Below are 49,073 nucleotides of genomic sequence, written 5' to 3'. Positions count from 1 at the left end.
CGAACACCGGCACGGTCGCGGCTTCGGGCTTCTTGCGCGCGAGCGCAGCCCGGCGGGCGACGGCCAGACGGTCGGTGGTCACGGCGGGCAGGTCGGCCGCGCGCTCGTCCAGCGCGCGGCGCACCTTCAGCGCGAATTCGTGTTCTCGATTTGCGGGAGCGGAGCTCATAGCGTGATTCCTTTGGCCTTGAGCGCGTGCGCCAGCGTGTGGGTGGCCCGTGAGCAGTGCGTCTTCACGCTGCCCTCGGAGCACCCCATTGCGGCGGCAGTCTCGGCGACATCCATATCTTCCCAATAACGCATCAGGAACGCTTCCCGTTGACGTGCCGGAAGTTTCTGGATTTCTTCGTCGATCAGGGCCAGAACCTGCTCTCGTTCGAGGCGGTGCTCGCTGCTTTCGACGCCTGCGTTGTCGTCTGCGGATTCGAGTGTTTCGAGCGGATCGAAGTCGTCGTCGTCGCTGTTGTTCAGTGACGAGAAGAGCGTGACCCACGTGTTGCGGACTTTCTGCCGGCGGAACCAGTCGTGGATCGCGTTCTGCAGGATCCGCTGAAAAAGCAGCGGCAGTTCTGCCGCCGGCCGGTCGCCGTATTTCTCCGCAAGCTTGATCATCGCGTCCTGCACGATGTCGAGCGACGCATCGTCGTCACGCACGGCGTACGCAGCCTGCTTGAACGCGCGCCTTTCGACGCCCGCCAGAAAGTCGGCGAGTTCCTTGTCTGATGCCATTCCGTGAAGGTATGCGCTGCGGGCCGCTGCGTGGTGTAAAAGGTCGAAAAATTTCGTAAAACCCGCGGATGCTATCAAATTTTCGCGCCGCTTGGCACCGGGTTGGGCGCCTCACGTTGCGCGCGAGCCGCGGCGGCGGGGTGCCGGGAGGTGCCCATGATGCGCTGCGGGATATTTTGCTTGACGACCCAATCGCGACCCGCTATCGTCAATGATTCGCAACATGAAGTGATGGTCTCATTTGAGGCTGGCCCAAGAAGCCTGCCCTTCAAACTGGACGCGCCGCTTGAACCCGAGCCACAAGCCCGGCAGAGAGCACCCGATCAATTTTTTGCCGAAAATTCGAAAGGTCAAAATGAACATGCCCAGCGCGGAATTCTCCACGTCGGAACCCCTTTCCCCTCCCGATAGCGACTCCATCGGCGGTACCGTGCTCATGAAGGCACTGGCCGATGAAAACGTCGAATTCATCTGGGGCTACCCCGGCGGCTCGGTACTCTACATCTACGACGAGCTTTACAAGCAGGACAAGATTCAGCACGTGCTGGTGCGCCACGAACAGGCGGCCGTGCACGCAGCCGATGCGTATGCGCGTTCCACCGGCAATGTCGGCGTCTGTCTCGTGACGTCGGGCCCCGGTGTCACCAACGCGGTGACCGGCATCGCCACGGCGTACATGGATTCGATCCCGATGGTCGTGATCAGCGGCCAGGTGCCTACGGCCGCGATCGGCCAGGATGCATTCCAGGAGTGCGATACCGTCGGCATCACGCGTCCGTGCGTGAAGCACAACTTCCTCGTGAAGGACGTGCGCGACCTCGCGGAAACCGTCAAGAAGGCGTTCTATATCGCCCGCACCGGCCGTCCGGGCCCGGTGCTGATCGACATCCCGAAGGACATCTCGAAGACGCCGTGCGAGTACGAGCCCGTCAAGAGCGTGTCGCTGCGTTCGTACAACCCGGTCACGAAGGGCCATTCGGGTCAGATCCGCAAGGCCGTGTCGCTGCTGCTGACGGCGAAGCGTCCGTACATCTACACGGGTGGCGGCATCATCCTCGCCGACGCGTCGCGTGAACTGAACCAGTTCGCGGACCTGCTCGGCTATCCGGTCACGAACACGCTGATGGGCCTCGGCGGCTATCGTGCGTCGGACAAGAAGTTCCTCGGCATGCTCGGCATGCACGGCACCTACGAAGCGAACATGGCGATGCAGCACTGCGACGTGCTGATCGCGATCGGTGCCCGCTTTGACGACCGCGTGATCGGCGACCCGGCGCACTTCGCGTCGCGTCCGCGCAAGATCATCCACATCGACATCGACCCGTCGTCGATCTCGAAGCGTGTGAAGGTCGACATCCCGATCGTCGGCGACGTGAAGGAAGTGCTGAAGGAACTGATCGAGCAACTACAGACGGCCGAGCATGGCCCCGACACCGAGGCGCTCGCGCAATGGTGGAAGGACATCGAGGGCTGGCGCTCGAAGGACTGCCTGAAATACGACCGCGAAAGCGAGATCATCAAGCCGCAGTACGTGGTCGAGAAGGCATGGGAGCTGACGGACGGCAATGCGTTCGTGTGCTCGGACGTCGGCCAGCACCAGATGTGGGCGGCGCAGTTCTACCGTTTCAACAAGCCGCGTCGCTGGATCAATTCCGGCGGCCTCGGCACGATGGGCTTCGGCCTGCCGGCAGCGATGGGCGTCAAGATGGCGCACCCGGACGACGACGTGCTGTGCATCACGGGCGAAGGCTCGATCCAGATGTGCATCCAGGAACTGTCGACCTGCCTGCAGTACGACACGCCCGTGAAGATCATTTCGCTGAACAACCGCTATCTCGGCATGGTTCGCCAGTGGCAGCAGATCGAATACAGCAAGCGCTATTCGCATTCGTACATGGATGCGCTGCCTGATTTCGTGAAGCTCGCCGAAGCGTACGGCCATGTCGGGTTGCGGATCGAAAAGACCTCGGATGTGGAGCCGGCGCTGAAGGAAGCGCTGCGCCTGAAGGACCGCACCGTGTTTCTCGACTTCCAGACCGATCCGACCGAAAACGTCTGGCCGATGGTACAGGCCGGCAAGGGCATCACCGAGATGCTGCTCGGATCGGAAGATCTGTAACGGCGCGACGCGCGCCTGAGCCCGATGCGGCCGCCTTCACGAAGGGCGGTGCGGCACGCGGCAGCGCGCGGCGCGAGTGAATCGACACGGACACATTCTGGAAGAAGCGAACATGAGACACATCATTTCCGTCCTGCTGGAGAACGAACCGGGCGCGCTGTCGCGCGTGGTCGGTCTGTTTTCCGCACGCGGCTACAACATCGAAACCTTGACGGTGGCGCCGACCGAAGACCAATCGCTGTCGCGGCTCACCATCGTTTCCATTGGCTCCGACGACGTGATCGAACAGATCACGAAGCATCTGAACCGCCTGATCGAGGTGGTGAAAGTGGTGGACCTGACCGACGGTGCACACATCGAACGCGAGCTGATGCTGATCAAGGTACGTGCAGTGGGCAAGGAGCGCGAAGAAATGAAGCGGATGGCGGACATTTTCCGCGGCCGCATCATCGACGTGACCGAAAAGACCTACACGATCGAATTGACGGGCGCGAGCGACAAGCTCGACGCATTCATCCAGGGGCTGGACGCGGGCGCGATCCTAGAGACCGTGCGCACCGGCAGCTCCGGCATCGGACGCGGCGAGCGCATCCTGAAGGTGTGATGCCAGCAGGCACGCCGGGTGCGCCGTCATGTCCCGGCCCGCAGTACTCCATCCGAACGAATTGTTGAATTTTTGAATTAGCGAAGGAACCATCATGAACGTTTTCTACGACAAAGACGCTGACCTCTCCCTCATCAAGGGCAAGCAAGTCACGATCATCGGCTACGGCTCGCAAGGCCATGCACACGCGCTGAACCTGAAGGAAAGCGGCGTGAACGTGACGGTTGGCCTGCGCAAGGATGGCGCGTCGTGGAGCAAGGCCGAAAACGCCGGCCTGTCGGTCAAGGAAGTCGCGGAAGCGGTGAAGGGCGCCGACGTCGTGATGATGCTGCTGCCGGACGAGCAGATCGCCGACGTGTACGCGAAGGAAGTCCACGCGAACATCAAGCAAGGTGCGGCGCTGGCATTCGCGCACGGCTTCAACGTCCACTACGGCGCGGTGATCCCGCGCGCCGACCTCGACGTGATCATGATCGCGCCGAAGGCACCGGGCCACACGGTTCGCGGCACGTACTCGCAAGGTGGCGGCGTGCCGCACCTGATCGCGGTTGCGCAGAACAAGTCGGGCGCGGCACGCGACATCGCGCTGTCGTACGCGGCAGCGAACGGCGGCGGCCGTGCAGGCATCATCGAAACCAACTTCCGTGAAGAAACCGAAACCGACCTGTTCGGCGAGCAGGCCGTGCTGTGCGGCGGTACCGTCGAGCTGATCAAGGCTGGCTTCGAGACGCTGGTCGAAGCAGGCTACGCGCCGGAAATGGCGTACTTCGAGTGCCTGCACGAACTGAAGCTGATCGTCGACCTGATCTACGAAGGCGGCATCGCGAACATGAACTACTCGATCTCGAACAACGCCGAGTACGGCGAGTACGTGACGGGTCCGCGCATCGTCACGGAAGAGACGAAGAAGGCGATGAAGCAGTGCCTGACCGACATCCAGACGGGCGAGTACGCGAAGAGCTTCATTCTCGAGAACAAGGCAGGCGCGCCGACGCTGCAGTCGCGCCGTCGCCTGACGGCCGAGCACCAGATCGAACAGGTCGGTGCGAAGCTGCGCGCGATGATGCCGTGGATCGCGAAGAACAAGCTCGTCGACCAGACGAAGAACTAAGCACCGCGTGCTGTTCCGGCCCCTCGAATAGAGGGCCGGTACCAAAAAGCCGCCCGAAGGCAGCAGTGCCCCGGGCGGCTTTTGCTATGCTACGGGCTTTGCAATTCACCGAACACAGAACGAATCCATGAACTATCCTCATCCGATCATCGCGCGCGAAGGCTGGCCGTTCATCGCGATTGCAGCCGTCATCGCGCTGTTGATCCACGCCGTCGGGGGCTTCGGCTTCGCGTGGCCGTTCTGGCTGCTGCTCGTCTTCGTCGTCCAGTTCTTCCGCGACCCGCAGCGCCCGATCCCGGCGCAGCCGAACGCGGTGCTGTGCCCGGCGGACGGCCGCATCGTCGCGGTCGAGACCGCGCAGGATCCGTACGCGAACCGCGAAGCGCTGAAGATCAGCGTGTTCATGAATGTCTTCAACGTCCATTCGCAGCGTTCGCCGGTCGATGGTGCGATCTCCAAGGTCGAGTACTTCCCGGGCGCGTTCCTGAACGCGGCGATCGACAAGGCGTCGACCGAGAACGAGCGCAATGCGGTCGTGATCCAGACGGCGAGCGGCAAGACCGTGACCGCCGTGCAGATCGCCGGCCTGGTCGCACGCCGGATCCTCTGCTACGTGCGCGCGGGCGAACCGCTGTCGCGCGGCCAGCGCTACGGCTTCATCCGCTTCGGTTCGCGCGTCGACGTGTACCTGCCGCTCGGCAGCCGCGCGAAGGTGTCGATCGGCGAGAAGGTCTATGCGTCGTCGACGATCCTCGCCGAGCTCGAACAGTAAGCGGCGGGGCGCACGATGGCCGCATTCAAACCGCGTCGGCCGCGCAACGGCGCCGGCCAGACGCCACGTCCGTTCCGCCGCAACAAGGTGATGGCACCGGATACGGTGCCCATCGAGAGCCGCCGCGCCGCGCGCCAGCGGTTCCTGAAGACGCGCGGCATCTATCTGCTGCCGAACGCGTTCACGACCGCCGCGCTGTTCTGCGGCTTCTTCGCGGTCGTGCAGGCGATGAACGTGCGTTTCGAGATCGCGGCGATCGCGATTTTCGTCGCGATGGTGCTCGACGGGATGGACGGGCGCGTCGCGCGCATGACGCATACGCAGAGCGCGTTCGGCGAGCAGTTCGACAGCCTGTCGGACATGGTGTCGTTCGGCGTCGCGCCCGCGCTCGTGATGTACGAGTGGGTGCTGAAGGATCTCGGCCGCTGGGGCTGGCTCGCCGCGTTCGTCTACTGCTCGGGCGCCGCGCTACGCCTCGCGCGCTTCAATACGAACATCGGCGTCGTCGACAAGCGTTTCTTCCAGGGGCTGCCGAGCCCGGCCGCCGCCGCGCTGATCGCGGGCTTCGTGTGGCTCGCCACCGACAACCGCGTGCCGATGAAGCTCGGCTGGCTGCCGTGGGTCGCGTTCGTGCTGACGATCTACGCGGGCGTGACGATGGTGTCGAACGCGCCGTTCTACAGCGGCAAGGCGCTGGACGTGCGGCATCGCGTGCCGTTCGCGGCGATCCTGCTGGTCGTCGTCGCGTTCGTGCTCGTGTCGTCCGATCCGCCGCTGATGCTGTTCTGCCTGTTCGTGCTGTACGGGCTGTCCGGTTACGTGTTCTGGGCCTACATGGCCATCCGCGGGCGCGCGAATCCGGCGCGCTCGTCGCAGCGCGATCACTGACGCACGCGCGTTTTTGCCCGGAAACGGCGGCCTCGGGGCCGCCGTTTTCATTTGTCCCTTGTTCGGCCCGTGCCGCCGGAAACCCCGGGTGCCGTCCGATTGCGCACCCAACGGAATGCCGCTATAGTCTTTGGCATGACTGCATTTTCCCGCCTCTCCCTCCTTCTAGCCGGTGCGCCGCTACGCGCGCTAGCTTTGGCGCGCCTGCCGCGCTGACCGTTCTCGCCCCCCGTCAAGCCTCGTCTGTTGTTGAGCGTCGCCAGCGGTGGCGCGATCTCGTTACGTTTGACTTCCGTATAAAGAGCCCTGGAGCCCCCCATGACAGACAAGCTGATCATTTTCGATACGACGTTGCGTGACGGCGAACAATCGCCCGGCGCGTCGATGACGAAGGAAGAGAAAATCCGCATCGCGAAGCATCTCGAGCGGATGAAGGTCGACGTGATCGAGGCGGGCTTCGCGGCCAGCTCGAACGGCGATTTCGACGCGATCCACACGATCGCCGGTCTCATCAAGGACAGCACGATCTGCTCGCTGGCGCGCGCCAACGACAAGGACATCCAGCGTGCGGCCGACGCGCTGAAGCCGGCCGAGAGCTTCCGGATCCACACGTTCATCGCGACGTCGCCGCTGCACATGGAGAAGAAGCTGCGGATGACGCCCGACCAGGTGTTCGAGCAGGCGCGCCTCGCGGTGCGCTTCGCGCGCAAGTTCACCGACAACGTCGAGTTCTCGCCGGAAGACGGCAGCCGTTCCGACATGGATTTCCTGTGCCGCGTGCTGGAAGCCGTGATCGCCGAAGGCGCGACGACGATCAACATTGCCGATACGGTCGGCTACGGCGTGCCGGAGCTGTACGGCAACCTCGTGAAGACGCTGCGTGAACGCATTCCGAACTCGGACAAGGCGATCTTCTCGGTGCATTGCCATAACGACCTCGGGATGGCCGTCGCGAACTCGCTGGCCGGCGTGAAGATTGGCGGCGCGCGTCAGGTCGAGTGCACGATCAACGGTCTCGGCGAGCGCGCGGGCAACACGTCGCTCGAAGAAATCGTGATGGCCGTGAAGACGCGCAAGGACTACTTCGGTCTCGACGTCGGCATCGACACGTCGCAGATCGTGCCGACGTCGAAGCTCGTGTCGCAGATCACCGGTTTCGTCGTGCAGCCGAACAAGGCCGTGGTCGGGGCGAACGCGTTCGCGCACGCATCGGGCATCCACCAGGACGGCGTGCTGAAGGCGCGCGACACCTACGAGATCATGCGCGCGGAAGACGTGGGCTGGACCGCGAACAAGATCGTGCTCGGCAAGCTGTCGGGCCGGAACGCGTTCAAGCAGCGCCTGCAGGAGCTCGGCGTGTCGCTCGACAGCGAGAGCGAACTGAACGCCGCGTTCATGCGCTTCAAGGATCTGGCCGACCGCAAGGCCGAGATCTTCGACGAGGACATCATCGCGATCGTGTCCGAGGAGTCGGCGCTCGCGCACGAGAAGGAGCACTTCAAGTTCGTGTCGCTTTCGCAGCACTCGGAAACGGGCGAGCAGCCGCACGCGAAGGTCGTGTTCGGGGTCGAAGGCAAGGAAGTGACCGGCGAGGCACGCGGCAACGGTCCGGTCGATGCGACGTTCAATGCGATCGAGAGCGAAGTCGGCAGCGGCTCCGAGCTGCTGCTGTACTCGGTGAACGCGATCACGACCGGCACGCAGGCGCAGGGCGAGGTAACTGTCCGTCTGTCGAAGAGCGGGCGGATCGTCAATGGCGTCGGCACCGATCCGGACATCGTCGCCGCCTCCGCGAAGGCGTATATCTCCGCACTGAACAAGCTGCATTCGAAGGACGACAAGCTCAATCCGCAGCGCTCATAAGCGCCCGCGCACTGCGCATCACCGAAACGCCCCGTGCGGCCCTGCGCCGCCGGGGCGTTTTTTCATTCGCCGCTCATTCGGCGGCCGGCGCGCGGAACAGCCAGCGGCGCGCAGCCGTACGCGGCGCCGGGCTGCGTCGCCGGAACTCGACTGCGATCCCGCGTCGCGGCGCCTCGGCGACGAACGCATCGAGCAGTTCGAGCACGTCGTGATCGATGTAGTCGGCGCGCGTTGCATCGATGATCACCGCGGCCCGGTCGGGAATGTGCCGCAGGTGATGCTTGACCTGGACCTTGCCGAGAAACGACACGTCCTTGCGGAACGACAGCAGGAAGTGGTCATCGTGCTGCGCGAGCGTGACGGGGCTCTTCAGGTTCGCGACGGCGACCGCCAGCACGCTGCAGGCAAGGCCGAGCGCGATGCCGAACAGCAGGTCGACCGCGAGCACGCCGGCAATCGTCGCGGCGAACGGCACGAACGCGGCCGGCCCCTGTTTCATCACCGAGCGGAACAGCGCCGGTTTCGCGAGCTTGAAGCCAGTATGGATCAGGATCGCGGCCAGGCTCGCGAGCGGGATCAGGTTGATCAGGCCGGTGAGTGCGAACACGCTCGCGAGCAGCAGCATCCCGTGCACGATCGCCGACATCCGGCTTTGCGCGCCCGCATTGACGTTCACCGAGCTGCGCACGATCACCGACGTGATCGGCAACCCGCCGACCGCGCCCGCGACGAGATTGCCGACGCCCTGGGCCTTGAGTTCGCGGTCGGGCTGGGTCGGCCGGCGCTTCGGGTCGATCTGCTCGACCGCTTCGAGGCTCAGCAGCGTCTCGAGGCTCGCGACGACCGCGAGCGTGATCGCGACACGCCACACGTCCGGATTGACGAGCTGCGCGAAGTTCGGGCCGAGCTCCGCATGCTTGAGCGATGCCGCGAAGGCCGCGAACGATCCGAGTTCGGGGAGCGTCACGCGATGGGCGGCGCCCGGCGCGACCGACGGTGCGACGACGCTCAGCACGAGCGTGGCGCCGATACCCAGTACGACCACCGCGAGCGGGGCCGGCACCGAGCGCACCAGCGCGAAGCGGCGCAGTGCGGGCGTATCCCACGCGACCAGCAGCGCGAGCGAGGCGAGCGCGATGGCCGTCGCGGCCCACGCGACCGGCAGGCCCGGCCAGTTAGCAAACGATTGCGCGGCCGAGCCGCCGATACCGAACGCGAACGGAATCTGCTTTACGATCAGCAGCAGGCCGATCGCGGCGAGCATGCCCTTGATGACGGGTGACGGCACATAGGCGGCGAAGCGGCCGGCGCGCAGCATGCCGAACCCGAATTGCAATACGCCGGACAGCAGTACCGCGAGCAGGAACGCGGAAAAGCTGCCGAGTTGTGCGATTCCTTCGACGACGATCACGACGAGGCCGGCGGCCGGCCCGCTGACGGACAGCGATGAGCCGCTCAGCAGCGCGACGACGATGCCGCCGACGATCCCGGACACGAGCCCGGCGAACGGTTCGACGCCGGATGCATTGGCGATGCCGAGACACAGTGGCAGCGCGACGAGGAAAACGACGATTCCGGCGACGATGTCGCGCGGCAGGGTGGACAGGCGCTCGTTCAGTTTCATGGTTGGGGCGATTTCATTGGCTTGGGGGCGGGGTAGGTCAGCCGAGCGCGCCGGCCGTCGCGGCCTGCACGGGTTCGACGTCGACGGTCGGCGTGGTGTAGCCGGAATCGAGTTCCTGCAGGCGTCCGTCGGCGAGCGAAAAGATCCAGCCGTGCACGAGCGGTGGCCGTTCGCGGCCCTGCACGATCGGGGACGCGCGCAGCAGCCGCACCTGTTCGAGCACGTTGAGTTCGGCGAGGCGGTCGGCGGCGGCCGTGTCGTCGAGCCCGTCCAGCGCGTCGCGATGGCGCCGCGCGAGCGCGCAGAGCGGCGCGATGCGGCGCGCGACGTGCGGCAGGTCGGACGGCGGCGGCAGCAGCGACGCGCGTACGCCGCCGCACCCGTAGTGCCCGCACACGATCACGTGGTCGACCTGCAGCACGCGCACCGCGTACTCGAGCACGCTGGCGGAATTGTCGTCGTCGGGATGGAACAGGTTCGCGATGTTGCGATGGACGAACAGCTCGCCGGGCGCGCAGTGTGTGATGGTTTCGGCCGGCACGCGGCTGTCGGCGCAGCCGATCCACAGCACGCGCGGATTCTGGCCGCGCGCGAGCGCGTCGAAGAAGCCGGGCGTGTATTCACGCGTTTCGCGGGCCCAGGCGATGTTGGCAACCAGCATGCTCTTGGGGCGATTCATGAGGACTCCTTTGTGATAAAGGCAAACGTATATCGGCAGAAATGACGCAATGGCATTCTTTCTAAATTGAAAGGTTGAATTTCGACTGATATTAGGGGTATGCCCTAGCACTTCGGGGGTGTTGAAACAATTTGTTTCAAATTGGTTTGGCGTAGTGCATTGCATGCACCAATTCATCGCATGACATGCACTGTGCGTGCTTCTTTCCGCGCAAAGGCCCGCATGACGGGGATGTCAGCGAGGTGCCATCGGAATGTCATTGATCGGAAAAGATTCCCGCCGCAATTGCGGAATTAATCGGAAGGCGGAAAAAAGGAAATGGCCATTCACGCAATGATTCGTGAATGGCCATGGTGAAAATTGCGCGTAAATGCGTAATCGGTCAGAACAGGTTGCGGCGGTCGGGATCGTGCAGCGGGTCGGGCGTCTTCTGCGTGATGCGCAGGATGCCCTGCGGATCGAAGTAGAAGCTGTACATCATGTACCAGACGTTGTCCTCGAGATACCGATAGGTCCACACCTCGCGCTTCATCAGCGGGAAGTAGGACGTCTCGACGGGGCGTCCGAAGTTGACGAGGACGTCGGTCTTCGTCCACTTGCCGATCTCTGCGCGATAGAACTCGTTCGGCTGCAGGACCTGCCGCACGTTGACGATCTTGTGGGCCGCGTCGACGTCGGCCGCGATGGTGATTTCGCCCATCGGCTGGGTCGGCCACATCAGGCGCTTGCCGCCGCCGGGCAGGTCGTAGATCTCGCGCGGCGGGCCCATGCGTGCGACGATCGCCGACTCGTCCTGGCCGGCCTGGTATTGCTGCCACGGTTGCGCGCAACCGGCCAGCAGCGCGGCGGCGCTGGCGAGCAGCACCGGCAGGCGCGCGGAAATGCGAATGCGCATGGGGATTCTCCAGAACACGGAAACAATTCCCGTTTTATCACGGACGGCGCGCGACCGCGCATCGCGCGGAAAAAATCGGTGCGGATCGCCGCCACGGTCCCGGTCACGCTTGCGGGCGGCGGGGGCGCCGGCCTATGATCCGCGCTTCTCGGGCAGATTGAAGGGCAGGTGGCCGATGCAGGGGTGGAAGCGATGCGCGCTCGCGTTGAGCGCGGGGTGGATGCTGGTGTCGTCCGCGTTTGCCGGCGGCGAGCCGGTGCGGATCGCACTGATCGAGGGAATGTCGGGGCCGTTCGCGAACGCGGGCGCGGCGGTCGAGCGCAACCTGCGCTTCGGCGTCGAGCAGGTCAACGCGGCGGGCGGTGTGAAGCTGCGCGACGGCGCGCATCCGCTGGAACTCGTCGTGCTCGACAGCAAGGGCAGTCCCGAGGAGGCGCTCGTGCAGTTGCGCGCGGCCGCGGACCGCCATATCGGGTTCGTCACGCAAGGCAACAGCTCGGCCGTCGCGGCCGCGCTCGTTGCGGCGCTCGACAAGCTGAACGCGCGCGATCCGGACAACCGGATGCTGTTCCTCAACTATTCGGCCGACGATCCGGCGCTGACCGGCGCGCGCTGCAGTTTCTGGCATTTCCGCTTCGATGCGCACGCGGGCATGCGGATGGCCGCGCTCGCGGACGTGATGGCGCGCGACCGCGCGCTGCGCAAGGTCTACCTGCTGAACCAGGACTACAGTTTCGGCCACGACGTCAGCACGCTCGCACGGCAGGCGCTGGCCGCGCGGCGCCCGGACGTGACGGTCGCCGGCGACGAATTCCACCCGATCGGACGGATCAAGGATTTCTCGCCGTACATCGCGAAGATCCGCGCAAGCGGCGCCGACGCCGTCGTGACCGGCAACTGGGGCAACGACCTCACGCTGCTCGTGAAGGCGGCGCGCGAGCAGGGGCTGAATGCGAAGTTCTACACGTTCTACGGCAACAGCCTTGGCGCGCCTGCCGCACTCGGCGACGCCGGTGTCGCGCGGGTCGTGGCCGTGGCGGACTGGCACCCGAACGCGGGCGGCGCGAAATCCGATGCGTTCTACCGCGCGTTCCGGAACCGTTTTCCGGCTGCCCAGGACGACTATCCGGTGCGGCGGATGAGCCAGATGATCGAGATGCTGGCCGCCGCGATGAACCGCGCGGGTTCGGCCGACCCCGTCGCGGTCGCACGCGCGCTCGAGGGCCTGTCGTTCGACGACGGCTTCCACGCGTCGCGGATGCGCGCGCAGGATCATCAGTTGATCCAGCCCCTTTACGTGATGGAAATGGACAAGGCCGGCACGCCGGGCGTGCGCTTCGACAACGAGGGTTCGGGCTACGGCTTCCGGACGGTGCTCGCGGTGCCGGCGCAGCGTACGGAGATGCCGTCCGCCTGCTCGATGACGCGCCCGTGACAGGGGGCGGTAAGAACGGTGCGGAGTTGTGCTACAATGCGCGCCGGTTGTAAGTCACGGCACGGCCATTCTTCCGTGTCCGCCTGTTCAGTTAGAAAGGAAATCACATGTCTGTTGCAGATATCAAGAAGTCGGAAGTTGTTGCTCAGTTCGCCCGCGCTACCAACGACACGGGGTCGCCCGAAGTCCAGGTCGCACTGCTGACCGCACGTATCGTCGAACTGACGGGTCACTTCAAGACCCACGCGAAGGATCACCACAGCCGCCGCGGCCTGCTGCGCATGGTGAGCCGCCGCCGCAAGCTGCTCGACTACCTCAAGGGCAAGGATGCCGACCGTTACCGCGCACTGATCGAGAAGCTGGGTCTGCGTAAGTAATCGAGGCGATTGCCGCCAGCAAGATGCCTGTGTCAGTCCGCTGATACAGGCATTTTGTTTTTGCGCGGTGCGTAGCGTCACACGCACCGCAGGCTGTCCGGCACGGTTGTGCGGGGCTGCCGCAACGACCGGTACCGGGGCAGGATTTGTGTCATTCCAGCGCGTCGCTGCACGAGCGCCGCGCTGGAATGGCATAAAAAACACACCTTGCTCCGGGTGATTCGGTCGGGACGCCGCCGCGCGGGATGGCCGGCGCGGCGAATGAAATGCATGAATTCAAAGGAGCAACCATGTCCATGTTCAACAAGGTCGTGAAGGAATTCCAGTGGGGCCAGCACAAGGTGCGCCTCGAAACCGGTGAAGTCGCTCGCCAGGCAAGCGGCGCCGTGATCGTCGACGTTGAAGATACCGTCGTGCTGGCAACCGTCGTCGGCGCGAAGTCGGCGAAGCCGGGCCAGGATTTCTTCCCGCTGACCGTCGACTACCTCGAGAAGACCTACTCGGCCGGCAAGATCCCGGGCGGCTTCTTCCGCCGCGAAGGCCGTCCGTCGGAGCACGAAACGTTGACGTCGCGCCTGATCGACCGTCCGCTGCGCCCGCTGTTCCCGGAAGGCTTCTACAACGAAGTCCAGGTCGTGATCCACGTGCTGTCCGTGAACCCGGAAATCCCGGCGGACATCCCTGCGCTGATCGGTGCATCGGCTGCGCTCGCCGTGTCGGGTCTGCCGTTCAACGGCCCGGTCGGTGCCGCACGCGTGGCGTACATCGACAACGCGTACGTGCTGAACCCGACGCGTGACCAGATCAAGGCATCGAGCCTCGACCTCGTCGTCGCCGGTACGGAACGTGCCGTGCTGATGGTCGAATCGGAAGCCGATCAACTGTCGGAAGACGTGATGCTGGGCGCCGTGGTGTTCGGCCACGACCAGATGCAGGTCGCGATCGACGCGATCCACGAACTGGTGCGCGAAGGCGGCAAGCCCGAGTGGGACTGGCAGCCGGCACCGAAGAACGAAGCGCTGATCGCGCGCGTGACCGAGCTGGCACAGAACGACCTGCTCGCTGCTTACCAGCTCCGCGACAAGCAAGCGCGCTCGACGAAGCTGAAGGAAGTCTACGCAGCGACCTCGGCGAAGCTCGAGGAAGACGCGCAGGCGGCCGGTACCGTCGCAGCCGACAAGGCTACCGTCGGCAACGTGCTGTTCGACATCGAAGCCAAGATCGTCCGTTCGCAGATCCTGAACGGCGAGCCGCGCATCGACGGCCGCGACACGCGCACCGTGCGCCCGATCGAGATCCGCACCGGCGTGCTGCCGCGTACCCACGGCTCGGCGCTGTTCACGCGCGGCGAGACGCAGGCGCTGGTCGTCGCGACGCTCGGCACGAAGGGTGACGAGCAGATCATCGACGCGCTTGAAGGCGAGTACCGCGAGCGCTTCATGCTTCACTACAACATGCCCCCGTTCGCGACCGGCGAAACGGGTCGCGTCGGCTCGCCGAAGCGCCGCGAAATCGGCCACGGCCGCCTCGCGAAGCGTGCGCTGGTCAAGTGCCTGCCGAGCGCCGACGAATTCGGCTACTCGATCCGCGTCGTGTCGGAAATCACCGAATCGAACGGTTCGTCGTCGATGGCATCGGTGTGCGGCGGCTGCCTCGCGCTGATGGATGCAGGCGTGCCGATGAAGGCGCACGTCGCGGGCATCGCGATGGGCCTGATCCTCGAAGGCAACAAGTTCGCGGTGCTGACCGACATCCTCGGCGACGAAGATCACCTCGGCGACATGGACTTCAAGGTGGCCGGCACGGAGCAAGGCGTGACGGCACTGCAGATGGACATCAAGATCCAGGGCATCACGAAGGAAATCATGCAGGTCGCGCTCGCACAGGCGAAGGAAGGCCGCATGCACATCCTCGGCAAGATGACGTCGGCAGTTTCGGGTGCGAACACGCAGCTGTCGGAATTCGCGCCGCGCATGATCACGATCAAGATCAACCCGGAAAAGATCCGTGACGTGATCGGCAAGGGCGGTTCGGTGATCCGCGCACTGACGGAAGAAACCGGCACAACCATCGACATCTCCGACGACGGCGTCGTGACGATCGCGAGCACGAACAGCGACGGCATGGCCGAAGCGAAGAAGCGCATCGAGCAAATCACGGCCGAGATCGAAGTCGGCCAAGTGTACGAAGGCACGGTTCTGAAGCTGCTCGATTTCGGCGCGATCGTGAACCTGCTGCCGGGCAAGGATGGCCTGCTGCACATCTCGGAAATCGTCAACGAGCGTGTGAAGGACATCAACGACTACCTGAAGGAAGGCCAGCAAGTGAAGGTCAAGGTCATCCAGACGGACGAAAAGGGTCGCGTGCGTCTGTCGGCGAAGGCGCTGCTGAATGAAGCAGCGGCGGCGTCGCAGTCGGACACGCCGCCGCAGCAGTAAGCGGGTAGGCGGACCAACGGCCGGCAGTGCGAAAGCGTGCCGGCCGTTTTTTCTGTAGCATCGTTGTGCGGCGCAGCAGCGCCGGCCAGGTGCCCGTGCCGCGTGCGGGCGTGCCTCCGATTCCGATCCTGATCCTGGAGCGACCATCACCATGAAAGCCATCGAAATCACCGAATTCGGTGCCCCCGACGTGCTGAAGCTTGCGGAGCGTCCGCGCCCCGAACCGAAGCGCGGCGAAGTGCTGATCAAGGTGGCGGCTTCCGGCGTGAACCGGCCCGACGTGTTCCAGCGCAAGGGCGCCTATGCGCCGCCGCCGGGGGCGTCGGATCTGCCGGGCCTCGAGGTCGCGGGCGAGATCGTCGGCGGCGACCTGTCGGACGCCGCGCTGAACCCGTTCGGCCTGAAGTTGGGCGATCGCGTGTGCGCGCTGCTCGCGGGCGGTGGCTATGCCGAGTATGCGGTCGCACCGCTGCTGCAATGCCTGCCGGTGCCCGGCGGGCTGACCGATATCGAGGCGGCGTCGCTGCCCGAAACGTTTTTCACCGTGTGGAGCAACGTGTTCGACCGTGCGCAGCTCGGCGCGGGCGAGGGCGGCGAGCAGGAAACGCTGCTGGTGCAGGGTGGCTCGAGCGGCATCGGCGTGACGGCGATCCAGATCGCGCATGCGCTCGGCTTTCGCGTGTTCGCGACGGCCGGTACTGCGGACAAGTGCCGCGCGTGCGAGGCGCTCGGCGCCGAACGCGCGATCAACTACAAGACGGAAGACTTCGTCGAGGTCGTGAAGTCGCTGACGCACGACCGCGGCGTCGACGTGATCCTCGACATGGTGGGGGGCTCGTACGTGCCGCGCGAACTGTCCGCGCTCGCGGATGGCGGCCGCCTCGTGCTGATCGCGCTGCTCGGCGGCGCGAAGGCCGACGTCAACCTGGGTGAGATCCTGCGTCGCCGGCTGGCGATCACGGGTTCGACGCTGCGCCCGCGCCCGGTCGAGTTCAAGGCGCAGATCGCCGCGCAACTGAAGGCGCGCGTGTGGCCGCTGCTTGCCGACGGCCGCATCAAGCCGGTGATCTATCGCGTATTGCCTGCCGCGGACGCCGCACAGGCGCACGCGCTGATGGAAAGCAGCGAGCACACCGGCAAGATCGTGCTCGATTGGGGTACGAACGCCTGACGGCCCGTGCGGCCGGGCTTGACATGTGCGGTTTGACCGGTTCAAGCCGCGCGCAGTAAAATCGCCGGTTTGCTTCGCCAGATCAAACCTGACGGCCGGTTTCCGGCACGTTAATGACCAAGCGGTGACGAGACAGACACGATGTCGAAACAGAGAACTAAGCGTGTGATCGGCAACTGGAAGATGCACGGCCGGCTGGCCGGCAACCAGGCGTTGCTGAACGAAGTGGTGCAGGGCGCGGGCGCGGTGGCGGCCGAAACGTCGGTCGGCGTGTGCGTGCCGTTCCCGTATCTCGCGCAGGTTCAGGCGCAGCTCGACGGCGGCCGTGTCGCCTGGGGGGCACAGGACGTGTCCGCGCACGAGCAGGGCGCGTTCACCGGTGAAGTGGCGGCTGCGATGGTCGCGGAATTCGGCGCACGCTATGCGATCGTCGGTCACTCGGAGCGCCGTGCGTACCACGGCGAGCGCAACGAGACGGTCGCGGCGAAGACGCAGCGCGCGCTCGCGGCGGGGCTCACGCCTGTCGTGTGTGTCGGCGAGACGCTCGACGAGCGCGAGTCGGGTGCGACCGAGCAGGTGGTCGGTGCGCAGCTCGACGCAGTGCTGACGGTGCTGACGGCCGACGAGGCCGCACGCATCGTCGTCGCGTACGAGCCGGTCTGGGCGATTGGCACGGGCAAGAGCGCGACGTCGGCGCAGGCACAGGACGTGCACGCGTTCCTGCGTGCGCGTCTCGCGGCAAAGGGCGCGGCGGACGTGTCCGTGCTGTACGGCGGCAGCGTGAAGCCGGACAACGCGGAAGAGCTGTTTGCGCAGCCGGACATCGACGGTGGCCTGATCGGCGGCGCGTCGCTGAAGGCGGAAGATTTCCTGGCGATCTGCCGGGCCGCGCGTTAAGCGGTCCGCGATCGAATTGAACCATGACGGCGGCCGGTCGGTCCGGTCGCCTGATCCATTCGGGTGGGTGTGATGCTGTTATTCAAGACGCTGATTATTGTGGTGCAGGTGCTGTCTGCACTCGGTGTGATTGGTCTCGTGCTGCTGCAGCACGGCAAGGGTGCCGACATGGGCGCTGCGTTCGGCAGCGGCGCGTCGGGCAGCCTGTTCGGTGCAACGGGCTCGGCGAACTTCCTTTCGCGTACGACGGGCATTCTCGCAACGATCTTCTTCGTTGCGACGCTCGCGTTGACGTACCTCGGTTCGTACAAGTCGACGCCGTCGGCGGGCGTGCTTGGCGCGGTCTCGACCGCGCCGGCATCGGCGCCTGCTGCATCTGTACCGGCTGTCGCCGCATCGGCTGCGGCAGGCTCGGCTGCAAGCGCGCCGGGCCAGGACGTCCCGAAATAAAAAGTTAAATTTTTTGCGATTGTGCGTTGAACAAATCTCGAAGTCGGGTTAGAATTTAATTCTTGAAGCGATTCGCGGGAAACAAGTAGTTACAACCCCGGTTGCATGCAGTGCCGACGTGGTGAAATTGGTAGACACGCTATCTTGAGGGGGTAGTGGCGAAAGCTGTGCGAGTTCGAGTCTCGCCGTCGGCACCAAAGTTACTCAATGCCAGCCGCTTCTAGTGGCTGGCATTTTTCATTTCTGGGGTGTGCTTGCGGTTGTCTTGCGATCGCCTGTACTCCGAAATGATTCCTTCCGCCGGAAGTGGTATTCTCCGGACGCTCAGAACCAACCGATAGAGGATTGCCTTGAACCTCGCAGCCTATTACCCCGTCTTGTTGTTCCTCCTCGTGGGCACTGGTTTAGGTATAGCGCTGGTCAGCATCGGCAAGCTCCTTGGTCCCAACAAGCCGGACGTCGAGAAGAACGCACCGTACGAGTGCGGCTTCGAAGCCTTTGAAGACGCCCGGATGAAATTCGACGTCCGGTACTACCTCGTCGCCATCCTGTTCATCATCTTCGATCTCGAAACCGCATTCCTGTTTCCGTGGGGCGTCGCGCTCCGGGACATCGGCTGGCCGGGTTTCATCGCAATGATGATTTTTCTGCTCGAATTCCTGCTGGGCTTTGCCTATATCTGGAAGAAAGGCGGGCTCGACTGGGAGTGATGGGTTAATCGCCGGTTTGCATGGGCGGCCACGCTCGGTCGCTCGTCTGGAGTGGAAAGCAAATGAGTATCGAAGGGGTCTTGAAGGAAGGGTTTGTCACCACGACGGCTGACAAGCTGATCAACTGGACGCGTACCGGCTCGCTGTGGCCGATGACGTTCGGGCTCGCGTGTTGCGCCGTCGAAATGATGCATGCGGGCGCGGCCCGTTACGACCTGGACCGGTTCGGCGTCGTGTTTCGCCCGAGCCCGCGCCAGTCGGACGTGATGATCGTCGCCGGCACGCTGTGCAACAAGATGGCGCCTGCGCTGCGCCGTGTGTACGACCAGATGGCCGAGCCGCGCTGGGTGATCTCGATGGGATCGTGCGCGAACGGCGGTGGTTACTACCACTACTCGTACTCGGTGGTCCGCGGTTGCGACCGGATCGTGCCGGTCGACGTCTACGTGCCGGGCTGTCCGCCCACGGCCGAGGCGCTGGTCTACGGCGTGATCCAGCTTCAGGCGAAGATCCGCCGAACCAATACCATCGCCCGTCAATAAAGCCCCGAGCGTCCCCTCAATATGGCAAGCAAAATCGAGACCCTCAAGGCAAACCTCGAAGCCGCGCTCGGCGCGCGCGTGGTGAGCCTCACCGAAGCGATCGGTGAACTGACGCTCGTCGTGAAGGCGAGCGATTACCTCGAAGTCGCAAAGATGCTGCGCGACGATCCGAAGCTCCGTTTCGAGCAGTTGCTCGACCTGTGCGGCGTCGACTACCAGACCTTCGGTGACGGCGCCTATGACGGCCCGCGCTTCGCGGCCGTGTCGCACCTGCTGTCGGTCACGAACAACTGGCGCCTGCGCCTGCGCGCATTCGCGCCGGACGACGACCTGCCGATCGTGGCATCGCTGGTCGACATCTGGACCTCCGCGAACTGGTACGAGCGTGAAGCGTTCGACCTGTACGGCATCGTGTTCGAAGGCCACCCCGACCTGCGCCGCATCCTCACCGACTACGGCTTCATCGGCCACCCGTTCCGCAAGGACTTCCCGGTGTCGGGCTATGTCGAAATGCGTTACGACCCGGAAGAGAAGCGGGTCGTGTACCAGCCGGTGACGATCGAGCCGCGCGAAATCACGCCGCGCGTGATCCGCGAGGATCGCTATGGCGGTCTGAAACATTAAGGGGGCGTCATGGCAGAAATCAAGAACTACACGCTCAACTTCGGCCCGCAGCACCCGGCAGCGCACGGTGTGCTGCGCCTCGTGCTCGAGCTCGACGGCGAAGTCATCCAGCGTGCCGATCCGCACATCGGCCTGCTGCACCGCGCGACCGAAAAGCTCGCGGAATCCAAGACGTTCATCCAGTCCGTGCCGTACATGGACCGTCTCGACTACGTGTCGATGATGGTCAACGAGCACGGCTACGTGCTCGCGATCGAAAAGCTGCTCGGCATCGAGGTGCCTGAGCGCGCGCAGTACATCCGCGTGCTGTTCGACGAGATCACGCGCGTGCTGAACCACCTGATGTGGATCGGCGCGCACGCACTCGACGTCGGCGCGATGGCCGTGTTCCTGTACGCGTTCCGCGAGCGCGAAGACCTGATGGACGTGTACGAAGCGGTGTCCGGCGCCCGGATGCACGCGGCGTACTACCGTCCGGGCGGCGTCTACCGCGACCTGCCTGACGCAATGCCGCAATACAAGGCGTCGAAGATCCGTAACGAGAAGGCGCTCGCGAAGATGAACGAAGCGCGCAGCGGCTCGGTGCTCGACTTCATCGACGACTTCTTCACGCGCTTCCCGAAGTGCGTCGACGAATACGAAACGCTGCTCACCGACAACCGGATCTGGAAGCAGCGTCTGGTCGGGATCGGCGTGGTCAGCCCGGAACGTGCGCTGCAGATGGGCCTGACGGGCCCGATGCTGCGCGGCTCGGGCATCGCCTGGGACCTGCGCAAGAAGCAGCCGTACGAAGTGTACGATCGCATGGATTTCGACGTGCCGGTCGGCGTGAACGGCGATTGCTACGACCGCTATCTGGTGCGCGTCGAAGAAATGCGCCAGTCGGTCCGCATCGCGAAACAGTGTATTGAGTGGCTCCGCAAGAATCCGGGCCCGGTGATGACGGACAATCACAAGGTTGCACCGCCGTCGCGCGTCGGCATGAAGACCAACATGGAAGACTTGATTCACCACTTCAAGCTCTTCACCGAAGGTTTCCATGTGCCGGAAGGCGAAGCGTACGCGGCGGTCGAGCATCCGAAGGGTGAGTTCGGCATCTACCTCGTGTCGGATGGTGCCAACAAGCCGTATCGCCTCAAGATTCGCGCACCGGGTTTCGCGCACCTGGCGTCGCTCGACGAAATGGCGCGCGGTCACATGATCGCCGACGCCGTCACGATCATCGGTACGCAGGACATCGTGTTCGGCGAGATCGATCGCTAATGGTTGCGCCGCCCACGAGAGCGGGCGGCGAGCAGTAAGTCACACGCGATGCGCGCTGAACCGGCGCGGCTTCGCAAGCTGTCAACAGAGTGAGCGCCAGGTCTGCCGTCCATGCACCCCAGTGTGCGGCAGGTTGTTCGTTCGGTAGGAATTGAAAGAGTCGTGTCTGAAAATGATCTCAGCTGAAGGCCTGAAGGAAATCGATCGCGCGTTGACGAAGTATCCCGCCGATCAGAAACAGTCCGCCGTGATGTCGGCGTTGGCCGTTGCTCAGGAAGAGCACGGCTGGCTGTCGCCCGAACTGATGCAGTTCGTTGCGGACTATCTCGGTATGCCGGCCGTTGCCGTGCAGGAAGTCGCAACGTTCTACACGATGTACGAGCTCAACCCGGTCGGCAAGCACAAGATCACGCTCTGCACGAACCTGCCGTGCCAGCTCGGCCCGGACGGTGGCGCGGAAGCAACTGCCGACTACCTGAAACAGAAGCTGGGCATCGGCTTCGGCGAGACCACGCCCGACGGCAAGTTCACGCTGAAGGAAGGCGAATGCATGGGCTCGTGCGGCGATGCGCCGGTGCTGCTGGTGAACAATCACAGAATGTGCAGCTTCATGAGCCGCGAGAAGATCGACCAGCTGCTTGAGGAGCTCTCGAAATGACGTCCCTCCACGACCGTCACATCAAACCGCTGATCCTCGCTGGTCTGAACGGCGAGAACTGGCATCTCGAAGATTACGTTGCGCGCGGCGGCTACAAGCAGCTGCGCCGCATTCTCGAAGAAAAGATTCCGCCCGAGCAGGTGATCGCCGACGTCAAGGCGTCGGGCCTGCGTGGCCGTGGCGGTGCGGGCTTCCCGACCGGCCTGAAGTGGAGCTTCATGCCGCGCCAGTTCCCGGGGCAGAAGTACCTCGTCTGCAACTCGGACGAAGGCGAGCCGGGCACGTTCAAGGATCGCGACATCCTGCGCTGGAACCCGCACGCGCTGATCGAAGGCATGGCCATCGGCGCGTACGCGATGGGCATCACCGTCGGCTACAACTACATTCACGGCGAAATCTTCGAAGTGTATCGACGCTTCGAAGCCGCGCTCGATGAAGCGCGCGCTGCCGGGTTCCTCGGCGACAACATCATGGGCTCGGAATTCTCGTTCCAGCTGCACGCGCACCACGGTTACGGCGCGTACATCTGCGGCGAGGAAACGGCACTGCTCGAGTCGCTCGAAGGCAAGAAGGGCCAGCCGCGCTTCAAGCCGCCGTTCCCGGCGAGCTTCGGCGTGTACGGCAAGCCCACCACGATCAACAACACCGAGACGTTCGCCGCGGTGCCGTTCCTGCTGTCCATCGGGCCGCAGAACTACCTCGAGATCGGCAAGCCGAACAACGGCGGCACGAAGATTTTCTCGGTGTCGGGCGACGTCGAGCGTCCGGGCAACTATGAAGTGCCGCTCGGCACGCCGTTCGCGACGCTGATGGAGCTCGCCGGCGGGATGCGCGGCGGCAAGAAGATCAAGGCCGTGATTCCGGGCGGTTCGTCGGCACCGGTGATCCCGGGCGACATCATGATGCAGACGGATCTCGACTACGATTCGATCGCGAAGGCGGGCTCGATGCTCGGTTCCGGCGCGGTGATCGTGATGGACGAGACGCGCTGCATGGTGCGCTCGCTGCTGCGCCTGTCGTACTTCTACTACGAGGAATCGTGCGGCCAGTGCACGCCGTGCCGTGAAGGCACCGGCTGGCTGTATCGCGTCGTGAACCGTATCGAGCACGGCGAAGGCCGCCAGGAAGATCTGGATCTGCTGAACTCGGTTGCCGAGAACATCATGGGCCGCACGATCTGCGCACTCGGCGATGCGGCGGCGATGCCGGTACGCGGGATGCTCAAGCACTACTGGGACGAATTCGCGTACCACGTCGAGCACAAGCACTGCATGGTCGGCGGCCACGCGCACGCGGCGGCAGCCTGAAGCGAACCCGGTTGCGGAATTTGAGCGCACGGTCGGGCGAAGGCGCGAACGAGCGGAAATAGGTTAAGGACCATTCACCATCATGGTTGAACTTGAAATAGACGGCAAGAAGGTCGAGGTGCCCGAAGGCAGCATGGTGATCCAGGCTGCGCACAAGGCGGATACGTACATTCCTCACTTCTGCTATCACAAGAAACTGTCGGTTGCGGCCAACTGCCGGATGTGTCTCGTCGAAGTCGAGAAGATGCCGAAGGCCGTGCCTGCGTGCGCGACCCCCGTGTCGGCCGGCATGATCGTCCATACGCAATCCGACAAGGCCGTGAAGGCGCAGCAGTCGGTGATGGAATTCCTCCTCATCAACCACCCGCTCGATTGCCCGATCTGCGATCAGGGCGGCGAATGCCAGCTGCAGGATCTGGCGGTCGGCTACGGCAAGTCGTCGTCGCGCTACTCGGAAGAGAAGCGTGTGGTGTTCCACAAGAACGTGGGCCCGCTGATCTCGATGGAAGAAATGTCGCGCTGCATCCACTGCACGCGCTGCGTCCGCTTCGGCCAGGAAATCGCCGGCGTGATGGAGTTCGGCATGCTGGGCCGCGGCGAGCACTCGGAAATCACGACGTTCGTCGGCAAGACGGTCGATTCCGAAATGTCGGGCAACATGATCGACCTGTGCCCGGTCGGCGCGCTGACCAGCAAGCCGTTCCGCTACAGCGCCCGTACGTGGGAACTGTCGCGTCGCAAGTCGGTGAGCCCGCACGATTCCGTCGGCGCGAACCTCGTCGTGCAAGTGAAGAACAACCGCGTGATGCGCGTGCTGCCGTTCGAGAACGAAGCGATCAACGAATGCTGGATCTCGGACAAGGACCGCTTCTCGTATGAAGGCCTCAACAGCGAAGAGCGCCTGACGAAGCCGATGCTGAAGCAGGGCGGCCAGTGGATCGAGACCGACTGGCAGACCGCACTCGAATACGTCGCGAAGGGCCTGAAGGGCATCGCCGCGGATCACGGCGCGAACGCGCTGGCGATGCTCGCGAGCGCGCACAGCACCGCTGAAGAGCTGTTCCTCGTGAAGCAGCTCGCCAACGAACTGAAGACGCCGAACGTCGACTTCCGTCTGCGTCAGCAGGATTTCTCGGCGCCGGTCCAGGGCGCACCGTGGCTCGGCATGCCGATCGCCGACCTGTCGAACGTGGACGCCGCGTTCGTCGTCGGTTCGTTCCTGCGCCGCGACCACCCGCTGTTCGCTGCCCGCCTGCGTCAGGCCGCGAAGAACGGCGCGAAGCTTCACTTCCTGCACGCAACCGGTGACGACGCACTGATCCCGACCGCGCAGCGCATCGTTGCCGCACCGTCGGCATGGCTCGACCAGTTGGCCGGCATCGCCGCGGCCGTCGCGCAACTGCGCGGCGTCGCGCTGCCCGACACGCTCGCGGGCGTCACGGCATCGCCGGCCGCGCAGGCTGTCGCCCAGTCGCTCGCGAACGGCGAACGCCGTGCGGTGCTGCTCGGCAACGTCGCGGTCCGCCATCCGGAATTCGCGAAGCTGCACGCCGTCGCCAAGTGGATCGCCGACAACACCGGCGCCACGTTCGGCTTCCTGACGGAAGCGGCGAACACGGTCGGCGCGCACGTCGTCGGCGCACTGCCGGGCGAAGGCGGCCTGAACGCACGCGAAGCGTTCGCGCAGCCGCGCAAGGGCTACGTGCTGCTGAACGTCGAACCGGAATTCGACACCGCCGATCCGGCGCAGGCGCTTGCCGCGCTGAACCAGGCCGAAATGGTCGTCGTGATGTCGCCGTTCAAGCACGGTCTCGACTACGCCGACGTGCTGCTGCCGGTTGCGCCGTTCACGGAGACGGCCGGTACGTACGTGAATGCGGAAGGCACCGTGCAGAGCTTCAACGGCGTCGTGCGCCCGCTCGGCGATACGCGTCCGGGCTGGAAGGTGCTGCGCGTGCTCGGCAGCCTGCTCGGCCTGCCGAACTTCGAATACGAGACCTCGGAAGAAGTGCGTCTCGCAGCGCTCGGCGATGCCGGCGTCGCGGGCCGCCTGTCGAACCAGACGTCGGTCGCACCGGTGCGCGTCGCGGCGAATGCCGCGAACGGCGGCTTCGAGCGCCTGGCCGATGTGCCGATCTATCACGCCGACGCACTCGTGCGCCGCGCAGGTGCGCTGCACCTGACGGCCGCCGCGAAGGCGGCGAATGCCGCAGCCCTGCCGGCCGCGCTGTTCGACAAGCTGGGCTTGAAGGAAGGCGACGCGGTGCGCGTGCGCCAGGGCGAGCGTGCGGTGCAGTTGCCGGCCGTGCGTGACGAGAATCTTGCGGAGACGGTCGTTCGCGTGTCGGCGGCCACGCCTGCCGGCGCAGCGCTCGGCAGCCTGTCCGGTGAACTGGTGGTGGAGAAGGCGTAAATGAGCTTGTTCGATACGATCAACTCGGGCGGAGCCGAACTTCTCGGCGTCGCGTGGCCGACGGTGTGGGCGGTTGTGCGCATCCTCGTCGTCTCCGTCGTGATTCTGCTGTGCGTGGCGTACCTGATTCTGTGGGAACGCAAGCTGATCGGCTGGATCCACGTGCGTCTCGGTCCGAACCGTGTCGGCCCCGGCGGCCTGCTGCAGCCGATCGCCGACGTGCTGAAGCTGCTGCTGAAGGAAGTCATTCAGCCGAGCGCGGCGAGCCGCTGGCTGTACCTGATCGCGCCGGTCATGACCGTCGTGCCGGCGTTCGCCGTGTGGGCCGTGATTCCGTTCCAGGCGGATGCCGTCCTCGCGAACGTGAACGCGGGCCTGCTGTACGCGATGGCGATCTCGTCGATCGGCGTGTACGCGGTGATTCTCGCGGGCTGGGCATCGAACTCGAAATACGCGTTCCTCGGTGCGATGCGTGCTGCGGCACAGATGGTGTCGTATGAAATCTCGATGGGCTTCGCACTGGTGCTGGTGCTGATGACGGCGGGCAGCCTGAACCTGTCGGAAATCGTCGGTTCGCAGCAGCACGGCTTCTTCGCGGGCCACGGCGTGAACTTCCTGTCGTGGAACTGGCTGCCGCTTCTGCCGGCGTTCGTCGTCTACTTCATCTCGGGCATCGCCGAAACGAACCGTCACCCGTTCGACGTGGTGGAAGGGGAGTCGGAGATCGTCGCAGGTCACATGATCGATTACTCGGGCATGGCGTTCGCGCTGTTCTTCCTCGCCGAGTACATCAACATGATCGTGATCTCGGCGCTGGCTGCAACGCTGTTCCTCGGTGGCTGGGATGCGCCGTTTGAATTCCTGTCGTTCATTCCTGGCATCTTCTGGCTGGTGCTGAAGGTCTTCGCACTGCTGTCGGTGTTCATCTGGGTCCGCGCGACGTTCCCGCGCTACCGTTACGACCAGATCATGCGCCTGGGCTGGAAGGTGTTCCTGCCCGTCACGGTGATCTGGGTGATCGTGGTCGGCTTCTGGATGATGTCGCCGCTCAACATCTGGGTGAAGTAATCGGACGAAATCATGACGGCAATCCAACACTTCTTTAAGACCTTCTTCCTGACCGAGCTGCTGCAGGGGCTCGCGCTGACCGGTCGCTACGCGTTCAAGCGCAAGATCACCGTGCAGTTCCCGGAAGAAAAGACGCCGATTTCGCCGCGTTTCCGCGGGCTGCATGCGCTGCGCCGCTACGAAAACGGCGAAGAGCGCTGCATCGCGTGCAAGCTGTGCGAGGCCGTGTGCCCCGCGATGGCGATCACGATCGAATCGGAAACGCGCGCGGACAACACGCGCCGCACGACGCGCTACGACATCGACCTGACGAAGTGCATCTTCTGCGGTTTCTGCGAAGAAAGCTGCCCGGTCGATTCGATCGTCGAGACACAGATTCTCGAGTACCACGGCGAAAAGCGCGGCGACCTGTATTTCACGAAGGAAATGCTGCTCGCGGTGGGCGATCGCTACGAGAAGGACATCGCCGCGGCGAAGGCTGCCGACGCGCCGTATCGTTGATTGTGTTTGCAGTGCCGGCCCGAAGCCAGGGCCGAGCCGCCGCGACGGGTGCGGCACGCGAGAGCGTCCCGCAAGCCGCGCCTGACTATGGCCTAACGATGAACCGGTAATCATGGAATTCACGACCGTACTGTTCTACATCTTCGCGCTGCTCCTGGTGGTATCAGGGCTGAAGGTGATCACTTCGCGCAACCCGGTGGCGTCTGCGCTTTTCCTTGTGCTGGCGTTCTTCAACGCCGCCGCGATCTGGATGCTGCTGGAAGCGGAGTTCCTCGCGATCCTGCTGGTGCTGGTCTACGTGGGCGCCGTGATGGTGCTGTTCCTGTTCGTCGTGATGATGCTGGACATCAACATCGACTACCTGCGCCGCGATTTCAAGCGCTTCGTCCCGATGGCGACCGTGGTCGGCGCGATCATCGTGATCGAAACCGCGCTGATCCTGTGGCGCGGCTACGGCGACACGCAGACGGTGCACGCGATGGCGACGGGCGAGATGGCCAACTGGTCGAACACGCGCCTGATCGGCAAGGTGATCTACACCGATTACATCTTCGCGTTTGAAATCGCCGGCCTCGTGCTGCTGGTCGCAATCATTGCCGCGATCGGGCTGACCGAGCGCAAGGGCAAGGACAGCAAGCGCCAGCGCGTGTCGGATCAGGTCAAGGTGCGCCGCAACGACCGCGTGCGCCTCGTGAAGATGGAAGCGGAAAAGCCGCAGCCGGAAACGGCGCAGAGCGAAGCCGGTTCGAGCACCAACGGCTAAGCGGAGGAAAAGAAAATCATGTTGACTCTTGCTCACTACCTCGTGCTCGGCGCGATCCTCTTCGCGATCGCGATCGTCGGGATCTTCCTGAACCGCCGCAACATCATCATCATCCTGATGTCGATCGAACTGATGCTGCTGGCGGTGAACACCAACTTCGTCGCGTTCTCGCATTACCTCGGCGATGTGCACGGCCAGATCTTCGTGTTCTTCGTACTGACCGTCGCCGCAGCGGAAGCCGCGATCGGCCTCGCGATTCTGGTGACCCTGTTCCGTAAGCTCGACACGATCAATGTCGAGGATCTCGATCAGCTCAAAGGTTAATTTCAGGCAACGCTGTTATGTCAACGACACTCAATGAAAACCTGCTGCTGGCGATTCCGCTCGCTCCGCTGGCCGGCTCGCTGATTGCGGGGCTGTTCGGGAACGCAGTCGGGCGCAAGGGCGCACACCGGATCACGATCCTCGGCGTAATGATCGCGTTCCTCCTGTCGGCGAAAGTCTTCTTCGACGTGATGGGCGGCGCTAGCTTCAACGCGACCGTCTACGAATGGATGAACGTCGGCTCGCTGAAGCTCGAAATCGGCTTCCTCGTCGATTCGCTGACCGCGATGATGATGGTCGTCGTGACCTTCGTCTCGCTGATGGTGCACGTGTACACGATCGGCTACATGGCGGAAGAAGACGGCTACCAGCGCTTCTTCTCGTATATCTCGCTGTTCACGTTCTCGATGCTGATGCTCGTGATGAGCAACAACTTCCTGCAGCTGTTCTTCGGCTGGGAAGCGGTGGGTCTGGTGTCGTACCTGCTGATCGGCTTCTACTTCACGCGTGAGAGCGCGATCTACGCGAACATGAAGGCGTTCCTCGTGAACCGCGTGGGCGACTTCGGCTTCCTGCTCGGCATCGGCCTGCTGCTCGCATTCGCCGGTTCGATGAACTACGGCGAAGTGTTCGCGAAGCGTGCCGAACTCGCGAGCCTGCACTTCCCGGGCACCGACTGGGGCCTGCTGACCGTTGCCTGTATCTGCCTGTTCATCGGCGCGATGGGCAAGTCGGCACAGTTCCCGCTGCACGTGTGGCTGCCGGACTCGATGGAAGGCCCGACCCCGATCTCCGCGCTGATTCACGCGGCGACGATGGTGACCGCCGGCATCTTCATGGTGTCGCGCATGTCGCCGCTGTTCGAGCTGTCGGACACCGCGCTGTCGTTCATCACGGTGATCGGCGCGATCACGGCGCTCTTCATGGGCTTCCTCGGCATCGTCCAGAACGACATCAAGCGCGTGGTCGCGTATTCGACGCTGTCGCAGCTCGGCTACATGACCGTCGCGCTCGGCGTGTCCGCTTACCCGGTCGCCGTGTTCCACCTGATGACGCACGCGTTCTTCAAGGCACTGCTGTTCCTTGGCGCTGGTTCGGTCATCATGGGCATGCACCACGACCAGGACATGCGCAACATGGGCGGCCTGCGCAAGTACATGCCGATCACGTGGATCACGTCGCTCGTCGGTTCGCTCGCGCTGATCGGTACGCCGTTCTTCTCGGGCTTCTACTCGAAGGACTCGATCATCGACGCGGTGAAGCTGTCGCACCTGCCGGGTTCGGGCTTCGCGTACTTCGCGGTTGTCGCGAGCGTGTTCGTCACGGCGCTGTACTCGTTCCGCATGTACTTCCTGGTGTTCCACGGCGAAGAGCGCTTCCGCAAGCCGAAGCATCCGGAATCGCCGATGGGCATGGCGGCTGCGCACGGTCATGACGACCACGGCCATGGCCACGGTCATGACGACCACGCGCACGAACCGCACGAGACCCCGTGGGTCGTGTGGGTGCCGCTGGTGCTGCTGGCGATCCCGTCGGTCATCATCGGCGCGTTCGCGATCAGTCCGATGCTGTTCGGCGACTTCTTCCAGCACGGCGTTGCATTCGACAAGGTGATCTTCATCGGCGAAAACCATCCGGCACTGGCCGAGATGGCCGAGGAGTTCCACGGCTGGGTGGGCATGGGCCTGCACTCGGTGTCGGGCCTGCCGGTCTGGCTCGCACTCGCCGGTGTGGTTGTCGCGTGGTTCCTGTACCTGAAGCGTCCGGAACTGCCGGCGTCGATCCGCCGCGCGTTCGGCCCGATCTACACGCTGCTGGACAACAAGTACTACATGGACAAGATCAACGAAGTGGTGTTCGCCCGTGGTTCGGTGGCGATCGGCCGCGGCCTGTGGAAGGAGGGTGACGTCGTGGTGATCGACGGCCTCGTCAACGGCAGCGCCCGGTTCATCGGCTGGTTCGCCGGCGTGATCCGCTTCCTCCAATCCGGTTACATCTATCACTACGCGTTCGCCATGATCATCGGCATGCTGGGGCTCCTGACCCTGTTTGTAACGCTCGGCGGCAAATAAGGCGGGGGACAACTTAATGCACGCTTTTCCGATTCTCAGTACCGCGATCTGGTTGCCGATCGTTTTCGGCCTCCTCGTGCTCGCGGTGGGTAACGACAAAAATCCGGGGACGGCCCGCTGGATCGCGCTGATCGGTTCGCTGCTCGGCCTCGCGGTCACGATCCCGCTGATCACGGGCTTCGACTCGAGCACGGCTGCGCTGCAGTTCGTCGAGAAGTCGACCTGGATCGAACGCTTCGACATCGCGTATCACCTCGGCGTCGACGGCATCTCGATGTGGTTCGTCGTGCTGACCGCGCTGATCACGGTGATCGTCGTGATCGCCGCATGGGAAGTGATCACCGAGAACGTCGCGCAGTACCTCGCGGCGTTCCTGATCCTGTCCGGGATCATGATCGGCGTATTCTCGGCGGCCGACGGCCTGCTGTTCTACGTGTTCTTCGAAGCAACCCTGATCCCGATGTACATCATCATCGGCGTGTGGGGCGGCCCGAACCGCGTGTATGCGGCATTCAAGTTCTTCCTGTACACGCTGGCCGGCTCGCTGCTGATGCTGGTCGCGCTGATCTACCTGTACACGGAAACGCACTCGTTCGACCTCGCGACGTGGCAGAACGCGAAGATCGCGATGACGCCGCAGATACTGCTGTTCATTGCCTTCTTCCTCGCATTCGCGGTGAAGGTGCCGATGTGGCCGGTCCACACCTGGCTGCCGGATGCGCACGTGGAAGCGCCGACGGGCGGCTCGGTCGTGCTGGCCGCGATCATGCTGAAGCTCGGCGCGTACGGTTTCCTGCGTTTCTCGCTGCCGATCACGCCTGACGCGAGCCACTTCCTGGCTCCCGTCGTGATCACGCTGTCGCTGATCGCTGTGATCTACATCGGCCTCGTCGCGATGGTGCAGTCCGACATGAAGAAGCTGGTCGCGTATTCGTCGATCGCGCACATGGGCTTCGTCACGCTTGGCTTCTTCATCTTCAACCAGCTCGGCGTCGAAGGCGCGATCATCCAGATGATCTCGCACGGCTTCGTGTCGGGCGCGATGTTCCTGTGCATCGGCGTGCTGTACGACCGCGTGCACTCGCGCCAGATCGCCGATTACGGCGGCGTCGTGAACGTGATGCCGAAGTTCGCGGCATTCGCGATGCTGTTCTCGATGGCCAACTGCGGCCTGCCGGGTACGTCGGGTTTCGTCGGCGAGTTCATGGTGATTCTCGCTGCCGTCCAGTACAACTTCTGGATCGCTTTCGGCGCGGCATTCACGCTGATCCTCGGTGCTGCCTACACGCTGTGGATGTACAAGCGCGTGTACTTCGGCGCGGTCGCGAACGATCACGTTGCCAAGCTGAAGGACATCGGCCGTCGCGAATTCGTGATGCTGGCCGTGCTTGCCGCGTTCACGATGCTGATGGGCCTGTATCCGAAGCCCTTCACCGACGTGATGCACGTTTCCGTGGAAAACCTCCTCTCCCATGTCGCGCAGTCGAAGCTGCCGCTGGCCCAGTAATCGCGAGCGGAGGAACTCAAGATCATGAACGCTCCTATGAATGTCCTGTTGCCTGACGCGCTGGTGATGGCCGCCATCGTCGTCGCATGGCTGAACGACACCTTTACCGGTGCTTCCGGCCGCCGCCTGACCTATCTGATCGCGGTCGTATCGTCGGTCGTCGCCGGCGTATGGTTCGCGGTGCAGGCGCTCGACCCGCAGCAGTACTACTTCTTCTCGAAGATGATCGTCGTCGACTCGTTCGCGAGCATGATGAAGGCGGTCGTGTCGTTCGGTTTCGCGGTCTCGCTCGTCTATTCGCGCAAGTACCTCGAAGATCGCGACATGTTCCGCGGCGACGTGTTCCTGCTCGGCATGTTCTCGCTGCTCGGGCAGCTGGTCATGGTGTCGGGCAACAACTTCCTGACGCTGTACCTCGGTCTGGAACTGATGTCGCTGTCGCTGTACGCGGTCATCGCGCTGCGTCGTGACGCCGCTCAGTCGAGCGAAGCCGCGATGAAGTACTACGTGCTGGGCGCGCTCGCGTCGGGCTTCGTGCTGTACGGCATCTCGATGCTGTACGGCGCGACCGGCTCGCTCGAGCTGGGCGAGGTGTACAAGGCGGTCGGCGGCAACACCGACGCAGCCGTGCTGATGTTCGGCGTGGTCTTCATCGTCGCCGGTATCGCGTTCAAGCTCGGCGCCGTGCCGTTCCACATGTGGGTGCCGGACGTCTACCAGGGCGCACCGACCGCGATGACGCTGTTCGTCGGCGGCGGCCCGAAGGTTGCTGCGTTCGCGTGGGGCCTGCGCTTCCTGGTGATGGGCCTGCTGCCGCTCGCACAGAACTGGCAGACCGCGCTCGTGATCCTCGCCGCGCTGTCGCTGATCGTCGGTAACATCACCGGTATCGTCCAGCGCAACATCAAGCGGATGCTCGCGTACTCGGCGATCTCGAACATGGGCTTCGTGCTGCTCGGCCTGCTCGCGGGCATCGTGAAGGGCGACGCAACGGCACCGGCGAACGCATACAGCTCGGCGATGTTCTACGCGATCGTCTACCTGATCACGACGCTCGGCTCGTTCGGTGTGGTGATGCTGCTCGCGCGTCGCGATTTCGAAGCCGAAACGATCGACGACTTCAAGGGCCTCAACAAGCGCAGCCCGGTGTTCGCGTTCGTGATGATGGTCATGATGTTCTCGCTGGCAGGTATTCCGCCGACCGTCGGCTTCTATGCGAAGCTCGCCGTGCTCGAGGCGACCGTCAACGCAGGCCTCACGTGGCTGGCCGTGCTGGCCGTGATCACGTCGCTGTTCGGCGCGTTCTACTACCTGCGCATCGTGAAGCTGATGTACTTCGATGCACCGCAGGATGCGACGCCGATCTCGGGCGATTTCTGCAAGCGCACGATCCTCGTGCTGAACGGCCTGGCAGTCGTCGTGCTCGGCCTGATCCCGAGCCCGCTGCTGACGGCCTGCCTGCAGGCAATTCGTCACACGCTGCCGCTGTAATGTCGGCAGCCGGCTGGTTTATCGTGCTGTTGGCGCTCGTCTGCGCCAACCTGCCGTTCCTGAACCAACGCCTCTTCGCCGTCGTGCCGTTCGGCGCGACGAAGAAGAGCGGGTGGGTGCGGATCGGCGAGCTGATCGTGCTGTACTTCATCGTCGGCGCGCTCGGCTTCTGGCTCGAGTCGCGCGCCGGCAACCGCTTCGAACAGGGCTGGCAGTTCTACGCGATCACGTTCAGTCTTTTCGTCGTGTTCGCGTTTCCCGGCTTCACGTTCCAGTATCTCGTCAAACGACGCTGACGGCTTCGGCCGTCGCGCTCAATTTTGGAGCCGCCGATGGCCGAACTACCCAATCACGACGCCGCACTGACCGAAACCTGCCTCGAGAGCGAGGCGATCTTCGACGGCGCGTTTCTCAAGCTCAAGCGCGATATCGTCCGCCTGCCGGATGGCAAGAAAGCCACGCGCGAATACGTCCAGCATCCGGGCGCGGTGATGGTGATCCCCCTGTTCGACGACGGCCGCGTGCTGATGGAAAGCCAGTTTCGCTATCCGATCGGCAAGGTGATGGCCGAATTCCCGGCCGGCAAGCTCGATCCGAACGAAGGCGCGCTCGCATGCGCCGTGCGCGAACTGCGCGAGGAAACCGGCTACACCGCACGCGAGTACGTGTTCCTGGCCCGGATTCACCCGATCATTTCCTATTCGACCGAATTCATCGACCTGTACCTGGCGCGCGGGCTGACGGCCGGCGAGCGCAAGCTCGACGATGGCGAATTCCTCGAAACCTTCACCGCGACGCAAGCCGATTTGCAGGAATGGGTGCGCACGGGCCAGATCTCCGACGTGAAGACGATCATCGGCACGATGTGGCTCGACAAGGTGCTGTCCGGCACGTGGCCGCTCGGGCCGGTCCTGACGCCCTGAGCGCGGCGTCAGCGGCGGGTGGGGCACCGCGTTACAATCCGGTAACGCGGAGTCTCCGCGTCGCGCGATCAATATTTAGCACGACCGTTCACAAAATCGCTTTTTGCGCTACACTCGTCACACGCCCTGATTCAGCATGAAGGTCCTCGATTTACAGTGCCCGCACGGTCATCGGTTCGAAGGCTGGTTCGCTTCCGCCGATGAATTCGAAGCGCAGTTGTCCCGCAAGCTGGTCGAATGTCCGGTGTGCGGGACGACCGAGGTCAACCGTTTGCCGTCGGCGCCGCGCCTGAACCTGTCGGGTGCGACGCAGGCGCAGCCGGCCGATCCGCGTGCGCTGCAGGCGCAGGTGATGCGCGCGCTGCGCGAGGTGCTGGAGAAGACCGAGAACGTGGGCGAGCGCTTCGCCGAGGAAGCGCGGCGCATCCATTACAACGAGGCGCCGGCACGCAGCATCCGTGGCGTCACGACGCCGGAGGATGTGCAATCCTTGGCCGAAGAAGGCATCGACGTGATGCCGCTACCGATTCCTGCCGCGCTGAAAGAACCGCTGCAATGACGCACGCAGTGGATCCTTGCCGGGCCGGACGGCCGCGGCGAGGAGACACTGCGCATGGATCTGGATTATTCCCCCTCGGACGACGCGTTCCGCGTCGACGTCCGCGCCTGGCTTGAGGCCAACCTGCCTCACGCACTGCGCGCCAAGGTACTCGATCACAAACGACTCGACCGCGAGGATTTCGCGAGCTGGCACCGGATTCTCGGCCAGCGCGGCTGGTCCGCGCCCGCCTGGCCGGTTGAATATGGCGGCCCGGGATGGAACGCGACGCAACGGCACATCTGGGACGAGGAGTGCGCGCGAATCGGTGCGCCGACCGTGCTGCCGTTCGGCGTATCGATGGTCGCGCCGGTATTGATGAAATACGGTAGCGAAGCGCAGAAGCGTCATTATCTGCCGCGCATTCTCGACGGCTCGGACTGGTGGTGCCAGGGCTATTCGGAGCCGGGTTCGGGATCCGACCTCGCATCGTTGCGCACGCGCGCCGAGCGTCAGGGCGACCACTACGTCGTCAATGGCCAGAAGACCTGGACGACACTCGGCCAGTACGCCGACATGATGTTCTGTCTTGTGCGCACCGATCCGGCCGCGAAGAAACAGGAGGGCATCTCGTTCCTGCTGATCGACATGAAGACGCCCGGCATCACGGTGCGCCCGATCGTCATGCTCGACGAGGACCACGAGGTCAACGAGGTGTTCTTCGAGGACGTGAAGGTGCCGGTCGAGAATCTCGTCGGCGACGAGAACCGCGGCTGGACCTACGCAAAATACCTGCTTGGCCATGAGCGCACCGGTATCGCGCGTGTCGGCGCGTCGAAGCGTGAGCTCGCGTTCCTGAAGCGCGTCGCGTCGAACCAGCGCAAGAACGGCAAGCCGCTGCTCGCCGATCCCGTGTTCGCTGCGAAGGTCGCGGCGCTCGAGGTCGAGCTGATGGCGCTCGAGGTGACGGTGCTGCGCGTCGTCAGCCTCGAGACGAGCGGGAAGGGGCCGGGCCCCGAGGCGTCGATGCTGAAGATCAAGGGTACGGAAGTGCAGCAGGCGCTCACCGAGCTGATGGTCGACGCGATCGGCCCGCTCGCCGCACCGTTCGACGTACCGTTCCTCGACGGGCAGCGCGAGCACAGCGTCGCGGGCGATGACGATGCGGCACCGCTTGCCGCGTACTACTTCAATTACCGGAAGACGTCGATCTACGGCGGTTCGAACGAGATCCAGAAGAACATCATCGCGCAGATGATTCTGGGGCTGTGATCAGGGAACGGAGACAACCATGGATTTCAGCTTTACCGATGAGCAGCAGCAGTTCGCCGACGCGCTACGCCGTTATCTCAGCGAGCAATACGGCTTCGACGCACGCCAGGCAATCGTGCGCAGCGACGCGGGCGTGTCGGACACGCAATGGAGCGCATTCGCCGAACTGGGGTTGACGGCGCTGCCCGTGCCGGACGCGCAGGGCGGCTTCGGCGGCGGCCCGGTCGACATGCTGGTCGTGATGCAGGAACTCGGCCGTGCGCTCGTGATCGAGCCTTACTGGGCAACGGCGGTGGGCGTCGAGGCCTTGCGCATCGCCGGCTCCGGCGCCGGTGAGGATGCGGCGCTGCTGGAGGCAGTCGCGCAGGGGCAGAAGCGTGTGGCGGTCGCGTTCCACGAACCGCATGCGCGCTACGACCTGTTCGAACTCGACACGCATGCGCGCGAGCAGGGCGGCACGTACCAACTGACCGGCACGAAGTCGGTCGTTCAGCATGGCGCACAGGCGGATGCGTGGATCGTGCCCGCGCGTGTCGACGGCGGCGGCATCGGCCTGTTCGTCGTCGAACGGGATGCCGCGAACGTGAAGGTGGTCGACTACCGGACGATCGACGGCCAGCGTGCCGCGACGATCGGGTTCAATGAAACGCCGGCGCGACTGCTGACGGGCGGTGCGCGCGACGCTGCAGCCCTCGAGCAGGTTGCCGATTACGCGACGTTCCTGCTGTGTGCGGAAGCGGTCGGTGCGCTCGACGAACTGAACCGCGCGACGGTCGAATATACGAAGACGCGCGAACAGTTCGGTGTGCCGATCGCGCGTTTCCAGGCGCTGCAGCACCGGATGGTCGACATGCTGATCCACGCGGAGCAGGCGCGTTCGCTGACCTACCTGGCAGCCGTACGCTACGCGAGCGGCGATGCCGATGCGCGGCGCAAGGCCGTGTCGGCCGCGAAAGCGCGTGTCGGCGCAGCCGCACGCTTCGTCGGCCAGCAGGCCGTTCAACTGCACGGCGGCATGGGCGTGACCAACGAGGTCGCCGCCGCACACCTGTTCAAACGGCTGACCATCATCGAGACGACGCTCGGCGACACCGATCATCATCTTGCGCGCATCGCGGCGCTGCCCGATTTCGCGCAGGCCGACGCGGCATGACGGCGACGCGCAAGCGCGCCAGACAAGGAGACACCCAGTGGGCATCAGTTACGAAGACCTGGTGGTTGGCAGTACCACCGAAGTGGGCCGCTACACGTTCGAACCCGACGACATCAAGGCGTTCGCGCAACGCTACGACCCGCAGCCATTCCATCTCGACGAAGAGGCCGGGAAAGCATCGCATTTCGGCGGGCTCGTCGCGAGCGGCTGGCATACGTGTTCGGTGTTCATGAGCCTGCTCATCAAGAAGCTCGGGTCGGACTCGACGAGCATGGGCTCGCCTGGTATCGATTCGATCCGCTGGCTCAAGCCGGTGCGCGCCGGCGACACGATCACGATGTATCAGAAGGTCCACGACAAGCGCGTGTCGGAGAGCAAGCCCGACCGCGGCATCGTGTCGACGGAATGGGTCGGCGTGAACAGTGCCGGCGAGACGGTGATCACCGTGCATAGCAAGGTGATCTTCGGGCTGCGTCATCCGGGAGGCACGCACGCATGACCGACGTGACCTTGCCGCTGATCGAATCGGCACAGGCGCTGCTGGCGCGTGTCGGTGCAGAGCCGCTCGCGAGCGGCTGGCTCGCGATCGACCAGCGCCGTGTCGATGGCTTTGCCGATGCGACCGGCGATCATCAATGGATTCACGTCGATCCCGAACGCGCGCAGCGCGAGTCGCCATTCGGCGGCCCGATCGCGCACGGGTTCCTGACGCTGTCGCTGATTCCGGCGTTGATGGTCGATGCGATGCGTTTCGAGCAGAAGATGGGCGTGAACTACGGACTGAACCGCGTGCGGTTCCTGAAGCCGGTGCCGGTCGGTGCGCGTGTGCGTGCGCTGTTTGCGGTAAAGGAAACCGCCGAGGCCGCGCGGGGTGGTGTGCAGGTGACGTGGTCGGTGACGATGCAGGTCGAGCGTCCCGATGCGCCGCTGCCTGTCTGCGCGGCGGAATTCATCACGCTGCACTACTTCTGAAGCGGGGCGCGGCATGCACGGATGCCGCGCCGCCCGTTACATGCCCGTCAGTGCTTCGCGTATTGCGTCGCGCCGAACAGCACCTCGCGTGCCTTGTCGTCCTGCAGTGCCTTGCGCATCGACGCGAGCACTTCGACGCCGCGCTGCACGGCCGGTCGTGCGGCGATGGTGTCGTACCAGCGCTTCACGTTCGGCAATTCGTCGAGCACGATGCCCTGGTTCTGCCACGAGCGCGTCCACGGGAACGTCGCAATGTCCGCGATCGTGTACGTATCGCCCGCGAGATATTCGGATTCGCCGAGACGCTTGTCCATCACGTTGTACAGGCGCTTCGCCTCGTTCGTGTAGCGGTTGACCGCATACTCGATCTTCTCCGGCGCATACAGGCGGAAGTGGTGCGCCTGCCCGAGCATCGGGCCGACACCGCCCATCTGGAACATCAGCCATTCGAGCGTCGCATAGCGTGCGGCCGGATCGGTCGGCAGGAACTTGCCGGTCTTTTCCGCGAGGTAGATCAGGATCGCGCCCGATTCGAACAGCGAGATCGGCTGGCCGCCGGGGCCTTCCGGATCGACGATCGCGGGGATCTTGTTGTTCGGGCTGATCTTCAGGAATTCCGGATTGAACTGGTCGCCTGCGCCGATATCGACCGGATGGACACGATAGGCGAGGCTCGTTTCCTCGAGCATGATGTGCACCTTGTGGCCGTTCGGGGTCGCCCAGCTATAGACGTCGATCATCGTGAACTCCTTTGTTGCATGCGCGAAAACGGCGCCGGCAGCGCCGCGACAGGCGGTCATTAGAGCATGGATCGATGAGGGTTGCTGGCGGCGGAAATGTGCGCGCCGATGCGTGTGCGCGCGTGTGGAGCGACATGGCGACGAGGGCGATTGCGTGTCGTCCCGAGTCGTCGAGAAGGGGCGTCGCCGTGCCGCATCGGGCCGATGCGGTGGCGACGCGTCAATTCGAAAGCGGGTGCGACGGTTCAGCGCTTGTAACGGGGCGGGCGTTTCTCGAGAAATGCGGTGATGCCTTCGAGCCCGTCCGCATGATGCAGCGATGCGACGAAATGATCGCGCTCGGTCTCGAGATGTGCGTCGAGCGGTTGCATCGTTGCGTCGTCGAGCAGCGACTTGATGCGCGTGAGTGCATTCGGCGAGATGCCGGCGAGCGCATCGGCCCATGCCAGCGCGTCGGTCAATGCCGCGCCCGGCACGGCGAGCCGATTGACGACGCCGAGCGTGTGCAGACGTTCGGCTGCGACGGGTTTGCCTTCGAACAGGATTTCGGCCGCGATCGCACGCGGCAGTGCGCGCGCGATGAACCACGAACCGCCTCCGTCGGGCGTCAGGCCGACACGCGCGTACGACATCACGAACTTCGCATCGTGTGCGGCGACGATCAGGTCACACGCGAGCGCGAGCGAGAAGCCCGCACCGGCCGCGGCGCCTTCGACCGCCGCGATTACCGGCTTCGTCGAAGCGTGGATCGCCGTCACCCATGCAGCGAGCTGATCGATGCTGTCGGCCTGGTAGGACGGATCCTTCGAGCGGTTGTCGAGCAACCGGTTCAGGTTGCCGCCCGCGCAGAAGAAGCGATCGGCGCCGGTGAGCACGACGGCGCGAATCCCGGGATCGCGTTCTGCGGTGGCGAGCGCTTCGATGCCGGCCGCGTACATGTCGGGATGCAGCGCGTTACGTGCGCCGGGATTGGATAGCGTGAGGACGAGCGTCGAATCGCTCTCGGGCGGCCGCGAGGCCAGCAGTTCAGCACTCATGCGAGCGTGTCTCCATCGGATGGCGGGGCAGCGGCGGCGGGCGCATCGCGCGCGCTGATGCGGCCGATGCCGTAGCGGATGTATTGTTGTCGTGACGAACGCAAAACTTGCTTTAGACTAGCACGAACGTGCTTTTCAGCGCGATGAATCCCGATGCGGCCGGCATCGATGCGGCCGCGCTTCAGCAAGGAAGGAGACTCCGATGCTACAGCTGTGCGGTATTCCGTTGTCCAACTATTACAACAAGGTGAAGTTCGTCCTGCTCGAGCACGACATTCCGTTCGAGGAGTCGGTATGCGGTTTGCCGATCAGCGATCCGGCGCAGCTCGTCGATTCGCCGCTCGGCAAGATTCCGTTTCTGAAGACCGAAGAAGGCGCGCTGTTCGAGTCGCAGGTGATCATCGAGTACCTGGCCGCGCGCTATCCCGAGAAAGGCATTTTTCCGGCCAGCCCGTTTGCAGGCGCGAAGGTGCGCGAACTGATCGAGACGCTCGAGCTGTATCTCGAATGGATGGCACGCGAGGTCTATACCGAAGCGTTTTTCGGCGGCAAGGTCAGCGACGGGATGAAGGCGCACGTCGAGAAGCGCCTGCCGCGCGCGATCGAGGCGTTCAAGCAGATGACGCAGTTTTCGCCGTATGTGCTCGGCGAATCGTTCGGCCTCGCGGACATCGCCGCGTGGGTTCATCTGCCGGTTATCGGCATGGCGACGAAGGCCATATTCGGACGCGATTTCCTGCTCGATGCAGGCATCGACTGGAAGGCGCATGCGAAGAAGGTGGGCGAGCGCCCCGCCGCGCAGCGCGTGGCGGCCGAGCGCAAGGCGTATATCGACGCGACGAGCGTCGCGCGATCGTAAGCGCGGTTCCCGGCGGGCGGCGTGCGGCCGCCCGTGCGGGCCTTACAGGCGGGCGAGCCGTTCGAGCGCGGACGCGAGCGTGCTTTCCTGCTTCGCGAAGCAGAACCGGACGACGCCCGATTCGTGCGGCTCGTGATAGAACGCCGACACCGGAATGGCGGCCACGCCGATCTCGGACGTAAGCCACTTCGAGAATTCCGCTTCCGGCAGGTCGCTGATCGCCGAATAGTCGACGCACTGGAAGTATGTGCCCGTGCAGGGCAGCAGCTTGAAGCGCGTGCGCTCGAGGCCGGCCCGGAAGAAGTCGCGCTTCTTCTGGTAGAAGTCGGCAAGCGTCAGGTACGGCGCCGGGTCGCGCAGGTAGTCGGCGAGCCCGATCTGCATCGGCGTATTCACCGTGAACACGTTGAACTGATGGACCTTGCGGAATTCCGCGGTCAGCGCGGCAGGCGCCGCGACATAGCCGACCTTCCAGCCCGTCACGTGATAGGTCTTGCCGAAGCTCGATACGATGAAGCTGCGCGCGGCGAGTTCCGGATAGCGCGCGACGCTCTCGTGGCGCGCGCCGTCATAGACCATGTGCTCGTAGACCTCGTCGGACAGGATCAGCACGTTGGTGCCGCGCACGATCTCTTCGAGCTTGCGCATGTCCGCCTCGCGCCACACGGTACCCGTCGGGTTATGCGGCGTGTTGATCAAGATCATGCGCGTTTTCGGCGTGATCGCGGCCGCCAGACGGTCGAACGGGATTGCGTAGTCGGGCGCCTCCAGCGTGACGAACACGGGCTTGCCGCCCGCGAGTTCGATCGACGGCAGGTAGCTGTCGTAGGTCGGTTCGACGACGATCACTTCATCACCCGGATGCACCGTGCACAGGATCGCCGTCAGCAGTGCCTGCGTCGCGCCGGCCGTGACGGTGATCTCGGTCGCCGGATCGTAACGCCGGCCGTAGACCTGCGCGATCTTGTCTGCGATCGCGTCGCGCAGCGGCGCGACACCGGCCATCGGCGGATACTGGTTGTGCCCGTTGCGCATCGCGCCGGCAACCGCATCGACGATGCGCGGATCGCAGTCGAAATCCGGAAAGCCCTGGCCGAGGTTCACCGCGCCTTTTTCTGCGGCAAGCGCGCTCATGATCGTGAAGATCGTCGTGCCGACGTTCGGCAGGCGCGAGGGGAAAACGGGAGTCGTTGGCATGTCTGAAGGAGCGTTCATCGATACGGTCGAAATCGGGTGGGGGTGCGTGCGTCAGGCCGGCGTGGCGTCGAGCGCGCAAGCCTCGGCAAAGGGCGCGGGCTGCGCGATCCTGAAGCCGAAGTCGCGTGCGGTGCGCTTCGCGAGCTTCAGCAGCGCGCGGTCTTTCGACACGAGCCACTCGGCCTGGGCGGCGCGGGCGAGTTCAAGAAACTTCTGGTCGTCGCGGTCCTTGCACTTCGGCAATGGCGGCGCGTCGGCGTCGACGGCCGGCGGCTCCACGAGGCTCGCCAGGCGGGCGACGGTCGCGAGCGCAGCAGCCTTGTCGACAGCGCGCGCCTGGAACTGCGGATAATCGAGCACATACTCGAGTTCGGTCAGGCAGCGGCCGTCGATCACGGCGGCAAGCGTGCCGCGTTCGAGCGCGGCACGGATCGGGCGCGTAGCAGGGTCGTCGAATACGAGGATGTCGATCCAGACGTTCGAGTCGAGCACGACGCGATGCGCGGCGTGTGGGGCGAGAGAGCGGGTCATTCGTTACAATCGGTGGTTTTCGTCTGACCGCAAGGCACGGCGTGCCAGCGAGCCTCTATGATAATCGTTCTCTCTCCAGCCAAATCCCTCGACTACGATACGCCCGCGCACGTCCAGTCTTACACGAAGCCTGCATTCGTCGACGACGCGTCGGAATTGATCGACGGCCTGCGCAAGCTGTCGCCGCAGGACATCGCGACGCTGATGGATATCTCCGATCCGCTCGCGCGCCTGAATTTCCAGCGTTACGCCGACTGGTCGACGACCTTTACGCCGGCCAACGCGAAACAGGCCGTGCTCGCGTTCAACGGCGACGTATATGAAGGATTCGACGCCAAATCGCTGTCGTCCGCCGATCTCGACTATGCGCAGCAGCACGTGCGCGTGCTGTCGGGCCTGTACGGGCTGTTGCGTCCGCTCGACCTGCTGCAGCCGTACCGGCTCGAGATGGGTACGCGTTTCGCGAACGCGCGCGGCAAGGATCTGTACGCGTTCTGGGGCGACCGCATCACGCGGGCGCTGAACGAACAGCTCGAAACGCGCAGCGGCGCGGCGCGCGTGCTGGTCAACTGCGCATCGACCGAATACTTCAAGTCGGTCAAGCCGAAACTCCTGGCCGCGCCCGTCATCACGCCGGTGTTCGAGGACTGGAAGGGCGGCCGCTACAAGATCATCAGTTTCCATGCGAAGCGTGCGCGCGGCCTGATGGCGCGTTTTATCGTCGAGAACCGTATTACCGACCCGAAGGCGCTGAAGGATTTCGAGACGGAAGACTATGCGTTCGATGCGGCTGCGTCGAATGATTCGACTTACGTATATCGCCGGCGAGTCGGCGAGTGACCCTGCCGGCCGTTCACGAGACGGCCGGCGCATGCATGAGGCCGGGCAAGCGCTACACCGCCTGTTCCGGTCGCCCAAGGAGAGACAGATGGCCCTTTCGATCACCAGCAATTTCGACGCAGGCGCAATCGACGTCGTGTCGTGCGACAGTCCCGATGCGATTCGGCTGCGCGTGCGTGGCGACAATCGCTCGGAATTCGCGCAATGGTTTTACTACCGCTTGACCGGCGCGCGCGGCGAGCGCTGCGTGATGACGTTCGAGAATGCTGCCGAATGCGCGTATCCGTCGGGCTGGCGCAATTACAGCGCGGTGGCGAGCTATGACCGGGTCGACTGGTTTCGCGTGCCGACGACGTTCGACGGCAAGACAATGACCATCGACCATACGCCGGAATTCGACAGCATCTACTACGCGTATTTCGAACCGTACTCGGAAGAGCGTCACGCGGCATTTCTCGGCGCTGTCCAGCAGTTGCCGCAGGCGAGCGTCGTCGAACTCGGCCGCACGGTCGAAGGCCGTCCGATGTCGCTGCTGACGCTCGGCACGCCGGAAACCGATGGCACGCCGAAGAAGAAGGTGTGGATCATCGCGCGCCAGCATCCCGGCGAGTCGATGGCCGAGTGGTTTGTCGAAGGGCTCGTCAAGCGGCTGGCCGGATGGGGTGATTGGGCCGGCGATCCGGTCGCGCGCAAGCTGTACGATCGCGTGACGTTCCACATCGTCCCGAACATGAACCCGGACGGCAGCGTGCATGGCAACCTGCGCACCAATGCGGCGGGCGCGAACCTGAACCGCGAGTGGATGGCGCCCGATGCCGAGCGCAGCCCCGAGGTGCTGGCCGTGCGCGACGCGATCCATGCGATCGGCTGCGACATGTTCTTCGACATTCACGGCGACGAGGATCTGCCGTACGTGTTCGTTGCCGGTTCGGAGATGCTGCCGAGCTTTACCGAGCAGCAGGGCAAGGAGCAGACCGCGTTCATCGAAGCGTTCAAGGTCGCGAGCCCCGACTTCCAGACCGAGCACGGCTATGCGGCGAGCAAGTACAAGGAGGACGCGCTCAAGCTCGCGTCGAAGTACATCGGTCACCAGTTCGGCTGCCTGTCGCTGACGCTCGAGATGCCGTTCAAGGACAACGCGAACCTGCCCGACGAGCGAGTCGGCTGGAATGGCGAGCGAAGCGCGGCGCTCGGCGCGGCGATGCTGGCGGCGATCCTCGCGCACGTCGACACGTTCGCGTAAGCGTAGCGTCACGCCATGAAAAAAGCCGGGGCATCCTGAGATGCCCCGGCTTTTTTTGCTTCTGTCGATATCGCTTCGTCGTATCAGGACTTCTTCGCGGTTTTCTTCTTAACGACCTTCTTCTGGCCGCTCGACTTTTTCGTTGCGACGGCCTTCTTGCTGCCGGTGCGGCTCGATGCCTTTGCCTTGCCCTTGCCTCGGTGCGTCTTGCCCTTGAATTTCTTCGTCGAGGACGAGGAGCGCTCGACGCGCGGCTTCAGCGGCGGAACCGGGTCGTTCCAGCTGAACGCGAGCATTTGCTGACCGACATAGCCGCATCGGAATTTCAGCGGTGTCGGGTCGCTGCCGTCGCTGTGGATGCCGAGGCCGTCGACGGTGACGATATTGTCGACCTTTACGCGCTGCTTGCCCTGGTCGAACGAGTCGTTCCATGGCGTGAGCGTCGCGTTGCCGCTGTCGAATGCGTTCGGCGCGAATTCGACGCGGTCGAAGGCAGACGACGTGCTGGCGATGAAGCTGCCGTGCGCTGCACAATCGGCGGCAAGCGGATCGGCATGCATTTCATTGACGAATTTGTTGATCAGTTCGGAGCGCTGGTCGAGCAGGTCGGCGAATGCCGGTGTCGGAAGCGCAAGCGACAGGCCCGCAATACAGGCTGCCAGCTTGCCGAGCGCCCGGAAAATCCGGAGCGACGCAGGAGAGCTGTCCATCTGGTTATTGGTGAGGAGCGAATGAGACATCGGGCACGTATAGATGCCCGATGAAGAACCGGAGTTCAATCTTAGCGTAAAAAAGTTGTGCGGCAGTAGATGTCGCATTCTGCCGCACTGCGTGAGGGGCTGCCGGCACGTGATGACGGTGCCGCCGCCAGAGAGCAATTCAGGCGCGCGGGCCGCCGAGGCGATAGCGCCGGACGTCGAAGGTCGTGACCCATGCGGGGCGATAGACGGCGATGAGCGCCGTCGCCATGCCGGTGAACCATGCCTCGCCGAGTGCAAGCAGCGCGGTGTTCAGCAGGTAGCCGGCCGGAATCACGACGGGCACGCCATCTGCGAGCGCGAGCTGGACCCCGGCCGCGGCGGCGGCGACCGCGACGATCGCGATGGCCGGCGACAGGAATCCCTGACCGGTGATGAACGACGCGAGGTTGTGCGGCAACCATGCGAGCGCGGCGCGCTGCAGCAATGCCGATACGGCGACCGGCAGCGCGCCGTAGATCAGATAGGTCAGGCCAATGCCCTGCCAGGGCGCGTCGAAGATGATCGCGGCGACCGCCGTGACGGCGCCCATCGCGATCAGTGCGAGTGTCCAGTCGAACAGTGTGACGAGCAGCGTCGCGCCAAGCAGATGCATGACGATGCCATCTTCGAGCCACGCATTCGAGGCCCAGAGGACCGCAATGGCGGTGACGAGCGCGAGCCACACGTGCTGGAGCGTGGCGTCCTGCAGGCGTACGAAGGGACGATTCCAGATCGCGAGCGCGAGCAGGGCCACGGCGGCGATCCAGCCACCGATGCCAACCCAGAGCGGAAGCGGTGTGAAGAGAAAACCCATGCGTCCATATTACTCGTTGAGCATCAAAGGTGGGAATCCGCACACGCCGACCGTCGCAATATCGAGACTGTTTGCCTAGCGTTCGCGCCGGAACCGCGCTGGCGGCTCGGCGGCTATCGGCAGGTCCTGCGCGCCGTCGATAGAGGCCGGCAACGGGTACGGGCGGTCGCTCCGTTGCGTACGCAGCGGAACCGGGCCGTGTTCGCCGATGGGCGGCTTGCGCGTGCGACTGCGGTTCGCCAGCAGCACTTCGAGGTGGGGCGACAGCCACCCGTTGTAGATCGCGACCGCGGCGGCGCGGTTGGCGGCACCGAGCTGCTGGAAGATGCTGGCGAGGTGGATCTTGACGGTGCCTTCGCTGATGCCGAGCGTACGGGCGATCATCTTGTTGGTGCTGCCCATGTGGACGAAGCGCATGATCTGCGCTTGCCGCGGCGACAAGAGGCCGCTCGGCGGCCGGCGGGGAAGCGACCCGGCGAGTGTCTGGAAATGGGCATCGTAGCGCGCCGCAGCCGTGGAAGGCAGCAGGCGGAGCGCGATCGGCGGGATGTAGTGCCCGCCCAGCAGCACGATCTCGAGCGCACGCACGATCAGGTGCGGCCGCGTGGAATTCGGGATCACGCCGGCGACACCGTAGTTGAAGAAGCGCTGGATGGCTTCCGGCGATGTTTCGTCGACCAGGACGGCGACGGGTGTCGGCGAGCACGCGCTGCAGAGCGCCTGAAGCTCGCTGAGCCGGCCGACGTCGAGCCAGTCGATCGCGACGAGGTCGAAACGCTGGTTTCGCAGCAGCCTGCGCGCGTGAAAACTGTCGGGCGCATCGTTGATGCCGGCGTGACGGTCGATCTGTCGCAACAGGGCCTTCAGTCCGTCACGCCGCTCGGCGTCTGAATTGAGCATCAGGAACCGCATATTCAACCTCCGTAATGTGAGCCATTGATCTGCCGTCTGGCATGCCTTGGGTCTGATGATGACAAAGACCTTACACGATGTCTGCTTGGCTGAAAGGCTTAGGAAAAGTATGAAATTTCGGGCGGCGGGATGGCGGACAAGAAAAAAGCCGCTCCGGCGGGAACCGTGAGCGGCTTCGGACGGGCAGGCGGTCAGGGCCTGCTGTACGGGTCAGTGGAAGTGCGGCTGGGCGGGTGACGCGTCTTCCGGCATTTCCGCGTGGACGATTTCGCCGAGCGGATCCGCGTAGAGCGGCACGCCGCAGTCATCGCAATATTCGGGTTCGAAGCGGCCCGCGTGCCGCCGGACGTCGGTTACGCCGCATTCCTTCAGCAGGCTCACGATTTCCTCGACCGGTCCTTCGATCGGTGCTTCGCCCTCGAGCGTCGCGCTGTCGATCGACACGTCGCCGTTTTCACGGCCGTAGAGCGGCCATACGACGCCGTAGATTACGTCGTTGCTGGCACGCCGTGTGAAGCCGACACGGTACTCGTCGATACGACGTTCGCCGAAGCCGGCGACCACCGCGCGCAGCTCTTGCGGTGCCGCACCAAGTGTGTCGAAAAGATAACGAATGGCCGTTCTCACCGTGTGCGGACGCACGCGTTCGTCCGCATCCCGGCAGGCCGAATAGTACGCGTCCGGAAGCAGGCATTCGAACTCGCAGCCGGGCAGGGCGATCGACAGGTTCGGGCCGCCCTGTGCCGTCCATTGCTCGAGACACTGGCCACGTTCGATCCGGCTGCCGCTTTCTTCTTCTTGCCAGCGGAATAGCGGTGCGCCGGCGGGCGCGGCGACGACGGCGAGCAGGAAGCGCGGGTCGGCCAGGATCGGCGAGGTTTCGGGCAGGTCGCCGAAGCTGAGCTTGGGCGTGTGCTGGCTGATCGCCGCATGTGCGAGTTGCTGGGCCAGCCGGTATGTCTCGACGTGGTGTCGCGGCAACTGGTCGATGCTGTAGAGGAACGGGGCAAGCCCGACCAGGGTGCCGGTCGCGAGGACGTGAGCCTGCAGGTGCGTTCGCAGCGCGTCGGCAACGTCACCCTTGAGCGGGCCTGACGGAATCATGTAGCGCGTCCATGCGAGAACCGGGACGGCGACCAGCAGGGCATCGAACGGCTGGCCGTCGTGCTCGATCACCATCGACTCGCTGTGCGTCTCGGCCATGTCGGCGAGCGCGCCGTAGGCGTCGGGATGATTCTGCTGAAGATGATCAAGCGCTGCGTCGAGCGTGGTCTGGTTGCCGTTGCGGACAATCTTGGCGAGCAGCGCGTCGAGCTTCGCTTCCCAGAAGCGATCCTCGATGCGGCTGCCCGACGCGAAGAGCGCAAGCGACAGACCGACCAGTTTGTCGGCATCGGGGGGGAGGCGTTTGGCGATTCGCTGGCGCATATTAAAGACGTATATAGAAAGAGGCGAAGAGCCTCACATTCTAGTCCGTTCTTTGCACCATAAGCGGTCTCGTGCCGAGGCATGGCCAACCGGCTGAATTGCAGCTTTTGTAAAAAAGTTGCTTCAAACCCCTTGCGCGAATGCCGCGAGCTACCTACAATCACGCCTCTTTCGCGCTAACGGAAACACGGCGCGGAAGAGGGAAGCAGGGCTGGTGGTGTGCTGAAGTCTTGGAGCGCACAGCTGGCCTGGAAGTTGAGCCCCGCGGTCGCAACGATGTAGTGAAAAAAGTTGTTGACGATCTGCGAAACACGGTTCATAATCTCGCTTCTCTGCTGCTGAAAACGCAGCGCTGCTGAGAAACACGAAGTTCCTCGCAGGATGCTCTTTAAAAATTAACAGCCGATAAGTGTGGGCGCTTGATGGAAGCGAGCTGATCCTCGGATCAGATAGCGAAAGTATCAAGAGTCTCACACTAAAGTAAGTCAGGTTTATGAAGCAATTCATATTCCTGTCAGCTTTGAGTGAGCGACCGGTTCTTAACTGAACCGAAAACAGTAACAGGTTTAAACTGAAGAG

At 64.0% G+C, this 49,073-nt stretch carries 50 protein-coding genes and 1 tRNA gene; 37 read left to right on the top strand and 14 right to left on the bottom strand.

The genetic code is table 11. From position 1 onward, the window contains the following. The coding region (locus G3O06_RS24305; protein WP_205817758.1) for a DUF3619 family protein at positions 1 to 169 on the bottom strand (169 nt) is incomplete at its 3' end. Beyond that, a complete protein-coding gene (locus G3O06_RS24300) occupies positions 166 to 729 on the bottom strand; it encodes an RNA polymerase sigma factor (protein ID WP_011352714.1) in 564 nt (187 codons plus the stop codon). The genes G3O06_RS24305 and G3O06_RS24300, both read right to left, overlap by 4 nt. A 355-nt stretch (positions 730 to 1,084) precedes the next feature. Here G3O06_RS24300 and G3O06_RS24295 point away from each other — a divergent pair, with 355 nt between their 5' ends. From G3O06_RS24295 to G3O06_RS24270, 6 genes are all read left to right on the top strand, one after another. Then, on the top strand, positions 1,085 to 2,848 hold the full coding sequence (locus G3O06_RS24295) for an acetolactate synthase 3 catalytic subunit (RefSeq protein ID WP_011352713.1): 1,764 nt from the start codon (positions 1,085 to 1,087) through the stop codon (positions 2,846 to 2,848). 112 nt (positions 2,849 to 2,960) lie between these two features. Next, positions 2,961 to 3,452 (top strand): acetolactate synthase small subunit, encoded by a 492-nt coding sequence (ilvN, locus tag G3O06_RS24290; RefSeq protein ID WP_011352712.1) that lies wholly within the window; start codon positions 2,961 to 2,963, stop codon positions 3,450 to 3,452. Positions 3,453 to 3,546: 94 nt separating this feature from the next. Then, a complete protein-coding gene (gene ilvC, locus G3O06_RS24285; RefSeq protein WP_174915873.1) occupies positions 3,547 to 4,563 on the top strand; it encodes a ketol-acid reductoisomerase in 1,017 nt (338 codons plus the stop codon). Positions 4,564 to 4,690: 127 nt separating this feature from the next. After that, a complete protein-coding gene (locus G3O06_RS24280; protein ID WP_011352710.1) occupies positions 4,691 to 5,335 on the top strand; it encodes a phosphatidylserine decarboxylase in 645 nt (214 codons plus the stop codon). 15 nt (positions 5,336 to 5,350) lie between these two features. Continuing rightward, complete coding sequence (gene pssA, locus G3O06_RS24275) at positions 5,351 to 6,223, top strand: CDP-diacylglycerol--serine O-phosphatidyltransferase (protein ID WP_174915874.1); 873 nt, start codon at positions 5,351 to 5,353, stop codon at positions 6,221 to 6,223. Positions 6,224 to 6,541: 318 nt separating this feature from the next. Beyond that, positions 6,542 to 8,086: a 2-isopropylmalate synthase gene (locus G3O06_RS24270; protein ID WP_174915875.1), complete on the top strand. Its 1,545-nt coding sequence runs from the start codon at positions 6,542 to 6,544 to the stop codon at positions 8,084 to 8,086. A gap of 73 nt (positions 8,087 to 8,159) precedes the next feature. Here G3O06_RS24270 and G3O06_RS24265 read toward each other — a convergent pair whose 3' ends face one another. The 3 genes from G3O06_RS24265 to G3O06_RS24255 all read right to left on the bottom strand — a co-directional run bounded on the left by G3O06_RS24265 (position 8,160) and on the right by G3O06_RS24255 (position 11,284). Then, the gene (locus G3O06_RS24265; protein WP_205817756.1) at positions 8,160 to 9,710 is read right to left on the bottom strand and encodes a SulP family inorganic anion transporter; all 1,551 of its coding nucleotides are present in this window, start codon (positions 9,708 to 9,710) and stop codon (positions 8,160 to 8,162) included. Positions 9,711 to 9,747: 37 nt separating this feature from the next. Then, a complete protein-coding gene (locus G3O06_RS24260) occupies positions 9,748 to 10,389 on the bottom strand; it encodes a carbonic anhydrase (RefSeq protein ID WP_175000171.1) in 642 nt (213 codons plus the stop codon). Between the two features lie 382 nt (positions 10,390 to 10,771). After that, positions 10,772 to 11,284, bottom strand: a complete 513-nt coding sequence (locus G3O06_RS24255) for a hypothetical protein (protein ID WP_174915878.1) — start codon at positions 11,282 to 11,284, stop codon at positions 10,772 to 10,774. Between the two features lie 175 nt (positions 11,285 to 11,459). Here G3O06_RS24255 and G3O06_RS24250 point away from each other — a divergent pair, with 175 nt between their 5' ends. The 28 genes from G3O06_RS24250 to G3O06_RS24115 all read left to right on the top strand — a co-directional run bounded on the left by G3O06_RS24250 (position 11,460) and on the right by G3O06_RS24115 (position 38,153). Beyond that, complete coding sequence (locus G3O06_RS24250) at positions 11,460 to 12,719, top strand: branched-chain amino acid ABC transporter substrate-binding protein (RefSeq protein WP_205817755.1); 1,260 nt, start codon at positions 11,460 to 11,462, stop codon at positions 12,717 to 12,719. Positions 12,720 to 12,826: 107 nt separating this feature from the next. After that, positions 12,827 to 13,096, top strand: a complete 270-nt coding sequence (rpsO, locus tag G3O06_RS24245) for a 30S ribosomal protein S15 (protein WP_043188860.1) — start codon at positions 12,827 to 12,829, stop codon at positions 13,094 to 13,096. A 290-nt stretch (positions 13,097 to 13,386) separates the two neighbouring features. Then, entirely contained in the window at positions 13,387 to 15,534 is a 2,148-nt protein-coding gene (pnp, locus tag G3O06_RS24240; RefSeq protein ID WP_174971667.1) for a polyribonucleotide nucleotidyltransferase, read from the top strand. Between the two features lie 151 nt (positions 15,535 to 15,685). Beyond that, complete coding sequence (locus G3O06_RS24235) at positions 15,686 to 16,705, top strand: NAD(P)H-quinone oxidoreductase (RefSeq protein ID WP_205817754.1); 1,020 nt, start codon at positions 15,686 to 15,688, stop codon at positions 16,703 to 16,705. Between the two features lie 141 nt (positions 16,706 to 16,846). Then, positions 16,847 to 17,602 (top strand): triose-phosphate isomerase, encoded by a 756-nt coding sequence (gene tpiA, locus G3O06_RS24230; protein WP_174915882.1) that lies wholly within the window; start codon positions 16,847 to 16,849, stop codon positions 17,600 to 17,602. Positions 17,603 to 17,674: 72 nt separating this feature from the next. Next, positions 17,675 to 18,052, top strand: coding sequence for a preprotein translocase subunit SecG (gene secG / locus G3O06_RS24225; protein WP_205817753.1), 378 nt, complete (start codon positions 17,675 to 17,677; stop codon positions 18,050 to 18,052). 112 nt (positions 18,053 to 18,164) lie between these two features. Beyond that, positions 18,165 to 18,249: transfer RNA gene (locus G3O06_RS24220), tRNA-Leu, on the top strand. A gap of 153 nt (positions 18,250 to 18,402) precedes the next feature. Beyond that, on the top strand, positions 18,403 to 18,762 hold the full coding sequence (locus G3O06_RS24215) for an NADH-quinone oxidoreductase subunit A (RefSeq protein WP_006398798.1): 360 nt from the start codon (positions 18,403 to 18,405) through the stop codon (positions 18,760 to 18,762). A gap of 62 nt (positions 18,763 to 18,824) precedes the next feature. Beyond that, positions 18,825 to 19,304 (top strand): NADH-quinone oxidoreductase subunit B, encoded by a 480-nt coding sequence (locus G3O06_RS24210; protein ID WP_006398799.1) that lies wholly within the window; start codon positions 18,825 to 18,827, stop codon positions 19,302 to 19,304. 21 nt (positions 19,305 to 19,325) lie between these two features. After that, on the top strand, positions 19,326 to 19,928 hold the full coding sequence (locus G3O06_RS24205; RefSeq protein WP_011352699.1) for an NADH-quinone oxidoreductase subunit C: 603 nt from the start codon (positions 19,326 to 19,328) through the stop codon (positions 19,926 to 19,928). Positions 19,929 to 19,937: 9 nt separating this feature from the next. Continuing rightward, positions 19,938 to 21,191, top strand: a complete 1,254-nt coding sequence (locus G3O06_RS24200) for an NADH-quinone oxidoreductase subunit D (protein ID WP_069257186.1) — start codon at positions 19,938 to 19,940, stop codon at positions 21,189 to 21,191. A gap of 172 nt (positions 21,192 to 21,363) precedes the next feature. Beyond that, positions 21,364 to 21,849, top strand: a complete 486-nt coding sequence (gene nuoE, locus G3O06_RS24195) for an NADH-quinone oxidoreductase subunit NuoE (protein ID WP_006750460.1) — start codon at positions 21,364 to 21,366, stop codon at positions 21,847 to 21,849. Next, positions 21,846 to 23,156, top strand: coding sequence for an NADH-quinone oxidoreductase subunit NuoF (gene nuoF / locus G3O06_RS24190; protein ID WP_006478267.1), 1,311 nt, complete (start codon positions 21,846 to 21,848; stop codon positions 23,154 to 23,156). The genes nuoE and nuoF overlap by 4 nt, the downstream gene beginning before the upstream one ends. Before the next feature lie 82 nt (positions 23,157 to 23,238). Beyond that, positions 23,239 to 25,569, top strand: coding sequence for an NADH-quinone oxidoreductase subunit NuoG (nuoG, locus tag G3O06_RS24185; RefSeq protein WP_175000173.1), 2,331 nt, complete (start codon positions 23,239 to 23,241; stop codon positions 25,567 to 25,569). Beyond that, positions 25,570 to 26,637, top strand: coding sequence for an NADH-quinone oxidoreductase subunit NuoH (gene nuoH / locus G3O06_RS24180; RefSeq protein WP_174915885.1), 1,068 nt, complete (start codon positions 25,570 to 25,572; stop codon positions 26,635 to 26,637). It begins immediately after the preceding gene. A gap of 12 nt (positions 26,638 to 26,649) precedes the next feature. Further along, positions 26,650 to 27,138: an NADH-quinone oxidoreductase subunit NuoI gene (gene nuoI / locus G3O06_RS24175; RefSeq protein ID WP_174915886.1), complete on the top strand. Its 489-nt coding sequence runs from the start codon at positions 26,650 to 26,652 to the stop codon at positions 27,136 to 27,138. Positions 27,139 to 27,250: 112 nt separating this feature from the next. Then, a complete protein-coding gene (locus G3O06_RS24170) occupies positions 27,251 to 27,901 on the top strand; it encodes an NADH-quinone oxidoreductase subunit J (protein WP_096471386.1) in 651 nt (216 codons plus the stop codon). An 18-nt stretch (positions 27,902 to 27,919) separates the two neighbouring features. Beyond that, the gene (gene nuoK, locus G3O06_RS24165) at positions 27,920 to 28,225 is read left to right on the top strand and encodes an NADH-quinone oxidoreductase subunit NuoK (RefSeq protein ID WP_059233607.1); all 306 of its coding nucleotides are present in this window, start codon (positions 27,920 to 27,922) and stop codon (positions 28,223 to 28,225) included. A gap of 17 nt (positions 28,226 to 28,242) precedes the next feature. Continuing rightward, positions 28,243 to 30,297, top strand: coding sequence for an NADH-quinone oxidoreductase subunit L (gene nuoL, locus G3O06_RS24160; RefSeq protein WP_174915887.1), 2,055 nt, complete (start codon positions 28,243 to 28,245; stop codon positions 30,295 to 30,297). 16 nt (positions 30,298 to 30,313) lie between these two features. Next, positions 30,314 to 31,804: an NADH-quinone oxidoreductase subunit M gene (locus tag G3O06_RS24155; RefSeq protein ID WP_069248465.1), complete on the top strand. Its 1,491-nt coding sequence runs from the start codon at positions 30,314 to 30,316 to the stop codon at positions 31,802 to 31,804. Between the two features lie 36 nt (positions 31,805 to 31,840). Continuing rightward, positions 31,841 to 33,295 carry an NADH-quinone oxidoreductase subunit NuoN gene (nuoN, locus tag G3O06_RS24150; RefSeq protein WP_174915907.1) on the top strand — a complete coding sequence of 485 codons (1,455 nt, stop codon included), beginning with the start codon at positions 31,841 to 31,843 and terminating at the stop codon, positions 33,293 to 33,295. Then, positions 33,295 to 33,591, top strand: a complete 297-nt coding sequence (locus G3O06_RS24145) for a DUF2818 family protein (RefSeq protein WP_043188818.1) — start codon at positions 33,295 to 33,297, stop codon at positions 33,589 to 33,591. The genes nuoN and G3O06_RS24145 overlap by 1 nt, the downstream gene beginning before the upstream one ends. 36 nt (positions 33,592 to 33,627) lie before the next feature. Continuing rightward, on the top strand, positions 33,628 to 34,218 hold the full coding sequence (locus tag G3O06_RS24140; protein ID WP_174971659.1) for an NUDIX hydrolase: 591 nt from the start codon (positions 33,628 to 33,630) through the stop codon (positions 34,216 to 34,218). A gap of 136 nt (positions 34,219 to 34,354) precedes the next feature. After that, complete coding sequence (locus G3O06_RS24135) at positions 34,355 to 34,777, top strand: DUF1178 family protein (RefSeq protein ID WP_122945890.1); 423 nt, start codon at positions 34,355 to 34,357, stop codon at positions 34,775 to 34,777. A 54-nt stretch (positions 34,778 to 34,831) separates the two neighbouring features. Continuing rightward, complete coding sequence (locus G3O06_RS24130) at positions 34,832 to 36,028, top strand: acyl-CoA dehydrogenase family protein (RefSeq protein WP_174915889.1); 1,197 nt, start codon at positions 34,832 to 34,834, stop codon at positions 36,026 to 36,028. 19 nt (positions 36,029 to 36,047) lie between these two features. After that, positions 36,048 to 37,181, top strand: a complete 1,134-nt coding sequence (locus G3O06_RS24125) for an acyl-CoA dehydrogenase (RefSeq protein ID WP_205817752.1) — start codon at positions 36,048 to 36,050, stop codon at positions 37,179 to 37,181. Between the two features lie 37 nt (positions 37,182 to 37,218). Beyond that, positions 37,219 to 37,680, top strand: coding sequence for a MaoC family dehydratase (locus G3O06_RS24120; protein WP_174988515.1), 462 nt, complete (start codon positions 37,219 to 37,221; stop codon positions 37,678 to 37,680). Continuing rightward, complete coding sequence (locus G3O06_RS24115) at positions 37,677 to 38,153, top strand: MaoC family dehydratase (RefSeq protein WP_175000175.1); 477 nt, start codon at positions 37,677 to 37,679, stop codon at positions 38,151 to 38,153. Before G3O06_RS24120 ends, G3O06_RS24115 begins: the two co-directional genes overlap by 4 nt. Positions 38,154 to 38,200: 47 nt before the next feature. Here G3O06_RS24115 and G3O06_RS24110 read toward each other — a convergent pair whose 3' ends face one another. From G3O06_RS24110 to G3O06_RS24100, 3 genes are all read right to left on the bottom strand, one after another. Continuing rightward, positions 38,201 to 38,893 (bottom strand): glutathione binding-like protein, encoded by a 693-nt coding sequence (locus G3O06_RS24110; RefSeq protein ID WP_174915893.1) that lies wholly within the window; start codon positions 38,891 to 38,893, stop codon positions 38,201 to 38,203. Between the two features lie 245 nt (positions 38,894 to 39,138). After that, the gene (locus G3O06_RS24105) at positions 39,139 to 39,930 is read right to left on the bottom strand and encodes an enoyl-CoA hydratase (protein ID WP_174971649.1); all 792 of its coding nucleotides are present in this window, start codon (positions 39,928 to 39,930) and stop codon (positions 39,139 to 39,141) included. Beyond that, entirely contained in the window at positions 39,927 to 40,118 is a 192-nt protein-coding gene (locus G3O06_RS24100) for a hypothetical protein (RefSeq protein WP_205817751.1), read from the bottom strand. The genes G3O06_RS24105 and G3O06_RS24100 overlap by 4 nt, the downstream gene beginning before the upstream one ends. A gap of 14 nt (positions 40,119 to 40,132) precedes the next feature. Between G3O06_RS24100 and G3O06_RS24095 the strand changes: the two genes are divergently transcribed. Next, positions 40,133 to 40,789, top strand: coding sequence for a glutathione S-transferase (locus tag G3O06_RS24095; protein WP_174971644.1), 657 nt, complete (start codon positions 40,133 to 40,135; stop codon positions 40,787 to 40,789). A gap of 42 nt (positions 40,790 to 40,831) precedes the next feature. On the opposite strand, the gene G3O06_RS24090 is transcribed toward G3O06_RS24095, so the two are convergent. Both G3O06_RS24090 and G3O06_RS24085 read right to left on the bottom strand, forming a co-directional pair. Then, the gene (locus G3O06_RS24090; RefSeq protein WP_174915897.1) at positions 40,832 to 42,004 is read right to left on the bottom strand and encodes a pyridoxal phosphate-dependent aminotransferase; all 1,173 of its coding nucleotides are present in this window, start codon (positions 42,002 to 42,004) and stop codon (positions 40,832 to 40,834) included. 33 nt (positions 42,005 to 42,037) lie between these two features. Then, a complete protein-coding gene (locus G3O06_RS24085) occupies positions 42,038 to 42,517 on the bottom strand; it encodes a putative toxin-antitoxin system toxin component, PIN family (protein ID WP_166960603.1) in 480 nt (159 codons plus the stop codon). Positions 42,518 to 42,574: 57 nt separating this feature from the next. On the opposite strand from G3O06_RS24085, the gene yaaA reads away from it, so the two are divergent. Then, positions 42,575 to 43,357 carry a peroxide stress protein YaaA gene (gene yaaA, locus G3O06_RS24080; protein ID WP_205817750.1) on the top strand — a complete coding sequence of 261 codons (783 nt, stop codon included), beginning with the start codon at positions 42,575 to 42,577 and terminating at the stop codon, positions 43,355 to 43,357. Positions 43,358 to 43,445: 88 nt separating this feature from the next. After that, positions 43,446 to 44,600, top strand: coding sequence for a carboxypeptidase family protein (locus G3O06_RS24075; protein WP_174971640.1), 1,155 nt, complete (start codon positions 43,446 to 43,448; stop codon positions 44,598 to 44,600). 83 nt (positions 44,601 to 44,683) lie between these two features. Here G3O06_RS24075 and G3O06_RS24070 read toward each other — a convergent pair whose 3' ends face one another. The 4 genes from G3O06_RS24070 to G3O06_RS24055 form a co-directional block, all read right to left on the bottom strand. Beyond that, entirely contained in the window at positions 44,684 to 45,340 is a 657-nt protein-coding gene (locus tag G3O06_RS24070) for a hypothetical protein (RefSeq protein WP_205817757.1), read from the bottom strand. Between the two features lie 139 nt (positions 45,341 to 45,479). Then, a complete protein-coding gene (locus G3O06_RS24065) occupies positions 45,480 to 46,154 on the bottom strand; it encodes an energy-coupling factor ABC transporter permease (RefSeq protein ID WP_175005433.1) in 675 nt (224 codons plus the stop codon). 75 nt (positions 46,155 to 46,229) lie between these two features. After that, positions 46,230 to 47,066, bottom strand: a complete 837-nt coding sequence (locus tag G3O06_RS24060) for a response regulator transcription factor (RefSeq protein WP_205817749.1) — start codon at positions 47,064 to 47,066, stop codon at positions 46,230 to 46,232. Between the two features lie 210 nt (positions 47,067 to 47,276). Beyond that, entirely contained in the window at positions 47,277 to 48,494 is a 1,218-nt protein-coding gene (locus tag G3O06_RS24055; protein WP_174971634.1) for a DUF2863 family protein, read from the bottom strand. Positions 48,495 to 49,073 lie beyond the last annotated feature (579 nt).

This window comes from Burkholderia sp. Ac-20345 (genome assembly GCF_017104825.1).
Classification (GTDB): domain Bacteria; phylum Pseudomonadota; class Gammaproteobacteria; order Burkholderiales; family Burkholderiaceae; genus Burkholderia; species Burkholderia lata_B.
The sequence above is the reverse complement of the archived record's forward strand: the minus strand, read 5'-3'. Positions and strand labels throughout refer to the sequence as shown.

What these genes read in the sequence shown, in the direction of transcription:
- G3O06_RS24115 (WP_175000175.1), top strand. Translation starts at nt 37,677, where the DNA reads ATGACCGACGTGACCTTGCCGCTGATCGAATCGGCACAGGCGCTGCTG.
- nuoL (WP_174915887.1), top strand. Translation starts at nt 28,243, where the DNA reads ATGTCAACGACACTCAATGAAAACCTGCTGCTGGCGATTCCGCTCGCT.
- G3O06_RS24110 (WP_174915893.1), bottom strand. Translation starts at nt 38,893, where the DNA reads ATGATCGACGTCTATAGCTGGGCGACCCCGAACGGCCACAAGGTGCAC.
- G3O06_RS24145 (WP_043188818.1), top strand. Translation starts at nt 33,295, where the DNA reads ATGTCGGCAGCCGGCTGGTTTATCGTGCTGTTGGCGCTCGTCTGCGCC.
- pssA (WP_174915874.1), top strand. Translation starts at nt 5,351, where the DNA reads ATGGCCGCATTCAAACCGCGTCGGCCGCGCAACGGCGCCGGCCAGACG.
- G3O06_RS24095 (WP_174971644.1), top strand. Translation starts at nt 40,133, where the DNA reads ATGCTACAGCTGTGCGGTATTCCGTTGTCCAACTATTACAACAAGGTG.
- G3O06_RS24235 (WP_205817754.1), top strand. Translation starts at nt 15,686, where the DNA reads ATGAAAGCCATCGAAATCACCGAATTCGGTGCCCCCGACGTGCTGAAG.
- G3O06_RS24170 (WP_096471386.1), top strand. Translation starts at nt 27,251, where the DNA reads ATGGAATTCACGACCGTACTGTTCTACATCTTCGCGCTGCTCCTGGTG.
- tpiA (WP_174915882.1), top strand. Translation starts at nt 16,847, where the DNA reads ATGTCGAAACAGAGAACTAAGCGTGTGATCGGCAACTGGAAGATGCAC.
- G3O06_RS24295 (WP_011352713.1), top strand. Translation starts at nt 1,085, where the DNA reads ATGAACATGCCCAGCGCGGAATTCTCCACGTCGGAACCCCTTTCCCCT.
- G3O06_RS24090 (WP_174915897.1), bottom strand. Translation starts at nt 42,004, where the DNA reads ATGAACGCTCCTTCAGACATGCCAACGACTCCCGTTTTCCCCTCGCGC.
- nuoG (WP_175000173.1), top strand. Translation starts at nt 23,239, where the DNA reads ATGGTTGAACTTGAAATAGACGGCAAGAAGGTCGAGGTGCCCGAAGGC.
- G3O06_RS24075 (WP_174971640.1), top strand. Translation starts at nt 43,446, where the DNA reads ATGGCCCTTTCGATCACCAGCAATTTCGACGCAGGCGCAATCGACGTC.
- nuoN (WP_174915907.1), top strand. Translation starts at nt 31,841, where the DNA reads ATGAATGTCCTGTTGCCTGACGCGCTGGTGATGGCCGCCATCGTCGTC.
- ilvC (WP_174915873.1), top strand. Translation starts at nt 3,547, where the DNA reads ATGAACGTTTTCTACGACAAAGACGCTGACCTCTCCCTCATCAAGGGC.
- G3O06_RS24265 (WP_205817756.1), bottom strand. Translation starts at nt 9,710, where the DNA reads ATGAAACTGAACGAGCGCCTGTCCACCCTGCCGCGCGACATCGTCGCC.
- G3O06_RS24255 (WP_174915878.1), bottom strand. Translation starts at nt 11,284, where the DNA reads ATGCGCATTCGCATTTCCGCGCGCCTGCCGGTGCTGCTCGCCAGCGCC.
- nuoH (WP_174915885.1), top strand. Translation starts at nt 25,570, where the DNA reads ATGAGCTTGTTCGATACGATCAACTCGGGCGGAGCCGAACTTCTCGGC.
- nuoI (WP_174915886.1), top strand. Translation starts at nt 26,650, where the DNA reads ATGACGGCAATCCAACACTTCTTTAAGACCTTCTTCCTGACCGAGCTG.
- G3O06_RS24250 (WP_205817755.1), top strand. Translation starts at nt 11,460, where the DNA reads ATGCAGGGGTGGAAGCGATGCGCGCTCGCGTTGAGCGCGGGGTGGATG.
- secG (WP_205817753.1), top strand. Translation starts at nt 17,675, where the DNA reads ATGCTGTTATTCAAGACGCTGATTATTGTGGTGCAGGTGCTGTCTGCA.
- G3O06_RS24260 (WP_175000171.1), bottom strand. Translation starts at nt 10,389, where the DNA reads ATGAATCGCCCCAAGAGCATGCTGGTTGCCAACATCGCCTGGGCCCGC.
- G3O06_RS24130 (WP_174915889.1), top strand. Translation starts at nt 34,832, where the DNA reads ATGGATCTGGATTATTCCCCCTCGGACGACGCGTTCCGCGTCGACGTC.
- G3O06_RS24140 (WP_174971659.1), top strand. Translation starts at nt 33,628, where the DNA reads ATGGCCGAACTACCCAATCACGACGCCGCACTGACCGAAACCTGCCTC.
- G3O06_RS24155 (WP_069248465.1), top strand. Translation starts at nt 30,314, where the DNA reads ATGCACGCTTTTCCGATTCTCAGTACCGCGATCTGGTTGCCGATCGTT.
- G3O06_RS24125 (WP_205817752.1), top strand. Translation starts at nt 36,048, where the DNA reads ATGGATTTCAGCTTTACCGATGAGCAGCAGCAGTTCGCCGACGCGCTA.
- G3O06_RS24135 (WP_122945890.1), top strand. Translation starts at nt 34,355, where the DNA reads ATGAAGGTCCTCGATTTACAGTGCCCGCACGGTCATCGGTTCGAAGGC.
- nuoK (WP_059233607.1), top strand. Translation starts at nt 27,920, where the DNA reads ATGTTGACTCTTGCTCACTACCTCGTGCTCGGCGCGATCCTCTTCGCG.
- G3O06_RS24105 (WP_174971649.1), bottom strand. Translation starts at nt 39,930, where the DNA reads ATGAGTGCTGAACTGCTGGCCTCGCGGCCGCCCGAGAGCGATTCGACG.
- rpsO (WP_043188860.1), top strand. Translation starts at nt 12,827, where the DNA reads ATGTCTGTTGCAGATATCAAGAAGTCGGAAGTTGTTGCTCAGTTCGCC.
- G3O06_RS24300 (WP_011352714.1), bottom strand. Translation starts at nt 729, where the DNA reads ATGGCATCAGACAAGGAACTCGCCGACTTTCTGGCGGGCGTCGAAAGG.
- pnp (WP_174971667.1), top strand. Translation starts at nt 13,387, where the DNA reads ATGTCCATGTTCAACAAGGTCGTGAAGGAATTCCAGTGGGGCCAGCAC.
- G3O06_RS24065 (WP_175005433.1), bottom strand. Translation starts at nt 46,154, where the DNA reads ATGGGTTTTCTCTTCACACCGCTTCCGCTCTGGGTTGGCATCGGTGGC.
- G3O06_RS24270 (WP_174915875.1), top strand. Translation starts at nt 6,542, where the DNA reads ATGACAGACAAGCTGATCATTTTCGATACGACGTTGCGTGACGGCGAA.
- G3O06_RS24055 (WP_174971634.1), bottom strand. Translation starts at nt 48,494, where the DNA reads ATGCGCCAGCGAATCGCCAAACGCCTCCCCCCCGATGCCGACAAACTG.
- G3O06_RS24280 (WP_011352710.1), top strand. Translation starts at nt 4,691, where the DNA reads ATGAACTATCCTCATCCGATCATCGCGCGCGAAGGCTGGCCGTTCATC.
- G3O06_RS24205 (WP_011352699.1), top strand. Translation starts at nt 19,326, where the DNA reads ATGGCAAGCAAAATCGAGACCCTCAAGGCAAACCTCGAAGCCGCGCTC.
- G3O06_RS24060 (WP_205817749.1), bottom strand. Translation starts at nt 47,066, where the DNA reads ATGCGGTTCCTGATGCTCAATTCAGACGCCGAGCGGCGTGACGGACTG.
- nuoF (WP_006478267.1), top strand. Translation starts at nt 21,846, where the DNA reads ATGACGTCCCTCCACGACCGTCACATCAAACCGCTGATCCTCGCTGGT.
- G3O06_RS24085 (WP_166960603.1), bottom strand. Translation starts at nt 42,517, where the DNA reads ATGACCCGCTCTCTCGCCCCACACGCCGCGCATCGCGTCGTGCTCGAC.
- G3O06_RS24070 (WP_205817757.1), bottom strand. Translation starts at nt 45,340, where the DNA reads ATGTCTCATTCGCTCCTCACCAATAACCAGATGGACAGCTCTCCTGCG.
- yaaA (WP_205817750.1), top strand. Translation starts at nt 42,575, where the DNA reads ATGATAATCGTTCTCTCTCCAGCCAAATCCCTCGACTACGATACGCCC.
- nuoE (WP_006750460.1), top strand. Translation starts at nt 21,364, where the DNA reads ATGATCTCAGCTGAAGGCCTGAAGGAAATCGATCGCGCGTTGACGAAG.
- G3O06_RS24200 (WP_069257186.1), top strand. Translation starts at nt 19,938, where the DNA reads ATGGCAGAAATCAAGAACTACACGCTCAACTTCGGCCCGCAGCACCCG.
- G3O06_RS24210 (WP_006398799.1), top strand. Translation starts at nt 18,825, where the DNA reads ATGAGTATCGAAGGGGTCTTGAAGGAAGGGTTTGTCACCACGACGGCT.
- ilvN (WP_011352712.1), top strand. Translation starts at nt 2,961, where the DNA reads ATGAGACACATCATTTCCGTCCTGCTGGAGAACGAACCGGGCGCGCTG.